Source organism: Streptomyces sp. NPDC019531 (assembly GCF_044903305.1).
Lineage (GTDB): Bacteria > Actinomycetota > Actinomycetes > Streptomycetales > Streptomycetaceae > Streptomyces.
Map to the genome: position 1 here is coordinate 110,616 of NZ_JBJDQL010000007.1, position 57,671 is coordinate 168,286.

Consider the following 57,671-nt stretch of genomic DNA (forward strand, 5'->3'; position numbering starts at 1 on the left):
GGCGGCCGCGGTGGAGCGGCCCGCGCTGCCTCCGCCCGGTTTCACGAACAGTGGATCGGTGGTGATCTTGGCGGTGTCCGACGGCTCGGTCGACGGATGGTTGCCGTAGAAGAGGTTGTGGGTCCAGGTGGTTCTGGTGGTGGAGTAACCGCCGTTGCCCAGCTTGTAGATGATGTTGTTCGAGAAGGTCACGTTGCTGTTCGGCGTGCCGTCGGTGACCTTGCCGTTGTTGCCCTCGGGCATGTAGATGGTGTTGTTGTACACGGCGGCGGTGGTACTGCTGTCCACGCCCGACATCAGCGGGAAGACCGCGTTGGAGGCGCCGTCGTTCTGGCTGATGTTGTAGCGGATGACCGAACTCTTCGCGGCGAAGCCGCTGTAGCAGCACCACTCGGCGAAGCCGAACGGGTTGTCGTGGCTCCAGTTGTACTGGATGACCGTTCCGCTGGTGTGGTTGTCGATGTCGAAGGCCTGGCCGTCGTAGAGGCTGCGGTACTGCCGCGAGACCTCGTTGTACTGCCAGACGCCGTCCGTCGACCAGGCCGTCCACAGGCCTGCGCCGGAGAAGCGGTAGCCGTTGTCGGTGGCCACGTTGTTCTGCACGACGGGCGCAGCGCAGAACACGCAGACGATGTCGTTGCCGCCGGCGTCGGTGATCGTGTTGCCGTCGATCACCACGTTGGTGGCGTTGATGTCGTGGTTGAGGCCGAGCAGCGAGCCGATGTAGATACCGCCCGCGTCGACGTGCGTCAGCGTGTTGCCCGTGAGCTGGACGTCGTCCCAGCCGCTGGTGGTGTTGTCGTCGGTGACGTTGAACGCGATGCCCGAGGACTTACTGGGCTGGACCCCGCCGCTGTTGGTCCAGTAGCCCTTCACGTCGTGGATGTTGTTGTTGACGATGTGGATGCCGGCGAGGATCCCGCTGGTGTCGTTCTGCAGTTGGATGCCGCTGCGGACGGCCGCGGTGGACGAGGTGTTGGTGATCTCCAGGTTCTGGATCGTCCAGTACGCCTGGTTGTGCAGGTAGATGGTGGCCGCCGCGCCGCCGCCGTCGATGATGGGCGCGGCACCGGAGCCGTACGAGGAGATGACGATCTGGCTGCCGCTCGCGCCGGATCCCTGCGGCTGGAGCTCACCGCTCCAGGAACCGCCCTTCTGGAACAGGATCTGGTTGCCCGAGGTGAAGGTGGTGCCGTTGACCTTGGAGATCGTCTTCCAGGGGGTGCTGGTGCTGCACCCGTCGTTGCTGTCGCTGCCGGACGACGACGAGACGTAGTACGTCGTGCACGCGGCGTGTGCCGTCGTGGCCGGGAGCATCACGAGTCCGAGCGCGACTGCGGCGCTTCCTGTCGCCGCCAGCAGGCGGCTTCGCCATCTTCGCATTGCGTTCCTCTTTGAACGGGAGCGGGTGGGAGGGGAGTTGGGGGACTTCAGGAGAGGCGGATCATGTTCCAGGAGAGAGCGGGAAGGGTGGCCCGCAGAACGCCGCCGTCCAGGGAGGTGCCCTCGACGGCGGTGGGTGCGACGCGTTCGGGCTCGGCGAGGGTGTTCCGGGCGTCCGGGTCGGCGTCGGTGAGGACCGAGTGCTCGGCCACGCGGGTCAGGCCTTCGAGTCCGCGCAGGCTCACTTCGAGGGGCAGGGCGTCGGTCTGGCTGCGGTTGACGGCGAAGACGGTGACGGCTCCGGTCTCCTCGTCGACGACGGCGGTGGCCTGGAGGAGGGGCACCTCGCCGAACTTGGCGGTCTCGTGGGTCGGGCTGTCCACGTGGACCTGGAGCACCCGGCCGCGTCCGTACCGGGACGCCTGCGCGAAGGGGAAGAAGGTGGTCTGCCGCCAGGCGGGGCCGCCCGGTTCGGTCATGATCGGGGCGATGACGTTGACCAGTTGGGCCAGGCACGCGACCTTGACCCGGTCGGCGTGGCGGAGCAGCGCGATGAGCAGGGAGCCGAAGACGACGGCGTCGGTGACGGAGTAGACGTCCTCCAACAGCCTTGGTGCCTCTTGCCAGTTGCGGCGTTCGGTCTCGGGTCGCGAGGAGTACCAGACGTTCCACTCGTCGAAGGAGATGCCGATCCGCTTCTTCGACTTCAGCCGTGCGCCCACGTGGTCGCAGGTGGCGACCACGTTCTCGATGAAGGACTCGGTGTCCACCGCCGAGGCGAGGAAGGAGTCCCGGTCGCCGTCCTTCTCCTCGTAGTAGGCGTGCATGGAGATGTAGTCCACGTGGTCGTACGTGTGCTCAAGGACCGTGGACTCCCAGGCGCCGAAGGTCGGCATGAACTGGGCGGAGCTGCCGCAGGCGACGAGCTGCACGTCCGGGTCGATCAGGCGCATCGCCCAGGCCGTGGCGGCCGCGAGCTTGCCGTACTCGTCGGCGTCCTTGTGGCCGATCTGCCACGGGCCGTCCATCTCGTTGCCCAGGCACCACAGCCGGACGTCGTACGGCTCCTTGTCGCCGTGGGCCACCCGCTGGTCGGAACGGTCCGTGCCGCCGGGGTGGTTGGCGTACTCAAGGAGCTCCAGGGCCTCCTTGACCCCGCGGGTGCCGAGGTTGACGGCGAGCATCGGCTCGGTGCCCTCGACCTTGCGCACGAAGTCCATGAACTCCGAAAGGCCGAACTGGTTGGTCTCCGTGGACCGCCACGCCGGGTCCAGGCGGCGCGGCCGGGTCTCCTTGGGGCCGACGCCGTCCTCCCAGTCGTATCCGGAGACGAAGTTGCCGCCCGGGTAGCGGATGGCGGTGACGCCGAGTTCGCGGACCAGGTCGAGGACGTCGGTGCGCAGCCCCTCGGCGTCGGCGGCCGGGTGTCCGGGCTCATAGATACCGGTGTAGACACAGCGGCCGAGGTGCTCGACGAACGACCCGAACAGCCGGGGGTCGACGTCGCCGACGGCGAACGCGGGGTCGAGGACGAACCGCGCGGTGGATGGCATGGGGGTTCCTTCACGGTCGGGCCGAGGGGAAGGGTCCGGGGGAAAGGGTCGGGCTCAGGACTCGGGTGCCAGGCTCGGTTCGACGGGCTCGTCCCGGTCGCAGGTCAGCCGGCCGTCGGTCACACGCAGGGCCGCCACCTGGAGGGACGAGCGGCGGAACGCGTAACTCGCCTCGTCCGTCCCGGGCGTACGGTCGGGATGGGTGAAGTAGAAGGCGTACGCCGTCTCGCCCTGGACCACGACGTCGGCGTGCAGGCCGAATCCGCCGTCGTCGGGGCGGCTGCCGGGTACGTCGAGGATCAGGCCCTGGTGGTCCCAGTGCTCCAGGTCGTCCGAGCGCAGGACGCCCTGCCCGCGCCACTCGTCGACGATCATCCAGTGGTGACCGCCGAGGGCGAAGACGTTGGGACCCTCGTGCGGGCGGTGTGTGACGGCCGGTCCCGTCGGCCGCCAGTGGTACAGGTCCTCGCTGTCTGCGGCGTACGTGAACGAGCCGTGCGTCTCGTCCTTGAACCACATCCGGAAACCGCCGCCGGGCAACGGGTACACGCAGGCGTCGATCACCCGCTCCGAACCGAGGTCCAGGGCACCGTGGTGGGTCCAGGTGAGCAGGTCCGGGCTGGTGTAGTGGCGGATCTCGGCGTGGCCCGTCCAGTCGGCCGGCACACCGCGGATCCAGCTGACGTACATGTGGTACAGCCCGTCGTGCCAGATGATCTCCGGTGCCCAGAAGGTGTTGCGCCCCCATTCCGGGTCCGGGAGGTCGAGCGTGCCGCGGTACGTCCAGGTCCGGCCGCCGTCGGTCGAGGCGGCCACACCCAGATCGGTGCCGTGCACCCAGGCCACGCCGGGGCCGGGGGCGTTGACTCGCCGGTTCGTGTACACGAGCCACCACTCGCCCGCCTGCCGGTTCCATACCGCCACCGGGTCCGCCGCGCCGTCGTGGACGGGGTCACGGAAGAGCGGTGCGTTCGCTGCGTCTGCCATGGTTCGGACCCCCTTACTTCAGACCGGAGTTGACGAAACCGCGGACGTAGGAGCGCTGTGCGGCCAGGAACAGGACGATGACGGGGATGAGATAGAGGACCGCGCCGCCCGCGATGAGGTTCGGCAGCGGGAAGCCCTGGCCCATGACATAGCCCGTGCCCACGCCGACCGCGAGCGTGGTGTTCGACGCGTCCAGCAGCAGGTTCGGCGCGATGAAGTCGCCCCACACCACGTTGAAGGCCAGGACGAACGCCGTGACCAGCAGGGGTCTCGAGAGCGGCAGGAAGATCTGCACGAAGATGCGGATCCGGCCGGCACCGTCGATGACGGCCGCCTCCTCCAGTTCCTTGGGGAAGCTGGAGAAGAACTGCCGGTACAGGAAGATCGCGTACGGCGCTCCCGCCGAGCCCCACAGCACCCACGGCCAGTACGTGCCGACCATGCCGAGGTTGGCGAACAGCAGGTAGGTGGGGATGAGGGTGACGATCTGCGGCACCATCATGGTCGAGATCAGCAGTCCGAACAGCAGGTTCTTGCCGGGCGCGCGCAGCCGCGCGAAGCCGTAGCCGACCAGCGCCGAACTGATCGTCGTCAGCAGTGCGTTGACGGTGGCCAGGATCAGGGAGTTGCGGCCGTACCGCCAGAACGGGATGGTCTTCACCGCGTCGACGTAGTTGTGCCAGTCCAGCGTCGACGGCAGCCAGGTGTCGGAGCTCGTCTCGGCGGACGGCCGCAGCGAACCGATGAGCAGTTCGACGAAGGGCAGCAGCATCAGAACGGAGACGACGAGCAGGACCGTGAACACCAGCAGGCGCTTGCGGCTTCGGCGACGGCCCCTGGCCTTCGGGACGGCCGACCGGGCCTCCGCCTGCGCCGAGGGCATCGCCGCGATCGGCCGGCTTTCCTTGAGTGCCATGGCGGTTCAGCCTTCCTTCGCGGCCGCGTTGGGGTCGACGGCGTAGAACACGGTCCGTCCGGCCAGCTTGAAGATCAGTGCGGTCAGGGCGACGATGACCAGGAAGAAGACCGTCAGCATCGCGGAGCCGTAGCCGTAGCGGCCGTAGGCGAAGAACTGCGAGTAGACGTCGACCATGTAGACCCGGTTGGCGTTCGGGATGTTGGTGTAGACGTTCGAGAAGCCGCCGTCGCTCATCGGGGAGAGCAGCAGGACCGGGACGAAGGTCTGCAGCGTGGTGATGGTGACCAGGACCGTCTGGAAGAGCAGGACGGGAGAGATCACGGGAAGCGTCACATGCCGGAAGGCCGTGAGAGCGCCCCCGCCGTCCAGCTTGACGGCCTCCAGTTGTTCGGCCGGCACGGTCTGCAGGGCGGCGAGGTTGATGATGATTCCCGCGCCGATGCCCCACAGCAGTACGACGACCAGGACGACGAAGGCGTGGCTGCCGGTCAGCCAGCTCACCGCGGTGCCGCCGAGCATCCTCAGGAACCGGTTGACGGCTCCCGAGTTCTGGTCGAACGCCACCTTCCAGATGAGCGAGGCGGCGACGGGCGGCACGATCGCGGGGATGTAGATCAGGGTCCGGAAGACCGTGCGACCGCGGACGCGCTCGTTGAGCAGGACGGCCAGGAGCAGGCTCCCGATGATCGTCGTGGGGACGACGATGGCCACCAGCAGCAGCGTCTTGGACAGTGAGGTCATGGTGTCCGCGGAGGTGAGGACCTCGCGGTAGTTGTCCAGGCCGACCCAGGGCTTGAACGGGGCGATGCCGTCCCAGGCGGTGAAGCTCAGGTAGACGGCGTAGCCCACCGGGAAGACGGTCAGCAGGGCGGTGCCGATGAGCCAGGGGGAGACGAAGCCGTAGAACGCCAGGGCCTCGCCCCGGCCTCCGCCGAGCCGCCGCCTCCGGGACGGCTCGGCGGACCGGGTGCTTCGCGATCGCATGCGGGGCCTACTTTCCGGCGAGCTTCTTGCCGTTGGCCAGGACGGCGTTGACTTCCTTGGTCAGCTGGTCGGCGAGCTTCGCCACCGAGGTGCCGCTGCCCATCGCCGCGGTGAAGGTCTTGGCGAGGGTGGTGTCCAGTGCCGTGGTCTGGGCGTACGGGGTCGCGTTGTGCAGGACGTCCACGTAGTCGAGTTCGGCCGTCTGGACCTTGAATGCCGCCTTCTGGAAGGCGGTCTTCTGCGGTACGACGGCGAGGAGGGACTTCAGCGAGGGCAGACCGTTGCCCGCGGAGATGCGCTTCTTGGCACCCTCGCCGCCGCAGTACCACTCGATGAACTGGAAGGCGGCTCCCGGGTTCTTGGACTTCGCCGGAATCCAGTAGCCGACGGCGCCGAAGGAGGGGCTGACCCGCTTCTTGCCCAGTATCGGTGCGGCGGCGAACACCGTCTTCGACTCGTACGCCGGTGCGGTGGCGCCGAGGAAGCCGCCGAACCAGAAGCCCTGACCGGAGGTGGCCTGCTTGCCGGCGACGTACTGGGGGCCGTCCCAGTCGGGGCTGGGGTCCATGAGCGAGTAGCCGACCTTGGCCTTGGCGACGTCGACCAGCCAGGTCAGGGCGGCGATCGCCTCCGGCGAGGTGAAGTCCGCGGTGCCGAGGTCATCGGAGAGGATCCGGCCACCGGCGGTCGCCGCCATGGAGCCGATGCGGTTCATGCTGGCCGTGGTGGTGAACATGCCGTGGACGGTGGTCTTGCCGCCCGACGACTTGGTCAGCTTCTTCGAGGCGTCGAAGAGTTCGTCGTAGGAGATCGGCTGGGACGGGTCGGGCGCCTTGAGCCCGGCGGCGTCCCACATGTCCGCGTTGTACCACCACATCGAGTCCTGCGACCAGTCCTTGGCGATCCCGTAGCGGGAGCCCTTGCCCTGGTGGGTGCCGTCCCACTTCCACACGTCGTTGATGGGCAGGATGTCGGCTTCCTTGAGGACGCTGCTCTGCGCGAAGTACTCGTCCAGGTTCAGGGCGACACCCCGGCTCCCGATGTACGGGGTGACGTCGGTACCGGCGTCGCGCACCACGTCCGGCGGGTTGCCGGCGGCCAGCATGGCGTTGAGCCGGGTCGAGTCGGTGTTGATCACCTTGATCTTGACGCCGGGGTGGGCCTTCTCGAAGGCGGCGATCTCGGCGCTGGTGATCTCGCCCGGAGCGCTCATGATCGTCAGCGTGCCCGACTTGGCCTTCGCGGGGGTCTTGGACGCCCCGGTCGTGCTGTTGCCGCACCCGGCGAGGGCGACGGCGCCGGCCAGGAATCCGGCGCTTCTCAGGACCGAGCGCCTGCTGAGAGCTGAGTGGTGCATGGAGTCCAACTCCTTGTCAGAGGGTGTGGCGCGACGCCGACCGGGCGACTGCGACTGCTTCCACCGACCAAGGCGGCTACGTCGGGCGGTGAGCGCCGGAACCGGCAAACCGGATGTCACGGCTGGAAGCGGGATCAGAATGTAGGGCAGGTACATCGTCGTCAACCCTTTGTTCCAACGTTTTTTGCCCAGGTGAGATATCCGTCCCGGCGGATCCGTCCTGCGTCTTCGCCAAATCCCCAGGTGGTAGCCATGCCTCTGCATGCACCTGTCGATCCCGCTGGGTGCGCGAAAAGTTTTCGGCCGCGGGGCCGCTTGTCCAGCGCATTGACATCGTTGAACTAGCGGTGCGATGCTCACGCCGCTCCAGGGCTCACCAGCATGAGGAGACCCCCATTGCCCCGACACATCCCCGCCGGCTACCTGCTCGCCCACTTCACGGGCGAGCACCTGGCCGACGGCGAGCAGGTCCGCTTCGCCCTCTGCGACTCGCCGCGCATGGACCGCTGGCGGGAGCTCGATGGTCTGGCACCCCTGGCCCCGGACGGCGGCGGAGCGAGGGATCCGTTCCTGATCCGGGCCGCCGACGGCAGCGGCTTCCACCTGATCGCCACCGACCTGCGCATCCACGGCGGTGACGGCTGGGAGCAGGCGATCGCGCACGGCAGCCGCAGCCTGCTGGTGTGGGGCTCGGCCGACCTGCGTGACTGGGACGGTCCGCGCCGGGTTGAGGTGATGCCGGAGCAGGCGGGCTGCGTCTGGGCTCCCGAGGCCGTGTGGGACGCCTCCCGCAAGGAGTACCTGGTGTTCTGGGCCTCCACCGTCTACCCGGAGCACGACCCCGGGCACCGCGGCCCCTCGTACCACCGCATGTACTGCGCCACCACCCAGGACTTCCGCACCTTCTCCGCCCCCCGGCCATGGCTGGACACGGGCTATCCGGTGATCGACTCCACGGTGGTCGAGCACGAAGGGTGGTTCTACCGCTTCACCAAGGACGAACGCCTGCCCGGCACTCCCGGCGCCCCGGACGCCAAGTACGTCTTCGCGGAGCGCTCCCGCGACCTGCACTCCGCCCGCTACGAGCCCGTCGCACAGGGCGTGGGCCGTGGCACCGACGAGGTGCCCGGACTCGCTCATGCCGAAGGTCCCATCGTGCTGCCGGCCCCGGACGGCGACGGCTGGCTGCTGCTCCTGGACGAGTTCGAGGGCCGCGGATACGTCCCCTTCCGGGCGGACCGCCTGGACAGCCCGGTATGGCTGCCGGCCGACGGTCCCGATGGCTGTGTCGTGCCCCCCGGGCTGCGCCACGGTTCGCTGCTGCCGCTCACGGCAGCCGAATGTGCCGGGCTGCGCAGCCTGGCCCCGGCCGAAGCCTAGAGTTCAGCCATGTCCACGATGCATGACGTGGCCCAGCGGGCCGGGGTGTCGCCGAAGACGGTGTCCCGCGTGGTCAACGACGAGCCCGGGGTGAGCGAGCGGACCCGCGAGAAGGTCACCGCCGCCATCGCCGAACTGGACTTCCGCCCCAACCCGGTCGCCCGCAACCTGCGCACCGGCCGGACCGGACTCGTCGGCCTGGCCCTGCCGCACCTGGCGCAGCCGTACTTCTCCTCGCTCGCCGAAGCGATCATGCGCGAGGCCGAACGCCACGACCTGACCGTACTGACCGAGCTCACCGGCGGGGACGCGGAAGCGGAACTCGCCCTGGTGCGCGAGCACGGACCGTACCTGGGCGGACTGCTGATGTACCCGGTGGGACTGTCGGACGCACAGGCCCGGACCGTCGCCCGGACCGTGCCGACGGTGTTCATGTCGGAACGCGCCTACCAGGCACCGGTCGACCGCGTCGCCATGGCCAACCTCGAGGGCGTGCGGGCCATGGTCGGCCACATGGCGTCGCTGGGGTACACCCGCATCGCCGCGCTCGGCGCCGATCACTCCGGCCTGCCCCAGCGGGCGGCGGCGCACCTGCGTCTGGAGGGATACCGGGCCGGACTGAGCGACGCCGGACTGCCCTTTCTGCCCGAGCTCGTCTGCGAGGTCGGCACGCCCGACTGGGACCGGCGGCACGGAGCGGCGGGAGTGCGGCGGCTGATCGAGGCCGGTGTCCGGTTCGACGCCGTGGTGGGATTCGCCGACGCCCTCGCGCTGGGTGCCCTGTACGCGGTGCGGGAGGCGGGCCTGCGAATCCCGGCCGAGGTGGCCGTCGCCGGCTTCGACGACCTCGACGACGCCCGCTACGCCTCTCCCTCGCTCACCTCCGTCGCTCCCGGCACGGCGCAGATCGCCCGCGAGGCGCTGGTCCTGCTGAACGACCGTATGAACGGCACGGCACCCCAGGACACCGGTCGGCTGATCGTCGCCGACTTCGAACTGACGGTCCGCGAATCGACATTGGGGGGGATGGCCGGATGGGGCGGGGCGTGACCATGAGCACCGTGGCCGAGCAGGCCGGGGTGTCCACCAAGACGGTCTCCAACGTCGTCAACGGCACCGGGTCCTACAGCCCCGAGACCGAGCAACGGGTCCGCGCTGCCATAGAGGAGCTCGGCTACCACATCAACCCGTTCGCCCGCGGTCTGCGCTCCCGGCGCACGGACACCATCGCCCTGGTTCTGCCCAACCTCTATCAGCCCTTCTACGCGGAGTTCGCCGAACAGGTGATCAAGTCGCCGGAGACACAGGGACTGAAGGTCGTCCTCGAGTCGACCCGAGGGGACGCCGGGCGGGAGCGGGCCGTCCTGTCGTCGCACCGGGAGCTCGTGGACGGCGTCATCTACGTACCGCACGCTCTCGGCCCCGAGCAGTACCTGCCGCTGCCCTTCACCCGGCCCACGGTCGTCCTCGGCGAACGGCCGGCCGACGCCGCCCAGCTGGGTCTGGACTATGTCGAGACCGCCGACGAGCAGGGCGCGCACGCGGTGGTCGATCATCTGCTCGCCCAGGGGCGGCGCCGTATCGCCGTCATCGGTGAACGCACCGGCCCGTGGGCGGGGGCCAGACGACTGCGCGGCTATCGCAGAGCGCTGACCGAAGCCGGGGTGGACTACGACGACTCCCTGGTGATCGGGGTGGACGACGCGGACCTGTGGTCGTCCGGCGTCGCCGGAGCGACGCGACTGCTGCGCACCCGCGTCCGGTTCGACGCCCTCTTCTGCTTCCACGACGTGGTGGCCGTCGGCGCGCTCTCGGTCCTGGCCCGCGGCGGCATCGCCGTACCGGACGACGTGGCGCTGGCCGGCTTCGACGACATCGAGGCCGCCCGCTTCGCCTCGCCGCCCCTGACCACCGTCGACCTCGACCGCGAGTCGATCGCCCGCACGGCCGTGGCGCTGCTGCGCTCCCGCTTGGACCGGGAGGACTTCGGGGAGCTGCCGGGACGCCGGGAGACGACGGGGTTCGAACTCCGTGTCCGGGCGTCCTCCGACGCAACACCCCCGACCACGGAGTCCGGTCACTGACCGCGAGAACGGTCCCCCTGTCCCGACGGCGGCCCGTCAGAAACCCAGGGGTCACAGCCCGTTGACGTGGCTGCGATCCCACCTTTACCTTCAGCACCAAAGTTCGACAACCCGATCGTCGTTCGATATTTCGGTCCGCTGCTTGGAAGCCAACTCCCTTGCCACGTAAGGAACCGCCCCCCATGTCATTCGTGTCGCAACGTCGCGGCCTCCGCGACCGCCTGAGATCCGCCGCTGTCCGCGCCCTGGTGCTCGCCACGGTCGCCGCCGGCATCGCCCTCGGCGCACACGCCCAGGCTCCGGTCGGATCCGGTACCGCTCCCGGCGGGATGGAGCCGACCGCGGTGACCACGAACCAGATACCGGTGCCGTCGGCGCCGATGGGCTGGGCCTCCTGGAACAGCTTCGCCGCGAAGATCGACTACGACGTGATCAAGGCGCAGGTCGACGCCTTCGTCGCGGCCGGCCTGCCGGCCGCCGGCTACAAGTACATCAACATCGACGAGGGCTGGTGGCAGGGCACCCGGGACAGCTCGGGCAACATCACGGTCGACACCAGTGAGTGGCCCGGCGGCATGAGCGCCATCGCCGACTACATCCACAGCAAGGGCCTCAAGGCGGGCATCTACACCGACGCCGGCAAGGACGGCTGCGGCTACTACTTCCCGACAGGCCGCCCGGCCGCTCCGGGCAGTGGCAGCGAGGGCCACTACGCCCAGGACATGCTGCAGTTCTCCCAGTGGGGCTTCGACTACGTCAAGGTCGACTGGTGCGGCGGCGACGCCGAGGGACTGGACGCGGCGACGACGTACAAGTCGATCAGCGACGCGGTCAACACCGCCGCGGCCACCACCGGCCGCCCGCTGACCCTGTCGATCTGCAACTGGGGCTACCAGAACCCGTGGAACTGGGCGCCGGGCATGGGTGCGCTGTGGCGGACCAGCACGGACATCGTCTACTACGGCAACACGCCGTCGATGACCAACATGCTGTCCAACTTCGACCAGGGCCTCCAGCCCACCGCCCAGCACACCGGGTACTACAACGACCCGGACATGCTCATGGTCGGCATGGACGGCCTCACCGCCGCCCAGAACCGTACGCACATGAACCTCTGGGCGATCTCCGGGGCCCCGCTGCTCGCGGGCAACGACCTGAGCACCATGAGCTCCACCACCGCCTCGATCCTGAAGAACTCCGAGGTCATCGGCGTCGACCAGGACTCGCGCGGACTCCAGGGCGTCAAGGTCGCCGAGGACAGCCGAAACCTCCAGGTGTACGGCAAGGTGCTGTCCGGCACCGGCAACCGCGCGGTCGTCCTGCTCAACCGAAGCTCGACCAGCCAGACCATGACCGTCCGGTGGTCCGACCTGGGCCTGACCAACGCCTCCGCCACCGTCCGCAACCTGTGGACGCAGAGCAACGTGGGCAGTTACGCCACGGGCTACAGCACCACCGTCCCGGCCGGCGACTCGGTCATGCTCACCGTCACCGGCGGCACCGAGGCGGCCGGCACCACCTACGAGGCCGAGTCCTCGGCCAACACCAAGACCGGCTCGGCCGCCAACGTGGCCTGCTCGGGCTGCTCCGGCACCACGAAGGTCGGCACCATCGGCAACGGGTCCGCCAACACGCTCAAGTTCAACGGCGTCGCCGCCTCCGACACCGGCCTGAAGGTCGTCGACATCGCCTACACCAACGGCGCGAGCACGGCCCGTACCGCCGTCCTCAGAGTCAACGGCCAGACCACGACGACCGTGTCCTTCCCGCCGACCGGCTCGTGGACCACCCCCGGCACCGTCTCGGTCGCGGTCTCGCTGGCCAAGGGCTCCGCCAACACGCTGACCTTCTCCAACGCCTCCGCGTGGGCGCCGGACCTCGACGCGATCGCGGTCCGGTCGGTTCCCGGGACGAACGGCAACCAGATCGTGGGCGCGGGCTCCGGCCGCTGCGCCGACGTCTACAACAACACCATCACCAACGGCACCCAGGCCGAACTGTGGGACTGCAACGCCGGCCGTAACCAGTCCTGGACCTACACCAGCCGTAAGGAGTTCGTGCTCTACGGCAACAAGTGCCTCGACGCCTACAACTCGGGCACCACCAACGGCACCAAGGTCGTCATCTGGGACTGCAACGGCGGCACCAACCAGCAGTGGACCGTCAACTCCAACGGCACGATCACCAATGTGAACGCGGGCCTCTGCCTCGACGCCTACAACGCCGGCACCGCCAACGAAACCAAGTTGGTGCTGTGGGCCTGCGGCACCGCCTCCAACCAGCAGTGGAGTCTCAACTAGCAAAGAGCGACCAGCAATCGGCAACTGGCCACACAGCCCGCAGGGGCCCGGGGGCGACCACCGCCCCCGGGCCCCTGCGCCTTCCGGTCCCCGCAGCGGGGCCTCTCCCCACCCGTCAGCCGTCGTGGCACACGAAGACGCGGGGCGCGCCGCCCTCGTCCGGGACGGTCAGTTCGTCGGCTCGGCGCACGCCCTGGGACACGGTTTCTCCCGTCCGGGGGTCGAGGACCCGGTAGGCCCGGGGAAACGTCCCGGCGGTCTCGGGGTTCAGCCGCAGCGGGCCGCCGTGTTCGACGTAGGCGATGTACAGGGTGCCGTCCGGGGAGCTCAGGGCTCTGCCGGCCATCGCGCGGTCCCAGTCCGGGCGCAGGTCGGTGGTCGGCAGCCCGTCCAGGACGCGGCCGATCAGGCCGACGTAACGGGAGCCCTCGAAGTCCAGGGCTTCCCGCCAGCCACAGCCCGGGGCGATGAAGTACGGCTCGTGGTCGGGTTCCTCCGCGTGCAGTCGCCACTGCCACAGGCTCCCCGCGCCGTAGACGACACCCATGGTGCCGCCGGCGCACAGGTTGGACCAGGCCTCATGGCCCTGCCACCAGCCGGCGCCCTTCCCCGTCGCCCCGGAGTTCTCGTACGTGGGCTCCCCGTTGGCGACGCCCTTGACCGGTTCGTTGCGCCGCATGTCGGCGACCCGCTCGGGGAGGTGCTCACCGGAGTGGCCGGTCTGGCACCACTGGAAGTCGAGCCAGTCGGCGCCCTGGTGGGCTCGACTGCGACCGTGCGGCCGGTAGTGGACGCCGCAGGGCTGGCCGTACGCGTCCCAGGCCTCGATCTCCTCGCCGCCCGCGGCGATCTGCGGCTCCTCCCCCGAACCGTCCGCACCCACCAGATAGATGACGGGACGAGCGCCGTAACGGGCCACCAGGTAGCGGCAGTAGCGCGCGTACTCCTCCGGTGGCACCACCGTGCCCGCCACCGACCGTCCCTTCCAGCCGAACCCCTGGAAGACGGGTTGCAGAACGGGGACGATGTCGTGCTCACCGAGGATGTCCAGCAGCCCGTCCAGATACTGGAAGTAGGCCGGGTCGAGGCGTGTGAGGCGGCCGTCCTTCAGGTCCTCGAAGCCGACGTCGAAGCCTTCGTCCTCGGTGCGGTCGCGGGGGCCCCTGGCGTGCATGTCGGGCTGCACGCTCATCAGCAGGACGGCGTTGAACCCCTTCGCGGCGCGGTCGGCGGCGTAGACGCGCGCGTCGTCGGGCGTGGCCCGCCAGGGCAGCGCCCATGCCGTGTCGGCGACCAGGAGTGCGGGGGTGCCGTCGGCGTGCACCAGGCTGCGTGCGCCCGGGGACATGCGCCAGAACCCGTGCTGTTCGAAGCGAGGGGCGGACTCGGCCGGCACCACGGTGAGTTCACCGGTGCGGCTGACGAGTCCGGGGTCGTCGACATCGCCGTCCGTCCGCCAGCTCCAGACCCCCGTGGCCGCCGGCGCGGCGAACCGCAGGCGCCAGGTGGAGCCGCCGTCCCAGAATGCGGGGCGCCGCAGGACGGTTCCGGTGGGCTCGTGGGTGAAGTCGGCCCACAGCTCGACGCCCGTGTACGGGTCGGGGTGACGGTTCTCGGCGGTGAACGACAGCTCCGTCTGGCGCCAGGGGCGGATGTTCATGGCTGGGAGTCCTCGGGTGTGCGGGAAGCTGGGGCATGGCTGCTGCGAACAGTCGGGGGTGCCGTGGCGATGCCGTGACATGCGCGGTGATCACGCCGGTCGCGGCCGGCCGTCGGCGATCCGGGACAGGACGACCGGGTAGGTGGGTGACCGCTGCACTCGGGCAATGTCGAGCACCACTCCCCCCGCCCGGCCAGTGAGGGTCGCGCGGCGCCCGGTCGGCACAGCCGCGTCGAAGGGGCCTGGTGCCGGACTCCGGTCGACGGGCTGCGGTGCGACGCCGAAACGGTCGGCCGGGGTCGAGGAGACTCGACGGCGTGGGGCGCGTTCGCCTGTCATGTCACTTCTGGGGCCGCATCGATTCCCGGATCACCAACTGGGTGCTCAGGACCACGTGATCGTCCCCCGTGATGGTCTCCTCGCGGTCGAGCGCCAGGCGTACGGCGGTCCGTCCCAGTTCCTCGTACGGGACCCGGACCGTGGTGAGCGACGGCGTCAGGTCCGCGGCATAGGGGACGTCGTCGAAACCGATGAGCGACACGTCACGGGGGACCCGAAGGCCCGCCTCGCGCAGGGCGGCCAGCACGCCGACGGCGATCGCGTCGGTACCGGCGAAGACGGCGGTGAACTCCAGGCCGGCGTCCAGCGCGTCCCGCACCCGCCGGTAGCCCGAGGCACGGTTGTACTGGCCCGGTTGGTCCAGTTCCGCCTCGTAGGGAACCGAGTGGGCGCGCAGAGCGGACAGATGACCCTCGCGGCGCTGTTCGGAGCTGCTGAAGCCGGGCGCGCCACCGAGGAAGAGGATGCGCCGGTGCCCGGCGGCGAGGAGGTGCGAGGTGGCCTGGAACGCGCCGCCCCGGTTGTCGTAGTCGACCACGGTGGCCGGGATTCCGGCGGGCAGCGCGGGGCGTCCGACCAGGACCAGGCGGGAGCCGGCGGCGTCGAGGGCCTTGGCGTATTCGGCCATACGGCGGTGGTAGGCGTCGTCCGGGACCACGCCCCCGACGAGGACCACCGCTGCGGCGTGCTGCTCCCGCATGAGCTGGACCAGGTCGTCCTCGCGAGCGGTGTCGCCGTGGGTGGAGCAGACCAGGCTCAGCCTGCCCCGGTCGGTGGCCTCCTGCTCGACGCCGGCGGCGACATGGGCCAGCGAGGGTCCGGTGATGTCCTGGATGACCAGGGCGACGGGACCGGCGACGGCCCCGGAGAGGGCCTTCGCATGGACGTTCACCACGTAGTGCAGTGACTGCACGGCTGCCATGACGCGGGCCCTGGTTTCCGTCGACACAGGATAGTTGCCGGCCAGGGTGCGGGAAACGGTTGCTACCGACACGCCTGCCTTTCCCGCGACATCGCGGATGGTGCTCGGCCTGTCCGACCGCGCGCCCTTCCGCTTGGTTTTGTTGGCTGCGGGGCTCCTGCGGGCGCCGTTCCCGTTGTCCGTCACGAGGGTGACGTTACTGCATCGGCAAGCTTTGCGACCTGGTCGTAGCAGAAACTACCGCACTGAGGCAGTAAACGATTACTGCATCGACCTCCGGTCGCGACCGACGGGATCATGCGCTGTTGACCAGATCGGCCTGGCGCACGGCGTGCGCGAGCGGCGCGCCCGCGCCGAGCAGCACCAGCTCGTCCACGACCGTGCGCCCCAGCCGCTCCAGCTCGTTGCCGAGGGAACCGGCGATGTGCGGGGTCAGGAAGACGTTGGGCAGCCGGTACAGCGGGGAGTCCGCGGGCAGCGGCTCGGGCTCGGTCACGTCCAGGACCGCTCCGATCCGTCCGGAGACCAGTTCGTCGGTGAGCGCGTCGGGATCGACGAGGGCTCCCCGGGAGGTGTTGACGAGCACGGAACCGTCCGGCATGAGCGACAGCCGTCGGCGGTCGAGCATGCGGTAGGTCTCCGGGATGTCCGGCGCGTGCAGGCTGACGATGTCGCTGGTGCGCATCAGTTCGTCGAGCGGCACGAGGGTGACGCCCAGCGAGGCCGCCTCGGCGGCGTCGACGTAGGGGTCGTACAGCGTCACCGCGAAGTCGAAGGGCCGCAGCAGTTCGAGCAGGCGGCGTCCGACCCGGGAGGCGCCGATGATCCCGACCCGTCTGCCCAGGTTGCCCACCGCGGCGTGGTCAGCGGGCGGCGGGTAGACGTGCTCGGCGCGGAACCGCTCCCGCAGCCCGAAGGCGTCCTTGCCGGCCAGCAGGATCGCGGCGAGCGTGAACTCGGCCACCGGAAGGGCGTTGGCCTGCACGGCGCTGGACACCGACACGCCCCGCTCCCACACCTCGGGCGCGATCAGGTTGCGCACGCTGCCCGCCGCGTGCAGCACGGCCCGCAGCCGGGGCGCCGCGGCCAGGACGGTCTCGTCGATGCGCGGGCAGCCCCAGCCGGTGATCAGCACCTCGGCCTCGGCCAGCGTCGCGGCGACGGCCGGGTCGGTGAAGTCCCCGACGACCAGGGCGGGGTCGATCCGGGCCACGTCGGTCAGCCGTGCCATGAGCCGGGGCGGGAAGAGTTCGGGGAGGTGCACCGGGTTCATCGCGAACAAGGCGCGCGGCGGCAGCTCTGACGTGGACATGGATCTCCGCTTCTGCAATGAGGAGAGGAAGTGCGAGGAGGTAGTAACCGTATTCCACGCTAGAGCTCGCCAGGATTGCCAGTCAATGTTCCTTCAGGGGTGCGTCTGCGAGGGTGACACGCTTCCGACCCGGGGCTGGAGCCCAAAACAGCAGGTCAGTGTCTGGTTGTGGGTAACCTGCCAGCAAGCTCGACGAAACAAATGCCCCCTTCCCTCTTGCGGGGCGGACCCACAGCGTCCTACCGTCCACGGGAAACGGTTACTGCACCTTGTAGCCGTTGACCCTCTCTGCCCTGCCTTCAGCCGCCCGCGCCCTCTCCCCACCGCAGGCGCTGTCCCCCCTTTCCCGGAGGACCGATGAGCACCATCCGTACGAGAGCCCTCGCCGGCGCGGCCACTGCACTCTCGTTGTCCCTCGTTCTGAGCGCCTGCGGTGGCGGTGACGACACCGACTCGGCTGCCAAGACCACCAAGGGCAACGTCAAGCTGGAGTTCTGGAGCTGGACGGAGGGTATCCAGCAGCAGGTCGCGGTGTGGAACAAGGCGCACCCCGAGACCCAGGTGAAGTTCGTGAACGCGGCGGGCGACACCGTCTACCAGAAGCTGCGGGCCGCCGTGACGTCCGGCAACGCGCCCTGTCTGTCCAAGATGGACGGGATGAACCTGGCGAACTTCGCCGCCGACGGTCTTCTGACCGACATCACCAAGGTCGCCGCGGAGTACAAGTCCAGCTACACCGTCCCGGCCTGGAACGCGGTCAGCCCGGGTGGCGCCACCTACGGCATCCCCACCGGTTCCTCCCCGCTGTTCACCGCCTACCGCGCCGACCTCTTCGAGAAGTACGGCGTCAAGGCGCCCACCACCTGGGACGAGCTCATCGCCGCAGGCAAGGCCGTGCAGAAGAAGGACAAGAACGTCAAGGTCTTCAACATGGCGGGCGAGGACCCGAGCACGCTGGTCGACCTGTCCTGGCAGGCCGGTGCGCAGTGGTACGGGATCGACGGCGACCACTGGAAGATCGGCTTCACCTCGCCCGAGGCGCTCAAGGCGGGCGACATCGTCCAGCAGATGGTCGACAACAACCTCGCCTCCAACGCCTCGTACTCCGACCCGGGCGTCTTCAAGACCTGGGACCTCGGCAAGACGATCCTGATGACCACCTCCACCTGGCAGCTGCCGATCTACAACACCAACTTCCCCAAGTCCAAGGGCAAGTGGCAGCTGGCCGACGCTCCGGTCTTCGACACCGCCAAGCCGCAGACCTCCTCCAACTTCGACGTCACCGCCGTCCTCAAGGGCTGCAAGTACCCCGACCGCGCGGCCCAGTTCGCCGCCTGGCTGTCCAGCAGCAAGGAGTCGCTGACCGCGCTCACCGACCCCGCGTCCAAGTCGGGGCTCTTCCCGGCGGTCAAGGACGTCTCGCCGTACGTGGACAAGATCATCCCCACGGAGATGTTCAACGGGAAGTCGGACAGCGCGAAGGTCATCACCACCGCGGCCTCCCGAGTGGGCGACCAGTGGCAGTACGGCCCGGACTACGCCGCCATGTACGCCGAGATGCAGAAGCAGTGGGGCAAGGTCATGAAGAAGGAACTCACCGTGAAGGACATGCTGACGCACCTTCAGGAGTGGGTGCTGGCCGACCTGAAGAGCAAGGGCGTCAAGGCCGTCGCCTCCAGCTGACCGCCAACGCCCCCTGAGCGCACCTCACTGGAGACACCTTGTCCACCCTCACGCGACCGGCGAAGGTCGCAGACGACTCCCCGGCCCGGCGGACCTCCCCCCGCCGGGCCGGGAGGCGGGGATCCTACAAGGGCCTGCTGTTCATGCTGCCCTTCCTCATCGGCTTCCTCCTGACCTACGTCGTACCGATCGGCTACGCCTTCAGCCAGAGCATGCAGGAGAAGAAGAGCAGCGGGCTCGGCTTCGGCCCGACGAAGGTCGTCTTCACGGGCTTCGCGAACTTCGCGGCGGTCCTGTCCGACGGCACCTTCTGGACCGGGATGCTGCGCACCCTGCTCTTCGGCGCCGCGCAGATCACGGTCATGCTGGGCATCTCCCTGCTCCTTGCCCTGCTGCTCGACGGCGTCGCCGCCCGCGCGGTCCGCTTCTTCCGAGCCGGACTGCTCATCCCCTACGTCATCCCCGGCGTGGTCGCGACGCTGATCTGGCTGTTCCTCTACAGCCCGACGGCCAGCCCGATCATCGACATGGGCGACAAGGCGGGTCTGAGCGTCACCTTCTTCGGCGGCATCAACACCTACCTCTCCCTGGGCAACCTGCTCACCTGGCAGGGCATCGGCTTCAACATGATCCTGATCTCCGCCTCGCTCCAGGCACTGCCCCGCGAGCTGTACGAGGCCGCCCGCCTCGACGGTGCGAAGGAGTGGCGCATCGCCTGGTCGATCAAGGTGCCCAACATCACCGGCATCCTCGTCCTGACCGGAATGTTCTCCCTGATCGGCCGTCTCCAGCTGTTCACCGAGCCGCTGTTCCTGCGCTATGTCGCGCCGGAGTCCATCAGCACGGACTTCACTCCGATGCTGGAGATCTTCAACCGGGCGTTCAAGACCGGCGACTACCAGTACGCCGCCGCCGAGTCCCTGGTGCTGGCCGCCGTCACCGGCGTACTCGCCTTCGTCTTCTACCGCGTCACGAACAGGAAGGTGTCATGAGCAGCGCCCCGACCGCGGCCGCCAACGGCGGCGGAGCACGCCCGACCCGCCGCGCGGTGGCCCTCACCACCGGTCTGCTCATCATCTTCCTGCTCTACTCGCTGGCGCCCACCTGGTTCCTGCTGGTGGCGTCGACCAAGAACCAGACCGACCTGTACTCCACCTTCGGCCTGTGGTTCTCCTCGAACCACCTCGCCGACAACTTCCAGGCCATCTGGGAGTACCACGACGGGGTCTTCGGCCGCTGGATCGCCAACTCCGTCATGTACTCCACGATCGGTGCGGCCGGGTCGACGTTCATCTCGCTGGCCGCCGGCTACGGCCTCGCGAAGTTCGAGTTCCGGGGCAGGGGCGTCCTGTTCGGGGTCATCGTCGGCGCCTCGCTGCTGCCGAGCACCCTGCTGGCGTTCCCGCTCTACCTCGTCTTCGCGAACATCGGGCTCACCAACACCATGTGGTCGGTGCTGATCCCGTACTTCATCAACCCCTTCGGTGTGTACCTGGGCAAGGTCTACGCCGACACCTCGATGCCCACCGAGCTGATGGAAGCGGCCCGTCTCGACGGTGCCGGTGAGGCGCGGATCTTCTTCTCGGTCGCGCTCCGGCTGATGAGCACCGGCGGCATCACCATCTTCATGCTCGACTTCGTCAACATCTGGAACAACTTCTTCCTCCCCCTCTTCATGCTCAATGGCGAGCGCTCCTTCCCGGTCACCCTCGGCCTCTTCTCCTGGGTGCAGCAGGCGCAGAACTCCAACGACATGAACACCCTCGTCCTCACCGGGTCTCTGCTGTCGATCATTCCGCTGGCGGTCTTCATGTTCGCCCTCCAGAAGTACTGGCGCAGCGGAATCCTCATGGGCAGCCTCAAGTAAAGGAACAGCGCCGTGCCCAACGCACCCAGACGCCGTGAAGTACTGAAGTACGCCGGGGCCACCGGCGCCACCGCGACCGTCCTCGGCTGGTCGGCGGCCTCGCCGGCCGGTGCCGCGACGGCGGGGGACCAGACTGCAGCCCAGAGCCCCGCGCCGGGCCAGGCCCCGCTGGACACCATTGTCTTCGGTGACCAGCGCTCGGAGCAGGCCCATGGGCTGACCGCCACCCTCTCCGACACGGTCACCGGCGGCCTCGGCCAGAGCGCCCGCGTGCTCAACCCCGCCGACCCGGCCTCGTACTGGGGCGGCACCCTCACCTTCGACGTCAAGGTCAGTTCCACCGGCACCACCTATGTGACGGTGCGGCTCTGGGGCGACGACCACGACTCCTCCGCCACCGAGGCGTCCTTCGGCTCCAAGAACTGGCGGCTGCAGCTGTTCTGCGAGGGCCTTCAGGTCGGCTACCAGGACGAGGGCGCGGTCGACAGCCTCGACATCCTGGACACCTCGCCCCGCCTCCCGGGCCGGTTCTTCTTCCACACCCTGCCGCTGCCGGAGAAGCTGACCAAGGGCAAGAAGAAGGTCAGGCTGGAGATCCGCTCGATGGGCCGCATCTGGTCCTACGGCCAGAACCAGGCCCAGCTGTACTACAACCAGACCACGCCCTCGCGCGGCATCTACCGCCTCTACACCCACACCTGCCCCTACTTCGTCCCGCCCAAGGGCGAAGTCCAGGGCCCGGCCCCGGTGCCCGTGGCGCGTACCACCGGCGCGGAGGTGCTGGACGCCGTGAAGGCCCGCGTCCAGAAGGAGCAGGCCAACTACCTCACCAACGCGACCCCCGCCGCCATGGACGGCTGGGCGATGCAGTCGCTCGCCGAGGGCTATCTGTGGTCCGGCAGCCCGGCCTACCAGAAGGAGGCCGCCGTAGAGCGGGTCCTCCAGGCCATCGACGGCCGCTACATGGCCTGGCAGTCCGACGCGACCGTGCTCACCGGCTCCGACCAGCAGTGGCAGGGCTTCGGCCGGGTCGGCCTGTGCCTGGCCCTGCTCTGGGAGCACCTCGGCGACCGGCTCGACGCGAAGGTCACCGGCTCCCCGTACGAGATAGCCAACGCCGGCTTCGAGGACGGCGGCGACACGCCCACCTCCTGGACCATGCCCGGCTGGGCCTCCGGCGGTGGCGGCACCTGGGCTCGCGACACCACCGTCGCCCGCACCGGCTCCTCCTCCCTCAAGCTCACCGCCACCGCCGCCGACGGCTACAGCTACGTCTACTCCACCCCGCGAACCAAGGTCGGCTCGGGCACCTACACCTACGGCGCCTGGATCAAGACGGACGGCGTCACCGGCGAGGGCGCGCACATCGACCCGCTGTTCTTCGACGCGAGCGGCAATCTGGTCGGCAGCGACCACAAGAAGTACGCCGCCACCGGCACCCACGACTGGGAGTACGTCTCCCTCGACATCCCGACCCCCGACGGCGCCACCCAGATCGAGCTGCACCTGCGCCTGACCGGCCCCGGCAGCGCCTGGTTCGACTCCGTCACCCTCGTCAAGCCGACCGAGCTGCGCAACCCCGGCTTCGAGAGCGGCGGCGACACCCCCGACCAGTGGACCAAGCCCGGCTGGGCCCCCGACGGCACCTGGGCCCGCGACACCACCGTCGCCCACTCCGGCTCCTCCTCCCTCAAGCTCACCGCCACCGGCTCCGGCGGCTACAGCTACGTCCACGCCACCCCCAAGGTCCAGGTCGGCTCGGGCACCTACACCTACGGCGCCTGGATCAAGACGGACGGCGTCACCGGCGAGGGCGCGCACATCGACCCGCTGTTCTACGACGCGAGCGGCAGCCTGATCGGGGGCGACCACAAGAAGTACGCCGCCACCGGCACCCACGACTGGGAGTACGTCTCCCTCGACATCCCGACCCCCGACGGCGCCACCCAGGTCGAGTTCCACCTGCGCCTGGCGGGCCCCGGCAGCGCCTGGTTCGACGACATCGACCTCATCGCGCCGGCCACCGAGGCCGCCGAGCAGCCGGTGCGCCGGGCCGCGTACACGAAGATGCTGAAGAGCAGCCGCGACTACTGGCGTCAGCACTTCCCGCACTACTCCAACCAGTCCCAGATCTGCGCCATCGGCATCTACCAGGCCAACCGCGGCCTGCGCCTGCTCGACCCGGATCTCGCCCTGTCCGAGGACAAGGCCCGCGACTACCTCTACCAGTCGATCGGCATGGTCCCCTACCTCGGCCCCGAGGACGCGGACGGCAACCCCTCCAAGCCGCTGGGCGCCGACTACTACCAGGTCACCAGGGCCGGTCTGACCCGGGAGCTGGGCTACGTCGGCAGCTACGGCGAGGTGACCGACTGGCTGGTCATGATGTACGAGTCGGTGACCCGGGGCCACGGCGGCCAGGACGCCCCCGAGCTGCGCAAGCAGATGATCAAGATGGTCAAGGCGCGCGGCCGCTTCCGGGTCGTGGACGTGGACGGCGACAACGCCCGCGTCTCCCGCACCGAGACCGTCATCGGCTGGCGCAACGAGGTCTACCCGGGTGCGATCGCGTACGCCTCCCGTACTGCCTGGGACTCCAACCCGCTGATGTCCGCCGCCGTCTTCAAGGACCCCGACCTGGTCGGCTGGACCCAGGAGATGGTGGACGACGGTCAGCTCTGGCCTCAGCTCCAGCTGATCGCGACCTACGACTGGACCCGCGTCGGCCTCAACGCGCTGCGCCTGGTCTCCCGCGACTGGGACGACTACCACGCGCTGGCGTCCCGGCCCAACAGCGTGCCCACCGGCTGGGACGAGCCGGACTTCGTCTTCGCCGACGAGGACAACGGCGCCGTCGCGATCAAGCACGGCCGGGAACTGCTCTTCGCCTCCCTCTACTGGCGGGCCCGCCAGGGCGTCAACAACTACGCCCGTATCCACCACGTCACCCCCACCGACCAGCGCTCGGCGACGATCCGCCAGCACTCCGCGGGCACCACCGACGACACCTTCACCGCCCGCGACTGGATCCTGTGGGACTACGCCATCAACGACCCGGGCGCGAGCGGCCTCCCGCCCGGCGGCTTCCCCCCGCCCGGCGACACCCTCCACCAGTCCCAGGAGGGCGACGTCTACCACCTGGCCCCCGTGCCGGCCGACGTCCCCGACCCCGCCCTCGGCGTCCACTTCGACGGCGTCGAGACCATGCTCGTCGGCAGGGCCCCCTTCTACTACTGCGAGTACGGCGACTACCTGATCGCCATGAACACCAGCTCCGACAAGGTCTTCACCCTCCCGGCCCGGCAGGACTTCGGCCCCGCCCGCGACCTGGCCACCGGCAAGACCGTAGGCGCCGACGCGCGGCCCAAGGTCGGCCCGCGCAGCACCCTGGTCCTCCGCCGGATCTGACCGCCCGTCTGTATCCCGTACTTCCGTTCCGTCCACCGCACTCAGCGTCGAGTCGACAAGGAACCACCATGAGAGACTCCGAAGTCCCCTCCCCCGCCGACCCGTACGGTCCATCCGCCCCGCCCAGCCGGCGCCGCATGCTGAAGCTCACCGCGATCGGCGCCGGCGCGGCCGGCCTCGCGGGCGCCGCCGGGCTGGCCGGGGCGACCAGCGCCGCCGCCGTCACCTCGGGCCTGACCTCCCTGACCCACCCCGGGGTACTGCACAGCCTCACCGACCTCAACCGGATGCGGGACAAGGTCGCCGCCGGTGCCTCGCCCTGGATCGAGGGCTACAACGTCTTCGCGGCCGACTTCTTCTCGTCGTCCTCGTACGTCGTCGCGGGCGGCCGGGCCACCGTCACCCGCGGCACCAGCCCCGAGAGCGGCAACGCGGAACTCTGGTACGACTGCAACGCCGCGTACCAGAACGCCATCATGTGGTACATCACCGGCAACACCGCCCACGCCAACAAGGCGCTGGAGATCATCAAGTCCTGGACCAACGCCCTCCAGGTCATCAACGGCGCCGACGCCGAACTGGCCGCCGGAATCTACGGCGCCAAACTGGCCGCGGCCGTCGAGATCATGCACTACACCGGCCCGGCCGGCAGCTGGACGCAGTCCGAACTCGACGCCACCGTCGCGATGTTCCAGAACGTCTTCGTGCCGCTCATCAACATCTACGGCGACGGCGGCTACGGCCTGATGGGCATCAAGGGCATGATGCAGATCGCGGTCGCCTGCAACAACCTCACGCTGTTCAACGACGCGTACAACGCGTTCTACACCAACAGCTGCTGCGCCCTGACCAAGCTCATCCAGTCCGGCACCGGCCAGTGCTGCGAGTCCGGCCGCGACCAGGGCCACACCCAGCTGATCCTGGGAGCGCTCGCCGAGATCTGCGAGACCGGGTGGAAGCAGGGCCTCAACATGTACGGGGCGTCCAACTCGCTGCTGTTGTCCGGCTTCGAGTACACGGCGAAGTACAACCTCGGTGCCACCGTCCCGTACGACGCCACCTTCGGGCGGTGCAACTGGACCTGGTCGAGCCTCGGGACGGACGGGCGCGGCGCGTTCAAGCCCATCTACGAGATGGCGTACAACCACTACGTGAAGCGGGCCGGGAGAAACGCCTACTACACGACGGCCGTGGCCTCCAAGCTCCGGCCGGAGGGCGCGCCGACCCAGTGCGACCAGCCCGGCTTCGGCACCCTCCTGTTCTCACTCTGAGTTCCGAACGGACCCCACGTGATCCACAACCCCGTCCTGCGCGGCTTCGAACCCGACCCGGTGATCCTGCGTGTCGGCGACGACTTCTACATCGCCACCTCGACCTTCGAGTGGTACCCGGGCGTACGCATCCACCACTCCCGGGACCTGGTGAACTGGCGCGCGCTGGGCGGGGTTCTGGACAGCCGACACCTGCTCGACCTGACAGGAGTACCGGACTCCGGAGGCATCTGGGCGCCCGGACTGTCGTACGCGGACGGCCTGTTCCACCTGGTCTTCACCGTCGTCGACACCTACGCCGAGGGCTGGAAGGACCTGCCCAACTACGTGACCACGGCCCCGTCCGTCCAGGGCCCGTGGTCCGACCCGGTGCCCCTGCACGGCCGTGGCTTCGACGTCTCCCTCTTCCACGACGACGACGGCCGCAGCTGGCTGCTGAACATGCGCTTCGACTGGCGCCCGGACCGCGACATGTTCGCCGGGATCGAGCTCCAGGAGTACGACCGCGGGACGGGGAGCCTTCTGGGGGAACCGCGGACGATCTCCGTCGGCACCGCGGCGGGAGTCGCGGAAGGCCCGCACCTGTACAAGAAGGACGGCTGGTACTACCTCGTGCACGCCGAGGGCGGCACCGGCTACGAGCACGGAGCGGCCGTCGCCCGCTCCCGCGACCTGTTCGGCCCGTACCAACCCGACCCGGCTGGACCGTTGCTGACGTCCCGTCACGACCCGTCGCTGGAACTGCAGAAGGCCGGCCACTGCTCTCTCGTGCGGACATCGACGGACGAGTGGTACGCCGCCCACATCACCGCCCGCCCCTATGCCGAGCGCGGTCGGTGTGTGCTGGGCCGGGAGACCGCGCTGCAGCCGGTCACCTGGACCGAGGACGGCTGGCCCCGCATCAAGGGCGGGGTGCCCGCGGTCACCGTGCCCGCCCCCGCGCTCGCCGCCGCCCCGGTGCCGCCGGAGCCCGTCACCGACCGCTTCGACGGCCTCGGACCGCAGTGGTCCACCCTGCGCCGACCGCCCACCCCGGACTGGATCGAAGCCGCGCCGGGACGCCTGCGCCTGCACGGCGGTCAGTCACCCGTCGGCCGCCGGGCCCCCAGCCTGGTCGCCCGCCGGGTCACCGCATCGCGGTGCACCTTCGAGACCCGGCTGACGTTCCTCCCCCGCACCTCCGACCACCTGGCCGGACTGACGGCGTACTACAACACCCGCAACTGGCACTATCTGTACGTGACCGCAGAGGACGACGGATCGCCGGTGCTCACCGCCCTGAGCTGCGCGGCCGGAGAGCTCACCGCGCACCCGGTGCGGATCCCGCTCCGGCCCGGCCTCCCCGTCGTGCTGCGCGCCGAACTGGACGGCCCCGCCCTGCGGTTCTCCTACTCCTGCGACGACGACGAGACCGGCCCACACTCCCTGCCGCTCGACCTCGACGCCACCGTCCTGTCGGACGAGCACGCCGACGAGTTCCACGACGGGCAACTGCGTGTCCTCGGCTTCACCGGCGCGATGCTGGGCCTGTGGGCGCAGGACCTGGACGGCACCGGGGTGCACGCCGACTTCGCGTACGCCACGTACCAGGAGGACCACGCGTGATCGACCTCGGACGCATCCGCCTGTTCTGCACGACCCTGGGACCCGCCGACTCCCCCGCCCTGCTGCTGGTGCACGGCTGGGGCGGCGACGGCCGGGAATGGTCGGTGCACGCCGAGGCGCTGGCCGACCGGTTCCGGGTGATCGTCCCCGACCTGCGCGGCCACGGCCGCTCCCAAGTGCCGGGGACGGGCAACGCACCGGTGGAGATGGCGCACGACCTGGCCGCGCTGATCGAAACGCTCGACTGCGGCCCGGTGGTGGCCGTCGGCCACTCCATGGGCGGTCAGGTGGTCAACCTGCTCGCCGTACGGCACCCGGAACTCGTCCGGTCGGTCGTCGCCCTCGACCCGGCCCACGGCGCGCACGGCACCGAAGTGGACGGGATTCCGGGGCGATTGGCGGACTACCGGGAGCACGGGTCACGTGCGGCGGCCGAGTTCGTCGCCGGAGCGTTCTCCGACCAGGCCCCGACCGGGCTGCGCACCGCACACGTCCGCACCATCCTCGGCACCCCGGACCACGTCATCTCCCAGGCCTACGCGGGCATGTACACCGATCCGGAAGCGGTCGGCATCCGCCCGCACAGCGAGGCGTACCTGCGCCGCCGCACCCAGCCGGCACTGACGGTGTGGACGGAGGCGGAGGCCGCCTCCTGGGAGAGAAGCACCCTGCACGTGGCCGGCTCACGTGTGGAGCACTGGCCGGGCATCGGGCACTACCTGCACGAGGAGCGACCCGAGGACACCGTCCGGCTCATCGAGGAATGGGCGGACACCGAGTGACAGCCGCTCGGGCCGGCACTCGGCGGGCTCAGCCGCGCAGTGAGTGCAGAAGGTCGCCGATCTTCGCCGCCACGGTCTCGGCCGCGCCCTGGGCGTAGGACGAGTCCATCGCCTCGTAGGTGATCCGGGCGTAACTCCGGGCCTCGGCCATGTTCTTCGCCCCGCCCTCGAACATCGACATCACGGCGGTGTGCGGGAACGGCGAGTGCTTCTTGATGCCCAGCGCCGTGTCGGTGGACAGCTCCGGTGAGACTCCGACGAACACGCCGTCACCGACCTGGAGCACCCAGATCGGCACGTCGGCCGTGCCGGTGGGCGTGAAGTCGTACGACGTCGTCGGCCCCGTGGGATGACCGGACGCCGTCGTCTGCACCGTGACGCTGCTCTTGAGGAAGCGCAGCGCCGAACTCCCGCTCCCGCCAGCCGTCTTGACGGTTTCGCTGACCCGCACGGCCTCGGTGCCCAGCCGTTCGCCCTGCACGGTCAGCAGCAGCCAGCCCGCTTCCTGGGCGTCGACCTGGGACCAGTTCCGGTCCTTGTCGATGGTGTAGCGCTTGGAGCGGAACGCCGGGGACTGGTCGCCGCAGGAGCCCACGAGGAAGAACCCGACGACATCGCCGTCGTACTGCTTCTCCAGGTGCTGCACGGCGGCGCCCGCGAGGTCGGCCGTGATCGGCAGGTCGCCGTTGGCCATGACCGACTCCATCATGACCGAGGACTGGACGCTGTAGTTCATGAGGACGGCGATCGGGTTGCCGTCCTGGTCGTCGATGCGGGTGACGCCGACGCTCTTGTCGGAGGTGCCCGTCTCGCCGGTGCCCAGCCACCAGCCGTCCGCCGTACGGACGTCCCGGTTGACGTTCACGTCGCACGTGCCGGTCCCGTAGCCGACCCGGGCGGAGCGCAGGCCCTTCACGGCGGCCGCGATCGCGGTCGAGGTGGCCTGCGTGATCTGCTGGACGTACTGCGCGGCTCCTGCGCTGCTGGAGGCCGCCTGCACATGCGGGGCGGAGAACGTGTGCGTGACCGTGACCATGATGTCGGCCGTCGCCACGCCGGCCTCCTTCGAGATGACCGACCGCATCGCGGCGATCGCCTCGGCGCTGATCGACGTCAGGTCCAGCACGGCGAGGACGACACGGCGCGATCCGCTCTCCAGCAGGAGGGTCCGTACGTAGAGGTCGTCGTGGACGGTGGTGAAGTTGTCGAGCGGCAGCAGGGAGTCCGGGATGCCGATCGCGGCCCGGCCTGCCCCCGCCTTCAGGCCCGTCGCGGCCGCACGTGCCTCTGCCGCCGACGCCTGAGCGGCGGAGCCGACGCCGAGCGTCGCGGCCGTCACGGCCGCCGCGACGGAACCGTTGAGGAATGACCTTCGATGCAGTGAGCTGTCCCTCCGATTTCCCTCGTCCTCATTCTCACCCACGGAAATCCGATCTTTATCCCGCATGTTTTTCCCATTTCGAGTGACGACGGCATGACGGAAAACACAAAACGCGAGGACCGTGACATCGGCCCCGGCGAGCGTCAACAGGCGCCGCATGCCACCTAAGGTTGCGCATCGCGACACCCCGCCATGACCAGGAAACCTCTGCACCAGCTGTGAACGAGGGGCTTTTTTCTCATGAAATTCAAGAGGTCGCCGGATACCTTGCGGCAACGACTCATCCCCCACGAAGGAGTTGGAATTGGTGGACAGGCGAACCTTCATTGCCGGATCTGCGGCGGCAGGCGGCGTGGCCATGCTGGGCAGCGTGGCCTACGGCGCGACCGCCGATCAAAACGAGACAGATTCGGGAAACGAGAACACCGGTGAGATCACCGCGATCACGAAGGTGTTCGGCGACGGCCAGAAGCTCGTAGCGGTCGCGGTCGAGTACGACAGCGACATCGACGACTCCGCGCTGTCGACGACCACGTTCGCGGTCACCGGGCGCACCGTCACCAAGGTCTACGCGAACAGGAAGGCCGCTCTGGCCGACCGGGGCAGGGACGGTCGCTTTGTGATCGTCGAGCTCTCGCCCGACGACGAGGCGGCCGCGCTGTGGGTGACCCAGCAGGGCTCGGGCGGCTCGGGCGGCGGTTCCTCCGCCTCGCCGAGCCCGACGAGCAGCGCCTCCGGTGGTTCGGGCGACACCGGCGGCGGTGTCGGCGCGGGCGGGCCGAAGGTCGGCGACAGCACGCCGGGCGGGACCATCGTCGCGGCCAAGGCCACGCTGACCCAGAAGGGCACCGTCACCACCACCCGCGGTACCCGCTACCCGGCGAGCGACGCCACGCTGACCACCAGCTCGGTGGTGAACCTGATCGTCGACGACTTCAAGCAGTTCACGTACGACGACCCCGACACCGGGCAGACCCTCAGGTACAACCTGTTCGTGCCGAAGAACTACGACCCGCGCAAGCGCTACCCGCTGGTGCTGTTCATGCACGACGCGAGCGTGGTCAACGTCGCGACGGAAGGTCCGCTGGTGCAGGGTCTCGGCGCCGTGTGCTGGGCCAGTGACGCGGACCAGGCCCGGCACGAGTCCTTCGTCCTGGCGCCCGAGTACGGCTCGGTCGTGGTCGACGACACCTACGTGCCGTCGACCCTGTTCGACGCCACCGCGAACCTCGTCGAGGCGGTGACGAAGAAGTACAGCATCGACCCCAAGCGGCGCTACACGACCGGTCAGTCGATGGGCGCGATGATGTCGCTGGGCCTGAACATCAAGTACCCCGACCTTTTCGCGGCGGCGTACATCGTCGCCGGGCAGTGGCCCTCGGACGTGGCCGCGCCGCTCGCCGACAAGAAGCTGTGGATCGTCGTCTCCCAGGACGACGACAAGGCCTACTCCGGCGAGACCGCCATCACCCAGGTCATCACGGCCGAGGGCACGAAGGTCGGCACCGCGGTGTGGGACGGCCAGTCCACCGCCGCTCAGTTCGCGGCGGACGTCCGCACCCTGGAGAAGCAGAAGGCCCCGGTCAACTTCGCCTCCTTCCAGACCGGCACGACCGTCGAGTCCGGCTCCTCCACCAGCGCGCACATGGGAACGTGGCGCATCGCCTACACGATCCCGGGCATCCGCGACTGGATCATGCGGCAGTCGATGTAGAACGTGGCGGGGGCCGGCGCGGGGGGCGCGGGCGAACAGGGCCACGGGATCTCCTCGGTCCGGCGGGATCAGGAGGTCGGCACACCGTAGGGATTTGGTGCGGTCTTCCCCCTCGCCATTGGTCCGGGCCGTCGGCCGGGGCGCTGCCTAGCTTCGGAGGACCACCCGATCCGGCCCGCTCCCCGCGGCGTTCACAGGAGTCGCCCATGTCCGAAGCGGCAACCGACCGCCAGCCCCTGCTCGGCTACCACCACCTGCGCTACCACGTCGGCAACGCCAAGCAGGCGGCCCACTACTACCGCACCGCCTTCGGGTTCACCCCGATCGCCTGCTCCGGGCCGGAGACCGGCAACCGGGAGAGCTCCTCGTGGGTGATGGCCCAGGGCGACGTCCGTCTGGTGCTGACCGCGGGACTGCTGCCCGGTCACCGGGTCACCGACCAGCACCACCGGCACGGCGACGGAGTGCGCGACATCTCCTTCGCCGTGCCCGACGTCGACGCCGCGTTCGCGTACGCGCTGGCCGGCGGCGCCAAGCCGGTGACCGAGCCGTACGAGATCGGCGACGACCGCGGCACGGCACGGATGGCGACCGTCGCCTCCTACGGCGACACCGTCCACACCTTCGTCGACGCCTCCGGCTGCACCGGTCCCTTCCTGCCCGGCTTCCGCGCGGTCGGCGACACCGGAAAGCCCGATGGCCTCAGGCCCCTGTGGACCGTCCCCCCTGGCCGGAGCATCGGCATCACCGGCATCGACCACATCGTGTGCAACGTGCCCCTGCACGAGATGGACGTGTGGACCGAGTTCTACCAGCGGGTCCTCGGGCTGACCCAGCTGGTCCACTACGACGACGAGAGCGTCGGCCCCCAGTACACCTCCATGATGAGCAAGGTCGTCTGGGACGGTACGGGCAAGATCAAGCTCAACGTCAACGAGCCCGCGCAGGGCAAGTCCCTCTCCCAGATCCAGGAGTACCTGAACTACTACGGCACCTCCGGGGTCCAGCACATCGCCTTCGCCACCGACGACATCGCCACGACCGTGACCCGGATGCGCGAGGGCGGCGTGCGGTTCATGCGCGTACCGGACACCTACTACGACGAGGTCCGCGAGCGCGCCGACGTCGACGCCCTGGGCCTTGACCTGACGGCCCTCGCCGAGCTGGACGTCCTCTTCGACCAGGACGAGGACGGCCACCTGCTCCAGTTGTTCACCGAGCCCGCCCAGGACCGGCCCACCCTCTTCTACGAGATCATCGAGCGGCACGGCACCCGCGGCTTCGGGATCACCAACTTCAAGGCCCTCTTCCAGGCCATCGAGCGCGAGCAGGCGGCCCGCGGGAACCTGTGAGCCGGGGTTGGTAACGTCCCTCATGGCCTTCGATCAGACCGCCCGGAGATCCGAACTGCTGCTGGCCATGGACCCCGCCGACAGCACCCCCATGCACACCCAGCTGGAGCGGGCTCTGCGGGAGGCCATCCGCAGCGGCCGGTTCACGCACGGCACCCGGCTGCCCGCCTCCCGGACCCTGGCCACCGAACTGGGCTGCTCACGCTGGGTGGTCGTCGAGGCATACCAGCAACTCGCCGCCGAGGGCTTCCTGCGCACCAGGGCCGGTGGCGGCACGGTGGTCGTCGTGCCGCAGACCGAGCCCGGCGGCACCACGCCGGTTCGCACCGCACCGGCGCCTCCGCCGCTCCTGGCCGACTTCGAACCCGGACTGCCGGACCTCGCCGCGTTCCCCCGCAGCACATGGCTGCGCGCGCTGCGGGACACCGTGCGCAGCCTGCCGCCGCACCACCTGGACTACGGCGCGGACGCCGGCGTGCCCCAGCTGTGCCAGGTCCTGGCCGAGCACCTGGCTCGCACCCGCGGCGTGCGCACGAGCCCGGAGGGCGTGATCGTGAGCGCGGGCGTCACCCACGGCCTGACCCTGCTGTGCGAAGTTCTGCGCGACCAGGGGCATCGCCGGGTCGCCGTAGAGGACCCGGGCTGGCCCCGCCTGGGCCTGGCCGTGCGCCGGGCCGGGCCGGAACCGGTCCAGGTCCCCGTCGACGACGAGGGGCTCGACGTCGACGCGCTGAAGCGTACGGGCGCCCGCGCGGTCCTCGTCTCGCCCGCGCACCAGTTCCCGACGGGCGTGGTGCTCTCCCCGGCCAGACGCTCCGCCCTGCTGGACTGGGCCGCCGCGTGCGACGGCGTGATCCTGGAGGACGACTACGACGCCGAATACCGCTACGACCGCAAACCCGTGGCCGCGCTCCAGAGTCAGGCACCCGACCACGTCGCCTACCTGGGCACGGTCAGCAAGACCCTGGGCCCCGGAGTGCGACTCGGCTGGCTCGTGCCCCCGCCCGCGCTGCGCCGCGGCGTACTGCGGCTGCGCGAGTACGGCGACCCCGTCCCCGCCACCGTCGACCAGCTGGCCCTGGCCCACCTCGTCGACTCCGGCACCCTGGACCGGCACCTGCGCCGCACCCGCGTCGACTACCTCGCCCGCCGGAACACCCTGCGTACCGCCCTGACGGCACACCTGCCCGACGCCCGCATCCAGGGCGTGGACGCCGGCCTGCATCTCACCGTCCCACCTCCCCGAGGGCACCGACGAAACGGCTCTGGTCCGGCGAGCACGCGAGCACGGTGTACTGATCACCGCGCTGGGCGACTACCACAGCGGGCCGCCCGCCCGGCCGGGACTGGTCATCGGCTACGGCAAGGTCCGCCGCAGGCAGATCGCCCCGGGCATCAGCGCGCTCGCGCGGGCCCACCAAGCCGTACGCCGCACACGGCCCTGACACCAGGCACCCGCGCACCGCGATGGTCCGGTCCGCCGGTCGTGGCTTGGTCAGGTCCGCGTGCCCCGTCGATGCCTAGCCTCGCAGTGGCAGGGCATTCCCGCGCACGTCATCCCGTCCCTGCATCGTCACATCGTCTGGAGCTGGTCATGCCATCGAAGCCGCATGCGGTCAGCGCACCCGACCTGGCCTCCGCCCCGGCCGCCCGCTTCTTCTACAACCACGGTGTCCGCCACGGCCGGCAGCTGTGGATCTCCGGCCAGGTGTCCATGGACGCCGATGGCGCGGTCGTGGGAGCGGGTGACATCACCCGGCAGGCCGAGCAGGTCTTCGCCAACCTCGCCGCCGTACTGCGCGCCGCGGGCGGCGATCTGTCCCATGTGGTGTCCACCACCACCTACGTCACCGACCGCGACCTGTTGCCGCCCGTCAACGAGGTCCGCGGCCGTTGTCTGACCTCCGCCCCGGCCCCCACCAGCACCCTGCTGGTCGTGGCCGGCCTGGCCCGGCCCGACTTCCTGCTGGAGATCAGCGCGGTCGCCGTCCTGCCCGACTGACGGCACCGCCCGCATCGCCCCTTCGCCCCGGCCCCTCTTCCGAAGAGCAGGAGACCCTCATGAGCAAGACGTTCGCGTCCGCCGACGACCTGTCGGAGAAGAAGCAGACACTGGAAGTCCTCGCCGACGGCGTCTACGCCCTGACCGCCGAGGGCGACCCGAACGTCGGCGCCGTCGAGGGCGAGGACTTCGTCGTCTGTTTCGACGCCCTCGCCACCCCGGTCGCGGCCCGGGAGTGGCTGTCACGGCTGCGCGAGCACACCGACAAGCCGGTCAAGTACCTCGTCCTCTCCCACTACCACGCCGTACGGGTCCTGGGCGCGAGCGCCTTCGACGCGCAGGTGATCATCGCCCATGACCGCACACGCGACCTGATCGCCGAACGGGGCCGACAGGACTGGGAGTCCGAGTACGGGCGCATGCCGCGCCTGTTCAGGGAACCCGACTCGATTCCGGGGCTCACCCGGCCCACACAGACCTTCCGCGACCGGGTGACCGTCGACCTCGGCGGCGACCGGGGCGACCTGGTCCTTGAGCATGTGGGGCGCGGCCACACCGAGGGCGACATCGTCGCCTGGCTGCCCGAACAGAAGATCCTGTTCGCAGGGGACCTCGTCGAGGCACAGGCCGCGCTCTACACCGGAGACGCGTTCCACCGCGAGTGGGCCACCGGCACCCTCGACCGCGTCGCCGACCACGGTGCGGAACTCCTCGTCGGCGGCCGGGGCGCGGTGGCCCGCGGACGCACGGAGGTCGAGGCGGCCATCGCCCAGACCCGGCACTTCCTCACGGTCCTGCTCACCGAGGTCGGCGCAGTCCAGCAGCGCGGCGGCACGCTCAGGGAAGCCTTCCAGGCCACCCACGCGGCGCTCGTCGACCGCTACGGCGGCTGGCCCATCTTCGAGCACTGCCTGCCCTTCCACGTCTCCCGCGCCTGGGACGAACTCGCCGGCATCGAACGCCCGTTGATCTGGACGGCCGAACGCGACCGCGAGGTCTGGGCCGCGCTCCAGGGCTGACCGCCCCGGGCGGACGCACGAGGAACCGATGGGCTGCGCCGACCTGACCGGTGATCACTTCTTGACGACGGACTCCACCCAGCTGATGAAGTTGGTCGTCGCGTCACCCGTGCGCTCGGCCTGTGTGTGCGCCTTGGCCCACACCGTGGCGAAGTCGACGTCGCGGATGCCGTAGTTCTGCAGGGCCAACTGAAGGTTGATCTCAGTGGTGTTGGCCGTGTCGCCCTGCATGATGCCGGTGCGGATGCGCCAGTGCCGCGCCACCTGCGACCGGCGATAGCCGGCGAAGGCGGGCGAGAGGAAGTACAGCGGGTTGTACGCGTCGGCCCGCCAGGCCATGTCCTTGCCGACGCTGTCCTTCTTGGCGAAGTCGCTGTCGTACGCGGAGGCACCGTAGCCGGAGTCCCAGTCGGAATACGTGGCGTACGTCGCCTCGTTCACCTTGATGACGTCACGGGAGAGCGGCACGAAGTGCGACGGAGCGTTGAGCCCCATCGCGAAGACGCTGTTCTCGCCCTGCCCGCGGGAGTACCCGTCGAACGCGCCGACCGGCTTGTTCGCGTTCTTCTGGCTGTTGACGAAGCCTTCGAGGCCCGACACCGTCACGGTGTTGGAGGTGGCGTCGTAGCTCACCCAGGTGCTCTCGGTGTTGAGGTAGGCGATGTAGTCGGCGACCGTCTGGTACGTGGTCGAGGTCCCCGTCTGGCCCGATCCGGGCGGCCCGCCCTGCGTGGTGATGGTGTACGGGAAGGTGTTGTCGGAGAGGAAGTTGTTCAGCGAGGTGGTGATCACCTTGATCAAGTGGTCGTAGTAGCTGCCCGCCAGGTGGATACCGCTGCTGGACTCGGTCAGCTTCAGGCGCCTGCCCTGCTCGTCGCGCAGCCCCAGACGGTTGAGGTACTTGGGCCAGGCCTTCGCGAGGTCCGTCGAGTAGGCGCTGGTCCAGGTGCCGGACGCGCGCGTGCCGGTCGAGGCGAACTGGCCCATGTTCCACTCGTAGGACAGGTTGGCCTCCTGCAGGTTGGTGATCGGGCACCAGGCCATGACACCGGCGACCGCGTCGCTGAGGGGCCGGCCCTGGGCGTCCTCCATCGCTGCGCCGAGCGAGCGCAGGTACGGGAAGTACAGGGTGCTGTCACCGGACGTGCCCGCCACGGTGTCCTGGGCGCCGCCGCCGCTCATGCCGAACAGGACGATGTCGTCCGTGCTGCCGGGCAGGACGCTCCGGTTGTACCGCAGGAACCGGATCGCGGCCTTGAGGTCGGTCACGCCCCAGGGGGCCGCGTCGTTGCGGGTGCTGGTCGAGCTGTCCTTGCCGCGCATGCCCGGCCACACGTAGATGTGCCCGGCCGCGAGGTACTGCGACACACTGCTGTAGCTGTAGGACGTGGCCGGCTTCTGCGCGGCGTAGCCGGGGGTGTTGACCGGGATCACGATCGGCGCCGTGCGTCCCGAGTAGGCGCCCACAGTGCCCTTCGGGTTGACCTTCGCGGTGTACGTGGTCCCGTCGCTGTTCGCGGTGGCCGTCAGATAGGCCCCCGGCACATAGATCGACAGGTTCTCGTAGTCCGTCGCGGCCGGGTTCGCGACGTACACCTTCCCGATCTGGTAGTACACGTCGTTGGTCGCGTCGTACGACCAGGCGGTGGAATCGAACTCCAGCGAATACGCCGAGGACGTGGACGCGCTCGACGAGCCGCTCGCCGCCGAGGTACCGGCAAAAGCCGTCCCTGCCGTGCCCTCAGCAACTCCCAACGCGGCCAGCGCCGCGACGCCCGTGGCGCTCCGGATAACGGTTCTGCGGTTGATGTCCACCCGTAGGCCTCCATGTGCAGTGGGTCATGTGGTCACAGCCGTGCCTGCGTTCGAGTCCCAGACTGTAGGCCTGGAGGGTGAGCTGGAGGCCAGAATTGTTAACAATTTTGATGATTGTTTTGTTAGAACCTCTTCGCAAGGTGACGCAGTTCATCGGTGAAGCCGGAGAGAGCGGATGTGCCGGAGGCGTTCGAGGTGGCCGACCCCCACGCCTTCGCCCCGATCAGCGGCTAGCGGTGGCGGGTGATGGACTTGTGCTCGACGTAGCCGGTGAGACCGAAGCTGATCGGGGAACCGTTGAGGGTGACGGTTCCGGTGCGGAGCCGGCGGGCGAGGGCGAGTGCGCGTTCGGGGGTGGCGGCCCAGATGCCGCCGGACAGGCCGTACTCGGAATCGTTGGCGATCCGGACGGCGTCATCCTCGTCGTCGTAGGCGATGACGACCAGGACGGGTCCGAAGATCTCCTCCTGCGCGGTGCGCATGCCGTTGTCGACGTCGGCGAAGAGGGTGGGAGTGACGTAATTACCCGTCTCCAGGCCTTCAGCCGCCCCCGGGCCTCCGCACGCCGGGAGCCGCCTTCGGGATTCGAACCCGAGACCTACGCATTACGGGACCGTGAACGTTCGTGCTGCCTGATGCCCACTCATGCTACTGAGTGACGTTCTGCCTGATCAGAGCGTATGCGACTGGCTGGTCTGTGCTACCTCGTATTGCGTCGCCCAAAGGCGTCCGGCCACCGACTGGCCACCGGCTGGGCTGCTGACGACAAGAATCAAGACACCCGCCGCTCAGCGCCAGCCGGACCTTCCCGCCCGCCGACTTCAGCCCGAACGGCGCACGCTCCGACTCGAGCGGTGTCGAGGCAGGTTGGACAGGCCGTCGCCTCGTCTCAGGCAGGGCTTTGGTGGTAGGCGTCCTTCTGGAGCCGGTACATCTCCGCGTACACCCCACCGGTTTCCACCAGGGCGTTGTGCGCGCCCTCCTCGACGACCGTGCCGTCCCGCAGCACCACGATCTTGTCGGCCATGCGCACGGTGGAGTACCGGTGCGATACCACCACGGTGATGGTGCCGTACCGCTCGCCCAGTTCCCTGGCGAGGGTGACATGACGCTGGAACACCTCGTACTCGCTGGGCGCGTCGAGGGAAGCGGTGGGCTCGTCCAGGATCATCAGCGCGGGCGCTTCGCGCATGCAGGCCCGGCCCAGCGCCGTCTTCTGCCACTGTCCCAAGGACAGCTGTACGCCGCCCTCGTAGAGGTTGCCTAGAGTGGTGGCGAGCCCGTCCGGCAGTTTCGACGGCAGTGTCTCGCCGCCCGCATGGGCCAGGGCCCGGCCGATGCGCTGCTCGTCGTCACGATGCGGCAGATCCCCGATGCCGACGGTCTCGCCGAGCTTCGTCTCGTACTTGACGAAGTCCTGGAAGGCGCAGGTGATCCGGGACCGCCACTCCTCCGGCTCGAACCGGGACAGGTCGTGGCCGTCCAGGGTGATCCGCCCTCCCGTCGGCTCGTACATCTGAGTGAGCAGCTTGACCAGCGAGGTCTTGCCGGAACCGTGCGCACCCACCAGGGCCACCATGGAGCCGGCGGACAGCCGCAGATCCACTTGGCGCAACACCTCCCGGGTGGTCCCCGGATAGCTGAACGAGACCCTCTCCAGCACGATCCCGTTCGTCGGCTGTGCCGGGACCGGCTGCGGGTTCCTGATCGGCTCCGGGGCACCCACGCGTCCCATCACCCACACGTAGGCCCGGTACGGGTGAAGGGCCTGCATCACCTGTCGTGTGCCGACCACGATGCTGCTGACCAGGTCCTGCTGCTGGCGGGCAACGGTCATCATGAGGATGGCGTCCCCCGCCGTGGCGTTGCCCCTGACCACTTCGTGGACCGTCCAGGCGAGGCCGCCGAGGAAGCCGGCCAGGAAGATCACCCAGCCGAAGGTCAGTAGCATCGCCGCCTGCCAGCGGGCCCGTTGCTGAATGCGGACGGCTTCGTTCCAACGCCGCTGGTACTCGTCGAGCAGCGGGCTGCCCGCTTCGGTGACCCGCAACTCCGCTCCCCACACCGGGTCGAAGACGTTGCCCAGCAGACCGGTGGCGGTGCGATCGGCCTCCATGGACGCCTGCTTGGCGGCGGCCAGGCGGCGTTGCCCGATCTGGTTGAGCCAGACGGTGGGGATGGCGAGCGGGGCGATGAGCAGCAGCATCGGGGAGACGGCGGAAAGCACCAGAAGGCTGGCCGCTACCGAGATCACGGTGGCGGTGGCCTGGGCGACCATCCAGACGAAGCCGGACAGATCCTGCAGTCCACCGCGCCACGCGGTGTCGAGCCGGTCAAGGCTCTCCGGGTCCTCCAGATGGGCGACGGTGGGAGTGGCGGCCGTGGCGGTCAGGAGGCGTTCGCCGAGCACATGGCCGACGCGTTCCCTGACGTTCATGACGAGCAGATCGCGGACGCCGAAGGCCGCCCCTCCGAGCGCGTAGGCCGCCGCGGCGACGCCGGCCGCGGCCAAAGCGGCTCCGAACGCCCCGGCAAGAGCGCTGTCGGTCAAGGACTTCAGGGCGAGCGCGGTGGCCAGCGGACCGGCGATGCCCAGGAGCAGCAGAGCTGGGATCAACAGGCAGCGGACTGGGGCGAGCCGCCAGGTCAGCACGATGATCTCGGCCCACAGCGGTCTGCGGCGCTTCAAGGGGCGGCCTCCTCGGTGGCATGCGGTGTGCGGTGCGGCTCGGTCAGGTACTGGCTGGCCTGCATGTGGAACATCTCCGCATAGTCCAGCCCGTCGGCGATCAGCGCGTCGTGGGTTCCGCACTCGGTGACCCGGCCGTCACTGATCACCGCGATCCGGTCCGCAAGACGTACGGTGGACAGCCGGTGCGAGACGAGGATCACCGTCGCACCTCGGGCTGCGGCGATCACGTGCCGGAACACCTCGAATTCGGCCTCGACATCGAGGTGGGCGGTGGGCTCGTCCAGGACCAGAATCCGCCGGCCGGCCCGTAGCGCGAAGACCGCCCGGCCCAGGGCCACCCGCTGCCACTGACCACCGGAGAGTTCGGCGCCGCCGGTGTGCAGCCGGGACAGCGGCGTGTCCCAGCCGCCGGGGAGGTCCGCGACGAGATCGTCCAGCTTCAACTCAGGGGCAACGCGCTCGAAGAACGCGGTGTCTTGGAGCCGTTCCGGGGCGCCCATCACGATGTTCTGGCGCAGCGAGAGGTCGTAGTGCACGAACCCCTGGAAGACCACGGCGAGATTGCGCCGCCACTCGGCGGACGGGATGCTGGCCACGTCGATTCCGTCGGCCGTGATCCGGCCGAGCACCGGATCGTGGAGGCGGGCCAGCAGCTTGGCCGAGGTGGTCTTACCCACCCCGTTGACGCCCACGATGGCGAGCACTTCGCCCGGGCTTATCTCCAGGTCCATGCCCTGCAGTACGGGGCGTTCCAGCCCGCCGTAGCCGAAGTGGACGTCTTCGAAGCGGACGAGCGGAGGCGTGGCGCGCGGAGCGAGGGGGACCGGTGACGGTCGCTGCTCCGGGGCTGCGGAGGTCACCGCGCGCCAGGAGGTGTCCAGGCCCAGTTCCCCGCGCAGCTCACGGGCGGCCAGCAGGGCGGGACGGCCGTAGGCGACCGAGAAGCCCTCGAAACCCAGGGAGCCAATGGTGGTGGCGGCCCACAGGGCCGTCACGTACGAGGCAAGCGTTCTTGGATCCTGCGCTGCATCCTTGACCAGCAGCAGTCCGAGAAGCCCGACGAAAATGGCAGCCGAGTCGGTCAGCACCACCTGCCAGTTGCCGACGATGGTCCTTGTCCTGGCCTGCCAGACCGGCGCCATGACTGTGTGTGCCTCAGCGTTGTAGCGGCCGACCGCCCAGGGGAGGAGTCCGAAGACCCGGGTCTCCTTGGCGGCCTCAGGTCCGCTGAGCAGGCTTCCCCAGTACATGGACCGACGCATCTGTCCGAAGGAGCGCAGCCAGACCCAGTTCATCCCGACGAACAGCCGTTCCGAGGCCGTACGCGAGAGGATCAGGAGGACAGTCACCACGACCGCCGCCCAGAGTGACACCTGGGCGAGAATCACGGCGCTGCCGAATCCCGAGGCCATCCGGAAGACCAGGGTCAGCTGGGCGCAGGCGGCGAAGCCTGGGGTGGCACCGCCCAGATCTGTGGTGGCGGTGGAGAAGCTGTCGCTGAGCTGTTTGTCCTCAAGGTGGCCGATGCCGGTAGGGGTAAGGGCCAGTACGGCGACCGACCGGCGGAAGGCACCGTCGATGCTGCTCACGGCCAGCCGGAACACCGGCTCGACGACGAGCCCGCTCAACTGCTGCACCAGCAGCACCACGCCCAGCACGGCGACCGCGGTCAGCGGCCCTCGCAGTTCGTCGCCGAAGGCGCTGGTGGCCCGACCCACCACCTCGGCCGAGGTGAGCGTGACCGCGAGGGGAGCGAGGGCCTGGACCAGTCGCATCAGGACCAGGACCGCCAGCAGCGGCCTGGGGAGCAGCCGCAGCAGCCCCAATGGTGCGGCCCAGTCCCGGAGTCCGGAAACAACACGTTGCACGAGAAGGGCTTCCCTCTTTTCAGCGGAATGAAGCATTGATTCAGGGAATTACCTCATCCATGAATTGGTGAGGGGACGAAAGGGCGATGCGTCAGCATTCATCGATACTCCGCAGTCTCGGTCGGCAACTGCCGTGTGCACCAGCCGAGGTGAGTCCCGTAAATACGGGACTCACTTTTGATGGCGCGCGGACAGCACAATGCGGCCCGTGACAACCAGCGGACCTGGCGGTGTTATGTGTTTGATCCCCTGCGTAATCAGGCGCACGAAACGGACCGCTGTGCCCTGTTGCTCGGCCCGGAGGAGAGCCTGAGCAGAGGCCGGCTCAACCACGCCGTGGACCGGGTGGCCCGCGCCTTGCTCAGCCCCGGCAAGGCCCTTGTGTGGTGCGTCGGCGATCACAGCCTGTCCACAGTGCTGGGCTACCTCGGGGCGATGCGTGCCGGTCACGCCGCCGCCTTCCTGCCCGCTACGGGCACGGCTGAGTCCGTTGCCCGAATCGTCCACCGCTACCGGCCCGAGTTCGCCGTCGCCGACGACGGGACGGCCCGCCACCTGGTCCGCCTCGGCTATCTGCCGGTCGAGGCGGGGCCGTGCACGCTCTATGCCCGGCGGAAGAGCGGCGGCGATCCCGTCGACGACCACACCGCGCTGCTGCTGGCAACCTCCGGGTCCACCGGCAGCCCGAAGGCCGTACGGATCTCCGCCGGAGCGCTCGCCGCCAGCACTGAGGCGATCGTCTCGGCCCTTGCCATAGATCCGAAGGCCCGGGCCGCGGGCACCCTGCCGATTCGTTACGCGTACGGGCTCTCGGTCCTCAACACCCATTTGTGGGCCGGTGGTTCCTATCTACTGACCGAGGAACACCCGGCCGCGCTGCGCGTGTGGCACGCCATACGACGTTCGGGCGTCACCTCCTTCGCAGGCGTCCCCACCACCTATCGCAGCCTCGGCAGGGCACACGCTCAGTTGCTGGCTGGGTCACAGATCGCCTCCATGACCCAGGCAGGCGGCCGACTGGCGGACAGTCTGGTGCTCACCTGGGCGGAGCGTATGGCGGCTCGCGGAGGCGGGTTCCATGTCATGTACGGGCAGACGGAGGCGACCGCCCGGATCAGCGTTCTGCACCCCGCGGAACTGCCCGCCGCTGTCGGCTCGGTGGGCCGCGCCCTGCCCGGCGGTGAGATCTGGACGGAGCCTGTCGACGGGCACCCCGAAGGCGAGATCTGCTACCGGGGCCCCGGAGTCATGTCCGGCTACGTCGAGGACCGGGAACAGCTCGCGGTCGGTGGTGAACCCCTTGAGATGCTGCGCACTGGCGATTTGGGGAGCGTGCGAGGCGGGCTGCTCCATGTGTCTGGACGGATCAAACGCATCGTCAAGGTGCTCGGTTATCGCGTCGATCTGGACGACCTGGAACGGTGCGTCGAACCCCCGGAGGGCCAGGTGGTGTTCGTGGCGGCCGGTGATCGGATCGTGATGGTGGTGGAGGCCGGGTGGACGGGGGACCGTGAGGCGGTACGCCGGGCCGTCGTGGAACTACTGGGCGTTCCCGATGCGACGGTCGCCGGGCGCTTCCTGAAGGCCATCCCTCGTACGTACAACGGCAAGTGCGACTACGCCGCACTGAGCCGAGCGGTTCAGGGCTCCCCGGCCGCGCAGGAGCAGGTATTCGACGCGGAGGGCGCACAGCCATGAACCAGTCGCTTCCCCTGGGGGACCGGCTGTGCCGGCTCGCCGCTGAGCAGGGTGACCGCCCCGCCGTCATCACCGTGGACCTGGAACAGCGGACCGAGACCCTGAACTGGCATGAGCTGGAGAGTCTTTCGGCCGCTCTGGCCGAGCGGTTCTCGGCAGTCCGGCCGCATGATGCCGACCGGCGGAACGCGGTGGTTGCGGTTCCGGCCGCTCACACCCTCACCTCCATCGTCGAGCTGGTGGCGGTGCTGCGGGCGGGCTTGGTCGCGGCGCCCCTGGACGCACAGGCACCCCCGGCCGACCGGAACGCCAGGCTGGAGGTGATCGCCCGTGCCGCCGGGCAGCCCGTCACGCCGGAAGAACTGCTCCGAGGGAAAGTGGCGAACACCGGCTCCCCTGCTACCGCGCACGGCGGCTACCTGCTGCTCACCGGGGGTACCACGGGCGAGCCCAAGCCGATTCTGAGGCCCGGTGTGCCTACCTGGCACCCGAGGGTCGGTCCTCCGCTGCTCCTGCGCGAGACCGGCTGGCGCACTGGGCAGACGCACCTGGTCGTCGGCCCGCTGCACCACGCCGCGCCTTTCACCCATCTGCTGGACGGGCTGCTGTCCGGCAACACGATGGTGCTCCCCACGATGTTCTACCCGGAGCTGATGGTCGATCTGGTCGAGCACTACCGCATCGAATGGATGCAGCTGACACCCACCCATATGCGCCTGTGCGACCGGATACTGAGCAGCCGTGCCGAAGCCCTGAGCTCCCTGCGCGGAGTCCTCCACACGGCGGCTCCCTGCCCCCCGGACACCAAGCGCGTCTGGGTCGATGCCATCGGACCGGAGCGGGTGTACGAGATGTACGCGGCCACCGAAGGCATGGGCGTCACGCTGTGCCGGGGTTCGGAATGGCTGGCACGCCCCGGCACCGTCGGGCGCGGCTTCATGACCAGGATTCGCATCTACGACGACGAGGGCCACAGGCTCCCGCCCGGGGAGACCGGCGTCGTACACATGTGCAGCCCGCTGGGGCGACGAGCACCCAGGGTCATGCGGCTGGGAACGGGCCCCGCTTCTGGCGTACGCCCGGCAGGGCACGATGGCTTCAGCACCGCCGGGGACCACGGCAGGCTTGACGCGGCAGGCTACCTCTATCTCGCCGGCCGCCAGGACGACCTGGTGATCATCGGCGGAGAGAACGTGTACACCAACGATGTCACCGAAGTCGTCCTCAGCCATCCGGATGTCGCGGACGCCTGCGTGATCCCGGAGTCCGATGACCTCCTCGGCGCTGTGCTCACAGCCCTGGTGCAACCCAGGACCGGCACCGCCCCCACTTCCCAGGACATCGCCGACCACTGCCGGCGGCATCTCGCCCGGCACAAGGTGCCGCAGCAGGTCCGGCTGGTGGAACGGCTGCCGCGCTCGGCGGCGGGAAAACTGCTGCGCCCTCAGCTCCCTGGAGGCGCGGTCTGACACCCGTGGCCACACGACTACCCCTGCCCTCCCCTGGAGAAGTCCATGTCTGGCTGGTGAGGCCCGCCCTGCTGCCATCGCCCGGTCCCGTGATGGGCCCCGCCCCTCTCTCCCGTCTGGTCCAGCGGGTGCTTGCCGGCGGATATCTGGGTATTCCGCCGAGTCAGGTGCGGATCGTCCGCAGGTGCCCCCGGCATGGTCTCGGCGACCACGGCCGACCCGAGCTGACTGCACCCGAAGGCCCGGACTACTCCATCGCCCATACACCTGGTCTGCTCGCCATGGCAGTCACCAGGCACGGCCGTATCGGAGTCGATGTGGAGCGGGCGGACCGCGTGATCGATCCTCGCCTGGTGACCCTTCCCGCCTTCTTCACCGCGGCGGAAAGCGATCAGCTGGCAGGGCTCCCGGAGCGCGCCGCACGAGCGCGGCTGCTCACGTTGTGGACGCGTAAGGAAGCCATCGGCAAAGTGACCGGGCACGGCCTCTCTCTGGCTCTTCGTGGTGTCGAGGTGTCCGCAGGCCCGTCAGCGCCGGTGGCCCTGCCCGGGGGCGGGAAGGCATGGCTGCACAGGCCCGTGCTTTCGGCTCCGTATGTCGGCGCGCTGGCGACCACACGCCCGGTCGCCAGGATCGTGGTGAGATCTGCTGTGCCCTGGCTGCAGAACAACTGGCCTCCTCGGGGACTGAACACCGGAATGACTCTTGGATGAGTCGTTCAGGCCGTGATGGGCTCGAAGCGGGACGGTCAGGCCCAGGCTGTTGGCTTCCTTGACGAGTGCACGAGACCCGAACCCTCGAAACTCCCGCCACCGTGTGGATCAACAGGCAACCCGACCCGCGTCACCCCGACGCAGAGATCCGGGCCAGGGATGGACTCAACTACCTGACTTGATCAGATTGACAGGTTCCGTCCTGGTGGCGGGCTCCGAGCGCTTCACGGCGGGGGCCGAAATCGGTGGCCTGGGGGCCGCGGTGACGGTGCGGCAGCCGGGGCGATCGGCGAAGGCGGGCCGTGATCGCCGGAGCCGAGGTCGCGGCCGTCGCCGAGGGCACCAAGACGGGCACGGCGTAGGAGTCCGCGGCGGCCGATGGCGCCAAGGCCAGTAGTCCGACGGCAGAGAGCGGGCCACGGCCGCCCTGACGACCTGGAGGCTCCTGCGAAGCTCAGCAGCGGCGCCGCGGCCTCGTCCTGCACCACAGCCGTGGTTCATGTCTGGTGAGTGCGTGGCACATTGATCAGCCCATGGGTACGGAACATGCGGTGCGGATACAGACGGGCTGGTTCGGCGCCGAGGACGGGCCCCGCCGCGGGTTCGTCCACTGAGCTTCTTCAGCAGTCACACCTCAGGGTGACGGGCGTCCATCGGTTGGCTGCGTCCTCACCTGCAACGGGGCTGGCGCACCGTGAATCAAGCCGCCACCCGACCGGTTGCCACTCTGAAGAAGCTCACTTACTGCCAGTCCGCCGCTCCATCAGCGACCCATCCGAGGTCGCCCACTTCGACGTCCCGACCAGACAGTTCGTCCGCGCGATGGGCCTGCGCCGGTCGAGCGAGGACTGCTTCGAGACCGCGAAGTCCGATTGCGGCCTGGACCCCACGAGGCCCACACCGGGGAAGCCCGGCACCGCCGCATCACCCTGACCATGGCCGTCCTCACCAGCCCCACCACTCGTCTCCACCGCCCTCGTCATCGCCCAGTCGACCCTGGCGGCGCACCCACCAGACCCGAGCTCGCCGCAGCCAACCCCACCCGAGACCGAAGAGACCGAGATCGCGACTCACGGCTGCAGCACCGGGCCCTCACTACCCTTCAACTCGGCACTCCATACCGCAGGTTGAAAATTGATCAGCCTCTTGACCGGCCGTGTCGGGCATGAAAATATGCAGATAGAAAACGTTTCCTATCGACGAATGGAGCGCCTGCGCATATCGGACACAGTTGTCACCGATAGCTGGTCGCTGGTGCACCGGCACACAAGGGGGAGTCCTGTGAAATGCGTATGAACTTCGCTGGGCCAACGCAGATCCGTCGCTCCATCCACAGTGCACGCCATGAAGTGATGCTGGTCATGCCGAGTGGCCTCGGAACACTCGAAGAACAGGTTGATCTGGCCGCCGCCGACAGCGTCACCGACATCAGCGTGCGGATCTACATCCCGCCAACAGTGAGAGGTGGCCCCAGTTTTCCCGAATGCCAGCTGACCGCACTGGCCAAGAAGGGGGTCGAAATACATGCCGCACCCGGGCACGCCCCGCGTATGGTCATCATCGACCGTTCGGTCGTCGTTCTGGCCCGGAATCGGGCGGACTATTCCGAAGGAGCCCTCATCGCACGGGGATTACCTTTCACCCCCATGTTGGTGCACTCTCTGACAGCTTCCACCAGCCTCGAAGGCAACGATGTCAGTCCTGACGAGCGCCAGCTCGATCCGCTGTCCCGAGAAGTCCTCCGGCAGTTGGCGCTCGGCTCGAAGGACGAGGTGGCCGCACGCGAGATGGGCATGGCCCTGCGCACCTACCGGCGTGTCGTGGCACGTCTGATGGGAACGTTGGATGCCCGGAGCCGATTCCAAGCAGGCTATCTGGCGGCCAGGCACAATCTGCGGTGAGTACTGAGCTGCCCCGAGTTTCGTAGCGTCCGGTGATCTTGTTTCAGGCGGACTGCGGGGTCTGTTCTGTTCCTGGCTCTGGCTCTGGCTCTGGCTCTGGCTCTGGCTCTGGCTCTGGCTCTGGCAGAAGTCGCGTTCGTACTCGGCAGACGGCACGTAGTCGAGCACGGAGTGAAGTCTGCATCTCGATCAACCCGGCCTTGAAAGTGTCGTTCAGCGCCTCGGCCATGGCATTGTCATACGAGTCCGCGACGGAACCGACCGACGCGGAGGCGCCGATATCGGCCAACCGGCCGGTGCAGCGAATCGACACCTATTGCGAACCCCTGTCGTTGTGGTGAATCACGCCGGAGTCCTTCTTGATTCTCCGGCGCTATAGCGCCATCTCCAATGCGTCCAGGGGCAGTTCGCTACGCATGTGGCCGGCGACCTGCCAGCCGACGATCAGCCGCGAGTACACGTCCAGCACGAACGCCACACATGCCCAGCCCGACCACATGCGGACATACGTCATGTCCGCCACCCACAGCTGATCGGGGCGCGCCGTGGTGAAGTTGCGGTCCACCGGGTCCGGCGGGCGGCGCGCCGACGGCTCCGGGATCATGGTGTCGCGCCGTCGGCCACGGATCACACCCTCCAGGCCGAGTTCGGCCATCAGCCGCTCGACGGTGCAGCGGGCCACCTCGACACCCTTGCGCCGCAGAGCGCGCGTGATCCGACGGGCGCCGTAGGTCCCGCCCGATTCCGCGTGGATCTCCTCGATCACCGGCATGAGCTGTTCATCGCGGAGCCGGCGGGCCGACTTCGGCTGCTTCTTGCGGGCGAAGTACGTCGGCGGCGACAGGTCCAGCACCCGGCAGACGGGATCGCCCCCGAGACCGTTGTCACGCACGAGGTCGATCACCTGCTCGGCCTCGTCCGGGGACGGTCGATCTCCCGGGCAAAAAACACCAAGGCGACTTCAAGGATCTCGTTGGCCCGCTTCAACTCGGCGTTCTCCTGCGGAGTTGCTTCAGCTCGTCGCGCTCGGCGGTAGTGAGCCGGTTGTCGCGTTCGCCATGGTCGGCCTCGGCCTGGCGGGCCCAGCCGCGCAGGGCGTCTTTGTGGATGCCGAGGTCCTTCGCGATGTGCGCAATGGGGCGGCCGGTGGTGCGGACCTCGCGGATCGCGCGCTCACGAAGTTCATCGGGGTGTTTGGCATCAGGGACTCCACCCTCTCAGTGCAGCTCATACACCGGGTTGCCGCCGCTCCCGTTTCCGAAGACAGCCCATCGGCGGCGCTCCGCCGGCAGGGCCACGGCACCGAGCACCGAGCACCGGCCGGAGGAGCAACTCACCCGGCCAACGGGGTCACCCCACGATCGACGAGCAGTTCCGCGAGGCCCCGGACCGTGGCCGCGTCCATCAACTCGAACACGTCCAGCCTCAGACCGTGCTGCAGCTCCACCTCACCGATCACGGTCGTGGCAGCGAAGGAGTCCCCGCCCAGTTCGAGGAAGTCGTCCCGTGCGCCGACGCGGGAACATCCCAGCGCCCGTTCCCAGAGCGCGGCGAGCTGCTCTTCCAACGGCCCCTGCGGCTCCGTGTAGCGGAACTCATCGGCGCGCTCCAAGGCGAGCCGTCGCAGCTCGGCGAGGTCGACGGAACCGTCATCCGCCTGCGGCAGCGCATCGACCACGAGTACGCCCGCGAAGGCAGCGGAGGAGCTGTCCGGCGCCTTCGGGAGTGTCTTCTCGACTAGGATCCTGAGCATCGGCCCACTGGTGTAGGCGGCTTGTTCGACGGCTCCGACGATTTCGGTTCCGGCACCCAGGTCGACCTCGAAGGCCACGGCAGCCGCGACATCGTCGCGAGCGCGCAGCAGGTCCGCCACTGTGGTCGTATTGATCAAGACAGCTCCCAGGTCGTCTGTACGGGGTCGCATCAGGCGGATGAAGGCGGGCAGACGGAAGTCACCCGCAGGTCTCACACGGAGTGCGCCAGGGCCGCACGGGTGAGCTGTGCCTTGTTGCCCAGCCCGAGCTTCGCTCTGATGCGCCTGATGTAGGTGTCGACCGTGTGCGGGCTGATGCCGAGCCGGTGTGCCGTCTGAATGTGTGTCAGCCCAGTGGCGACGTGCTGGAGCACCTGCCGCTCCCTGAGGGACAGTTCGCCCTGGGAGCAGCCCTTGGTGGTCGCCTCTTGCCCCAGCGCGGCCCGTACGGCGCTGGCCAGCTCATAGGGAGAGGACCGTTCGTCAATGCGGGACCACGGGGAGTCCACCGCCAGCGCGGTGTCGGCCAGCAGGAGCACCTTCGTCCCATGCCACGGGCACGGAACGCCGTCGGGCAGCGGGGTGTCGGTAATGATCACATCGATATTCGCAGGTATGTCGCCGCTGCTCTCATGGGGAGACGCGAACACTTCGATGTTCGGATCCCCTTCCAGAATCTGCTGGACAGCCCACCTGATGAGGGGATGGCCATGAATCAATCGCACTGAGTACGACACCCCGTACCTCTCTCCTCGCAGCTCGGTGACCACATGGAAGGCCAAGTTGGAGCGGTGGTCAACGACAGAGGCAACTTGTGGCCACGGGGGGTGGGAGCGATCAGTGCCGGATTCAGGATGGCCTGGCGCCAATGCCGTACGGCTCGTGGGGCAGATGACCATACGAAGGCAGGAGTACGGTTGATGGAGAGCATTGCTCCCCGGTCGGATATCGAGCAGAAACTCATCGAAATCTGGACCCAGTTGCTTGGTCACACCGCCTTTGGCGTCCATGACAGCTTCTTCCATGTCGGTGGTGATTCGTTTAGCGCCGTACGCCTCCTGCCACAGCTCAACAGCCGCTTCGGGTGCGATATCTCTCTCGCCGAACTGGTACGCAACCCCACCGTCTCCGGGATCGCCGCAATACTCGGGGGTTCCGTCACCGAGGCCACCGTGCTTGTTCCGCTGAACCCGCAGGGGAGGCGCCCTCCGCTGTTCTGCATCCACCCGGTCAGCGGAAACGTGTCGCGCTTCTTCGAACTGGCCCGGACGCTGGGCGAGGAGCAGCCGGTCTACGCCTTCCAGTCGGCCGGTCTCAGCGACGGACTGCTCGCGCAGGACAGCATCGAGCAGATGGCCGCGACCTATGTGGAGAAGATCGTCCGGCTGCGGCCCCGCGGACCGTACCGGCTGCTCGGCTACTCGATGGGTGGCATCGTCGCGTACGAATGCGCGCGGCGGCTGTACGAACGCACCGGTGAGCATCCCTTTGTCGCGATGGTCGACACCGATCTCCGCGATCTTTCGGCGATCGACCCCTGGGATCTGCTCGTCAGAACCGTACTCAAGGCCAATGTGAAGGGGACTGCGCTGCGCGGCCTGGAGCGGGACGCGGCGGTGAGCACCTTGCACGGGCTGTGCGTCGGGCATGGGGTCTTCGACGCCGATTTTCCGTTGGCACGCCTCGGCGACATATACGACACGGTACTGGCCAACATCATGGCCATGCGGACGTACACACCCACCGCATACAGCGGTGGCATCACGCTTTTCTGCTGCGGCCAGACATCGGATCTCGGCTGGTCCCCCCATGCCGGATCGATCACCAACCATGTCCTGGGCGCTGACCACTACAAGGCCATGGAACGTGAGGGAAGTTCCCGGATCGCCGCTGTCCTGTCACAACTGCCCCCGGGCGACGGGGAAGAACCGTGCCGCTGAATCGGGCCTATCTGGGCCGGGTTCTTCAGCCAGCGTTCGAGCACCGTGTCACCGCACAGGAACTCATAGCCTTCGCCGACGCGCTCGGCGAGTCCAACCCCGTGTGCCGGGATACCGAGGCCGCCGCCCGGTACGGGTATCCCGCGATCGTGGCGGCGCCGACCTATGTCGCCGCGCTGGCACTGCGCGCGGAACGGCCGCTGTTCGACGACCCCGGGTTCGGAGCGGACCTGGAGTCGTTGCGTCATCTCGAGTCGGGATTCACCACGCACCGCCCGGTCCACGCGGGCGACGCGCTGCGCTGCCTGGTGCGGGTGACCTCGATCGACAAGATCGGAAACCGCGAACTGCTGACCACCGTTGTCTCGGTCACCGCGGTGGATGTACCGGTGGCCGAGGTGCGGTCCGTCGTCGTGATGCTGGGGCGTTGAGCACGATCGCCGTCACCACCAGCCCGTCCTGGACCACCCAGCGGCCCTCGAACCTGTCGACGGTCACACCGTCCACCACTGGCCCGGGAACCAGCAGTCGAACGCCGAAGGTGCCGGACCGCGGATGCGGTGTGATCAGGGCGTCCCGGAATCCCAGCCACTTCCCTGTCAGCACTGACCAGACCTTGTACGTGGACTCCTTCGCGCTGTAGATGAGCCGGTCCCAGTGCACGGTGGGGAACTCGCCAGCCAGCCAAAGCAGTTGGGCCGCCTCTGCCGTACCGGTGACGATCTTTCTCCGCACGCCGGCGGGCAGTGCCGCATGCGGCTCGGCGTCGATCCCGATCGCACGGACGTCCTCGGTGCGGGCCACGGCAGCCGACCGGTAGCCGTCGCAGTGGGTCATGCTGCCGACCACACCCGGCGGCCAGACCGGTGCGCCGCGTACTCCAGGCAGGATCGCCGTCGGCGGAACGGAAAGCTCTGCCAGCGCCTCACGGGCGCAGTTCCTCGCTCCGGTGAACTCCCGGCGCCGCTTCTCCACGGCGTACGCGATCAGCGCCTCCTCCTGCGGGAAGACCGGGCCGTCGTCGGACTCGCCCCGCGAGTCGACGGCGACGACTTGGCCGGAGACGACTCGCTCGATGACCAACGATGGCCAGCTAGGGCGTGCCCTGGCCACGCAGACCGGTTGCGATCAGGATCGCCTCCACGGTCTCGTCCACGGTCTGCTGGACACTATCGATCCAGACGCCCTCGTCCGCGATCTCCTCACGCATGGCGTCGTCCAGGAAGCCCCAGTCCGTGGTCAGCGTCTTGTCCCTGGCGAGATTGCGCTCCATGGCCTTGGCCGCTCCCGGAGCCAGAACCACGAAGTGGAGCGGCTTGCTGCGGAGCTGGGACCGGTAGAAGTCGATGTGGGAGCGCCGCACCACCACATCGTCGATCACCGGGAGGAAGCCGGCCGTGACAAAGCTGTCCGCCAGGAGACACGCGTTGCGGGCGCGGAGAAAGATCTGCCGGTCGGCCTCCTCGTTCTTCTCGGGTGCCGGCCACCGACCGCCGCTGACAATCAGGTTCTGGAGGCCGTCCACCTCGATATGCGCCGCAGCCGCGAACCGGGCGGCGAGCGCCGCAGCCACCGTGCTCTTGCCGCTGCCGGGGATTCCGCTCAGCAATACCACGCCGTCGGCCGGCTCGCGGTCGACCGGCACCAGTTCCAACGTCACGACAACTCCCCATCCATCAACCAGTTCATGCCGTCTGTCCTCCGTCAACGGCGATGACCTGGCCGTTGACGTAGTCCGCCTCGGGGCCGCACAGAAAACCGACCAGCCCCGCCACCTCTGCGGCCGTACCTGCCCGTCCCGCCGGTACATGGGCGAGCAGACGGCCGCGCTGCTTCTCCGACAGCGCGCGCTCCGCGGGCGTATCCCGAATGAGGCCGGGAGCCACGCAGTTGACCGTGATGCCCCGGCCTCCGTACTCGCGGGCGAGTGTACGGGTCAGCCCCGTCAGACCCGCCTTCGCCGCGGAATAGGCTCCCTGGCCGGAGAAGCCTCTTAGTCCCGCCACGGACGACACGAGCACGATCCGGCCGGAGCCCCGCCGTACCATCCGGCGCAGCACGGCCCTGGCGCACAAGTAGCTGCCCTTGAGGTTGATGTCCACCAGGTGGTCCAGGTCCTCCACGGGACTGGTCACCGTCAGGGCGTCCTTGTGCACGCCGGCGGCGCACACCAGCACATCGATGTCACCGAAGGCGGCGGCCACCTCGTCCACCATGTGCTCCACCTGCTCGGGTTTCGCCACGTCCGCACCGACCACTAGGCCAGGACGCGTGGTGGAGGCGCCGAGTTCGAGGGCGAGCGCCCGGGCCGACGAGGCGTTGTGCCGGTAGTGCAGGGCGACATTCATCCCTGCCGAAGCCAGCCTACGAGAGATGGCACTGCCGATGGGCCCCGAGGCCCCCGTGACCAGTGCGGCCCGGAAGGCGGAGGTCATGCGGGCGCTCCCTCCCCGAAGCACGTCTCCGTGATGGCAGCCAGCTTGGCGTGCAGAGCTCTGGTGACATTGTCGGGGTCAGGGCCGCCCAGGACGGAGCCGCCCGCGTCCCGCATGGCGGCGACCAGGCTGTCCACACCATTGAGTAGGCGATCGGCCAGTGCCAGAGCCGCTTGATAGCCCTGTTGCCGATCCCGCTGCGAGTGTGCGGCGATCAGGGCCTGCCCCAGACGCTTGGCACCCGCGGCGGCAGAGAGCGCAGCCTGTCGCACCCGCAGGACCTGCGGATCTTGCGCGTCGGTCAGAGCCTCGCCGAACAGGAACAGCAGCGGCTGGAGATCGCCGAGCACCAGCACATGCAGCCCGCGTCCGAGTTCTCCGCTCAGGCCGTTCTCGCGCAGTGCGCCGAAGAAGTGGCGCAGCGCGATGGCCTCGGAGGCCAGGGGCGCGGTGCGGGTGACGATCTGCGCCCTGCCGAATTCATCCCCCGTCCGCTGATCCACCGGAGAGGTCAGGTCGAGCGCCGCCACCCGGGTGCACGCGGAGCGCACCTGGGCCGACTCCGTCAGCCGCCTGCGGAAACCGTCCTCGGGCGGCGCGTCCGTGTCCAGCACGGTGAGCACACCCTCCTCCTCGCACCAGGCGTATGCGAGCACCGCATGGTCGTGGAAGTGGAAACGGCCCTCGAACTCGTCCCCGGGCCAGTAGTAGCGGTCCGGCATGATGATCACGGGTGTTCCTGCGGTCACCGAATCCAGTACGAACTGCCAGTTCCGCTCGCCCTCGCCGTCGGCGGTCCGCCACGACAGCGCGCATCCGGGGAACTCACGAGCCATGTCCCGGCCGAGGAGATCCAGTTCGCCGGCCAGACAGCGCGCGATCTGCTGCGGGGTGTAGCCGTGGTGAGCGAGGGTTGCCTCGACGCAACGCAGCACGCAGTTCAGCCCGTCCAGGGCCACATCCCGCCAGCCGAGAGCCCGTTGCGGATCGAAGACCGGGCCGGCCGGAGCCTCCGCGCCCCTCACGCCTCGCTCCGGGCGCTGCTGACTCGCGCCGCCAGTGTGTTTGCCAGCGCGGCCAGGGTGTCGAAGCCGAGCGGGTCCACCTCCTCGTTGTCGAACTCGATCTCCCACTTCTCCTCGAAATACGAGAACACGATGATCAAGTCGAGCGAGTCCATGCCCGCTTCGCTCAGGGTGGCGGTCGGTGGCAGGTCGGCCAGGTTCTCCAGATGGGGCCGGTCAGCGAGCGCCAGCCGAATCGCTTCGAGGGCCGCGGTCCCGTCGATGGTCTCGCTCACTGTCTCTCCTCAGGCTCTGGTCTTCATGCGGTGTTCGTGGCGGAGGCCCGGCGCCTTGTGATCGTGCGGGATGGAGGGCGGCGGTCGGCAGTCCCACGATCACGGGACAGCGGTACGGGGCACTGCCGGGTCATCATCGTCATGGCGAGCCATCGCGCATTGATCACGGGAGGCAGTGGTGACCCGCACCGATTCCGCCGCAACGACCACGCTTCCCCCGCCGCTGTTGCTGATGCTGGGCGCGGTGGTCACGGCTGGGCTGACTGGCTTGGCCCATTCTCTGTCGACCGCACTGGCAGCCGGCGAGGAACTGGCGGAGCTGACGGACGCAGCGGGCCTTCAGCGGCTGCCGGAGGGACCCGAACTCCTCGTCGTGGCAGCGGCGGACCGGTCCAGGCTGTCACGGACCCTGCGTGAGTTCGCCGAGGGTGGCTCCCCGGCGAACGCGGTGCCCTGCCGGGGCCAGGTCGGCCCCCAGGCCGTGTGGTGCTTCGGCGGTCACGGCGGGCAGTGGCCGGGCATGGGACGTGAATTGCTGTTGTCGGCCCCGGTGTTCCGCGACACGATCGACGAGATCGATGCTCTGGTGTCCGCAGAGGCCGGGTTCGGCGTCCGCCGCATCCTGGAGGAGGCGGACGCCGCCCAGTACGAGCGTATCGACCGAATCCAGCCGGTGACGTTCGCCTATCAAGTAGCCCTCGCCCGCTGGCTGCTGGCGGCCGGTGTGCGCCCTGCGGCAGTGGTCGGCCACAGCGTGGGAGAGGTAGCAGCGGCCCACATCAGTGGCGCGCTGCCCCTCCCTGACGCGGTGCGGGTGATCTGTCTGCGGTCCCGGCTGCTGGCCCGCAGCAGTGGCGGGCGGGGCGCGATGGTGTCGGTCGGCCTGTCCGCGCCGGAGGTCGAGATGCGTACGGGGCCTGCGGGCGGACGTCTGTCCGTCGCTGTCTATGCGAGTCCCGCCGAGACCGTCGTCACCGGTGACGCCGACCGCGTCGACCGGCTCATCGCCGAGCTGGAACCGGCCGGAGTCCGGTGCCGCCGTATACGTATCGACGCCGCGTCACACAGCCATCTGGTGGATGACGTACTCGAGGAACTGAGTGCCGGCGCGGCGGGCCTGCGGGTGGGGAAGCCGGACATTCCCTGGGTGTCCACGGTGGTCCCCGGGCCGGACGGCGCACTGGCCGACGCCGCGTACTGGGTCCGTAATCTGCGGGGCCCGGTCCGGCTGCTCCAGGCCGTGACGGAGCTGGCTCTCGACGGCCGACGGCTCTTTCTGGAGATCGGTCCACACGGTCTACTCACCTCATCGATCCGGGACACTTTGGTCGGCCTGGGCATCCGCGACGCCCGGCTGGTGGCTACGTGCCGGCGCCAGACCTCCGAACGGCTCAGCCTGTTGAAAACGATCGGCACGCTGCACGCGAGCGGTGTCGAGGTGAATATGTCCGCCGCAGCCTCGCTCGGCCGGACCTACTGCGTTCAAGCACCCATGGACCTGGATCGGGAGGGCTGATGACCGAAACTGATGTGGTCCGCCTGGGCTTCGAAGGACCGGGACCTTATGAGAACCGGCTGACCTGGGCACAGATCTGGTGGCAGCACCATTCCGGTCTGTTCGACCCCAAGGATCTGCCCAACACCACCCTGACCTTGAAAATACCCCTCCCGGACAAGGCGGTACTGGGGGATGTACTCAAGGCCATCAGACTCACGGTGGAAAGAAACGAGAGCCTGCGGACGAAGTATCCAGTCGGCCCCGACGGCACCCGCCGGCAAGCAGCCTGCGAGCGGGGCACCGTCTCGGTGGTTCTGCACCGGCTCGACTCAGGTGCCGATACGAACGCCGTGGCGGACAACCTGCGGAGCTCATTGACGAATCAGATCATCGATCTCTCTGAAGAATGGCCGGTGCGATTCGCCGTGGTCCTCGCGGACGACCGGCCGGACTATCTGATCGTGGCCGCAGATCACATCGCGATCGACGGCATCGGAAAAATTAATCTGATCCGCCAGCTGAACTCGCTCATGGGCGACGGTGGTTCGCTCCGTGACGACCGGACGCCCATCTGGCAACCGCGGCATCAAGTTGTCAAGGAGGCGGGGGCGGAAGCACGGCACTCTTCGGAGCAGGCGGTGAGCCACTGGGAGGGTGTGCTCGGCCGTCTGCCGACAGGCCTGTTCGCACCCGCGCTGCCAAGTCCAACATATCCACGCATTCAGATGGTGAGGCTAGAGTCACGGGCCCTCGAACTCGCCGCCGTCGTTGTCGCAGGAAAGTACAGAACGACGGTATCGAACGCCCTCCTCGCCGCAGCGGAAACAATTCTCGGGATTCATCTCGGGGTGTCGCAACCCTTCTATGAGATTTCTGTCGCAAACCGTCGCGAAAGATCCGAGAGGGAGGCCATAGGTGCATTTGTCCAGTCCATGCCGGTCTCTGTTTCCCTGGCGGGCGCGGATTTCGGGGACATCGTTCGGAGCACGGGCAGAGCCGCCATGCTCGCCTATCGGCACAGCCACTACGACCCGGCGTCCCTGTCCCCGGTCCTCGACAGGTTCAACCATGCCTTCGGGACGACGGTCGACTTCACCTACAGATTCAACGACGCCCGCATCCCGCGCTCTGAAAGACTGATCGAGGTCACAGCACAGGACATCGAGAAAGCCCGTTCACGCACTACGCTCGCGGGGGCCGCCGACACCGACTGGTCGTCGGGCCCGAGGGCTCTGTTCATGCTCACCGGTCTTCCCAGCGACGACCGGATCACTCTGAGTCTTTTCTTCGACACCCAATACTTCACCCCAGATCAGGCCCAGCAC

The 57,671-nt window shown here is 68.7% G+C and carries 45 protein-coding genes and 1 pseudogene (2 of these 46 cut by a window edge); 23 read left to right on the plus strand and 23 right to left on the minus strand.

Annotated features, from left to right (window positions below; genetic code table 11):
• The 6 genes in view from ACI2L1_RS11570 to ACI2L1_RS11595 are tightly spaced (at most 54 nt apart) and all read right to left on the minus strand, a layout consistent with a single transcriptional unit that may run on beyond the window.
• Positions 1 to 1,383: the 5' end (the start) of a LamG-like jellyroll fold domain-containing protein gene (locus ACI2L1_RS11570; protein ID WP_404739115.1), read on the minus strand. Its footprint begins 1,410 nt before the window's first position; the window shows 1,383 of its 2,793 coding nt (coding positions 1–1,383); it begins with the start codon at positions 1,381 to 1,383; the stop codon falls past the left edge of the window.
• A 47-nt stretch (positions 1,384 to 1,430) separates the two neighbouring features.
• Positions 1,431 to 2,936, minus strand: coding sequence for an alpha-N-arabinofuranosidase (locus tag ACI2L1_RS11575; RefSeq protein ID WP_404739116.1), 1,506 nt, complete (start codon positions 2,934 to 2,936; stop codon positions 1,431 to 1,433).
• Between the two features lie 54 nt (positions 2,937 to 2,990).
• Positions 2,991 to 3,923, minus strand: a complete 933-nt coding sequence (locus ACI2L1_RS11580; RefSeq protein ID WP_404739117.1) for a glycosyl hydrolase — start codon at positions 3,921 to 3,923, stop codon at positions 2,991 to 2,993.
• Positions 3,924 to 3,936: 13 nt separating this feature from the next.
• Complete coding sequence (locus tag ACI2L1_RS11585; RefSeq protein ID WP_404739118.1) at positions 3,937 to 4,839, minus strand: carbohydrate ABC transporter permease; 903 nt, start codon at positions 4,837 to 4,839, stop codon at positions 3,937 to 3,939.
• A 6-nt stretch (positions 4,840 to 4,845) separates the two neighbouring features.
• Positions 4,846 to 5,826, minus strand: a complete 981-nt coding sequence (locus ACI2L1_RS11590; RefSeq protein WP_404739119.1) for a carbohydrate ABC transporter permease — start codon at positions 5,824 to 5,826, stop codon at positions 4,846 to 4,848.
• A 7-nt stretch (positions 5,827 to 5,833) separates the two neighbouring features.
• Positions 5,834 to 7,183, minus strand: coding sequence for an ABC transporter substrate-binding protein (locus ACI2L1_RS11595; protein ID WP_404739120.1), 1,350 nt, complete (start codon positions 7,181 to 7,183; stop codon positions 5,834 to 5,836).
• A 396-nt stretch (positions 7,184 to 7,579) separates the two neighbouring features.
• Between ACI2L1_RS11595 and ACI2L1_RS11600 the strand changes: the two genes are divergently transcribed.
• The 4 genes from ACI2L1_RS11600 (at position 7,580) to ACI2L1_RS11615 (ending at position 12,947) form a co-directional block, all read left to right on the plus strand.
• Positions 7,580 to 8,563 carry a glycoside hydrolase family 43 protein gene (locus ACI2L1_RS11600; RefSeq protein ID WP_404739121.1) on the plus strand — a complete coding sequence of 328 codons (984 nt, stop codon included), beginning with the start codon at positions 7,580 to 7,582 and terminating at the stop codon, positions 8,561 to 8,563.
• A 9-nt stretch (positions 8,564 to 8,572) separates the two neighbouring features.
• Positions 8,573 to 9,613: a LacI family DNA-binding transcriptional regulator gene (locus ACI2L1_RS11605; RefSeq protein ID WP_404739122.1), complete on the plus strand. Its 1,041-nt coding sequence runs from the start codon at positions 8,573 to 8,575 to the stop codon at positions 9,611 to 9,613.
• A 2-nt stretch (positions 9,614 to 9,615) separates the two neighbouring features.
• The gene (locus ACI2L1_RS11610; RefSeq protein ID WP_404739269.1) at positions 9,616 to 10,647 is read left to right on the plus strand and encodes a LacI family DNA-binding transcriptional regulator; all 1,032 of its coding nucleotides are present in this window, start codon (positions 9,616 to 9,618) and stop codon (positions 10,645 to 10,647) included.
• A gap of 182 nt (positions 10,648 to 10,829) precedes the next feature.
• Complete coding sequence (locus ACI2L1_RS11615; RefSeq protein WP_404739123.1) at positions 10,830 to 12,947, plus strand: RICIN domain-containing protein; 2,118 nt, start codon at positions 10,830 to 10,832, stop codon at positions 12,945 to 12,947.
• A gap of 115 nt (positions 12,948 to 13,062) precedes the next feature.
• Here the strand turns inward: ACI2L1_RS11615 and ACI2L1_RS11620 are convergent, their stop codons facing one another.
• From ACI2L1_RS11620 to ACI2L1_RS11630, 3 genes are all read right to left on the minus strand, one after another.
• The gene (locus tag ACI2L1_RS11620) at positions 13,063 to 14,607 is read right to left on the minus strand and encodes a DUF4038 domain-containing protein (protein WP_404739124.1); all 1,545 of its coding nucleotides are present in this window, start codon (positions 14,605 to 14,607) and stop codon (positions 13,063 to 13,065) included.
• 340 nt (positions 14,608 to 14,947) lie between these two features.
• Positions 14,948 to 16,054: a LacI family DNA-binding transcriptional regulator gene (locus ACI2L1_RS11625; protein WP_404739125.1), complete on the minus strand. Its 1,107-nt coding sequence runs from the start codon at positions 16,052 to 16,054 to the stop codon at positions 14,948 to 14,950.
• 109 nt (positions 16,055 to 16,163) lie between these two features.
• Positions 16,164 to 17,180: a hydroxyacid dehydrogenase gene (locus ACI2L1_RS11630; RefSeq protein ID WP_404739126.1), complete on the minus strand. Its 1,017-nt coding sequence runs from the start codon at positions 17,178 to 17,180 to the stop codon at positions 16,164 to 16,166.
• A gap of 357 nt (positions 17,181 to 17,537) precedes the next feature.
• Here ACI2L1_RS11630 and ACI2L1_RS11635 point away from each other — a divergent pair, with 357 nt between their 5' ends.
• From ACI2L1_RS11635 to ACI2L1_RS11665, 7 genes are all read left to right on the plus strand, one after another.
• Positions 17,538 to 18,863 (plus strand): ABC transporter substrate-binding protein, encoded by a 1,326-nt coding sequence (locus ACI2L1_RS11635; RefSeq protein WP_404739127.1) that lies wholly within the window; start codon positions 17,538 to 17,540, stop codon positions 18,861 to 18,863.
• Between the two features lie 38 nt (positions 18,864 to 18,901).
• Positions 18,902 to 19,855: a carbohydrate ABC transporter permease gene (locus ACI2L1_RS11640; protein WP_404739128.1), complete on the plus strand. Its 954-nt coding sequence runs from the start codon at positions 18,902 to 18,904 to the stop codon at positions 19,853 to 19,855.
• Positions 19,852 to 20,730, plus strand: a complete 879-nt coding sequence (locus tag ACI2L1_RS11645; RefSeq protein ID WP_404739129.1) for a carbohydrate ABC transporter permease — start codon at positions 19,852 to 19,854, stop codon at positions 20,728 to 20,730. The genes ACI2L1_RS11640 and ACI2L1_RS11645 overlap by 4 nt, the downstream gene beginning before the upstream one ends.
• 12 nt (positions 20,731 to 20,742) lie before the next feature.
• Positions 20,743 to 24,138 (plus strand): Tat pathway signal sequence domain protein, encoded by a 3,396-nt coding sequence (locus ACI2L1_RS11650; RefSeq protein WP_404739130.1) that lies wholly within the window; start codon positions 20,743 to 20,745, stop codon positions 24,136 to 24,138.
• A gap of 68 nt (positions 24,139 to 24,206) precedes the next feature.
• Positions 24,207 to 25,409 carry an alginate lyase family protein gene (locus ACI2L1_RS11655; RefSeq protein ID WP_404739131.1) on the plus strand — a complete coding sequence of 401 codons (1,203 nt, stop codon included), beginning with the start codon at positions 24,207 to 24,209 and terminating at the stop codon, positions 25,407 to 25,409.
• A gap of 18 nt (positions 25,410 to 25,427) precedes the next feature.
• A complete protein-coding gene (locus tag ACI2L1_RS11660; RefSeq protein ID WP_404739132.1) occupies positions 25,428 to 27,014 on the plus strand; it encodes a glycoside hydrolase family 43 protein in 1,587 nt (528 codons plus the stop codon).
• A complete protein-coding gene (locus tag ACI2L1_RS11665; protein WP_404739133.1) occupies positions 27,011 to 27,796 on the plus strand; it encodes an alpha/beta fold hydrolase in 786 nt (261 codons plus the stop codon). The genes ACI2L1_RS11660 and ACI2L1_RS11665 overlap by 4 nt, the downstream gene beginning before the upstream one ends.
• 28 nt (positions 27,797 to 27,824) lie before the next feature.
• Here ACI2L1_RS11665 and ACI2L1_RS11670 read toward each other — a convergent pair whose 3' ends face one another.
• On the minus strand, positions 27,825 to 29,135 hold the full coding sequence (locus tag ACI2L1_RS11670) for a hypothetical protein (protein ID WP_404739134.1): 1,311 nt from the start codon (positions 29,133 to 29,135) through the stop codon (positions 27,825 to 27,827).
• A 349-nt stretch (positions 29,136 to 29,484) separates the two neighbouring features.
• Between ACI2L1_RS11670 and ACI2L1_RS11675 the strand changes: the two genes are divergently transcribed.
• From ACI2L1_RS11675 to ACI2L1_RS11690, 4 genes are all read left to right on the plus strand, one after another.
• Complete coding sequence (locus ACI2L1_RS11675; protein WP_404739135.1) at positions 29,485 to 30,891, plus strand: alpha/beta hydrolase-fold protein; 1,407 nt, start codon at positions 29,485 to 29,487, stop codon at positions 30,889 to 30,891.
• A gap of 206 nt (positions 30,892 to 31,097) precedes the next feature.
• Positions 31,098 to 32,243, plus strand: coding sequence for a 4-hydroxyphenylpyruvate dioxygenase (gene hppD / locus ACI2L1_RS11680; protein ID WP_404739136.1), 1,146 nt, complete (start codon positions 31,098 to 31,100; stop codon positions 32,241 to 32,243).
• A 22-nt stretch (positions 32,244 to 32,265) separates the two neighbouring features.
• Positions 32,266 to 34,245: an aminotransferase class I/II-fold pyridoxal phosphate-dependent enzyme gene (locus tag ACI2L1_RS11685; RefSeq protein WP_404739137.1), complete on the plus strand. Its 1,980-nt coding sequence runs from the start codon at positions 32,266 to 32,268 to the stop codon at positions 34,243 to 34,245.
• Between the two features lie 59 nt (positions 34,246 to 34,304).
• On the plus strand, positions 34,305 to 35,264 hold the full coding sequence (locus ACI2L1_RS11690) for an MBL fold metallo-hydrolase (RefSeq protein ID WP_404739138.1): 960 nt from the start codon (positions 34,305 to 34,307) through the stop codon (positions 35,262 to 35,264).
• A gap of 54 nt (positions 35,265 to 35,318) precedes the next feature.
• Here the strand turns inward: ACI2L1_RS11690 and ACI2L1_RS11695 are convergent, their stop codons facing one another.
• The 4 genes and pseudogenes from ACI2L1_RS11695 to ACI2L1_RS11710 all read right to left on the minus strand — a co-directional run bounded on the left by ACI2L1_RS11695 (position 35,319) and on the right by ACI2L1_RS11710 (position 41,639).
• Positions 35,319 to 37,079 carry an esterase gene (locus tag ACI2L1_RS11695; protein ID WP_404739139.1) on the minus strand — a complete coding sequence of 587 codons (1,761 nt, stop codon included), beginning with the start codon at positions 37,077 to 37,079 and terminating at the stop codon, positions 35,319 to 35,321.
• Between the two features lie 230 nt (positions 37,080 to 37,309).
• Positions 37,310 to 37,681, minus strand: a pseudogene (locus ACI2L1_RS11700) (aldehyde dehydrogenase family protein); the annotation flags it as partial.
• 287 nt (positions 37,682 to 37,968) lie between these two features.
• Complete coding sequence (locus ACI2L1_RS11705; protein WP_404739140.1) at positions 37,969 to 39,768, minus strand: ABC transporter ATP-binding protein; 1,800 nt, start codon at positions 39,766 to 39,768, stop codon at positions 37,969 to 37,971.
• A complete protein-coding gene (locus tag ACI2L1_RS11710) occupies positions 39,765 to 41,639 on the minus strand; it encodes an ATP-binding cassette domain-containing protein (RefSeq protein WP_404739141.1) in 1,875 nt (624 codons plus the stop codon). Before ACI2L1_RS11710 ends, ACI2L1_RS11705 begins: the two co-directional genes overlap by 4 nt.
• A gap of 237 nt (positions 41,640 to 41,876) precedes the next feature.
• Between ACI2L1_RS11710 and ACI2L1_RS11715 the strand changes: the two genes are divergently transcribed.
• The 4 genes from ACI2L1_RS11715 to ACI2L1_RS11730 all read left to right on the plus strand — a co-directional run bounded on the left by ACI2L1_RS11715 (position 41,877) and on the right by ACI2L1_RS11730 (position 47,420).
• Positions 41,877 to 43,337, plus strand: coding sequence for an AMP-binding protein (locus tag ACI2L1_RS11715; protein WP_404739142.1), 1,461 nt, complete (start codon positions 41,877 to 41,879; stop codon positions 43,335 to 43,337).
• Positions 43,334 to 44,806 (plus strand): class I adenylate-forming enzyme family protein, encoded by a 1,473-nt coding sequence (locus ACI2L1_RS11720; protein WP_404739143.1) that lies wholly within the window; start codon positions 43,334 to 43,336, stop codon positions 44,804 to 44,806. The genes ACI2L1_RS11715 and ACI2L1_RS11720 overlap by 4 nt, the downstream gene beginning before the upstream one ends.
• Positions 44,807 to 45,087: 281 nt before the next feature.
• On the plus strand, positions 45,088 to 45,519 hold the full coding sequence (locus ACI2L1_RS11725) for a 4'-phosphopantetheinyl transferase family protein (RefSeq protein WP_404739270.1): 432 nt from the start codon (positions 45,088 to 45,090) through the stop codon (positions 45,517 to 45,519).
• A 1,286-nt stretch (positions 45,520 to 46,805) separates the two neighbouring features.
• On the plus strand, positions 46,806 to 47,420 hold the full coding sequence (locus ACI2L1_RS11730) for a hypothetical protein (RefSeq protein ID WP_404739144.1): 615 nt from the start codon (positions 46,806 to 46,808) through the stop codon (positions 47,418 to 47,420).
• Between the two features lie 373 nt (positions 47,421 to 47,793).
• Here the strand turns inward: ACI2L1_RS11730 and ACI2L1_RS11735 are convergent, their stop codons facing one another.
• The 4 genes from ACI2L1_RS11735 to ACI2L1_RS11750 form a co-directional block, all read right to left on the minus strand.
• Complete coding sequence (locus tag ACI2L1_RS11735) at positions 47,794 to 48,324, minus strand: IS3 family transposase (RefSeq protein ID WP_404739145.1); 531 nt, start codon at positions 48,322 to 48,324, stop codon at positions 47,794 to 47,796.
• Positions 48,325 to 48,403: 79 nt separating this feature from the next.
• Entirely contained in the window at positions 48,404 to 48,586 is a 183-nt protein-coding gene (locus ACI2L1_RS11740) for a transposase (protein ID WP_404739271.1), read from the minus strand.
• Positions 48,587 to 48,753: 167 nt separating this feature from the next.
• The gene (locus tag ACI2L1_RS11745; protein ID WP_404739146.1) at positions 48,754 to 49,311 is read right to left on the minus strand and encodes a phosphopantetheine-binding protein; all 558 of its coding nucleotides are present in this window, start codon (positions 49,309 to 49,311) and stop codon (positions 48,754 to 48,756) included.
• Positions 49,312 to 49,385: 74 nt separating this feature from the next.
• On the minus strand, positions 49,386 to 49,772 hold the full coding sequence (locus ACI2L1_RS11750) for a response regulator transcription factor (RefSeq protein ID WP_404739147.1): 387 nt from the start codon (positions 49,770 to 49,772) through the stop codon (positions 49,386 to 49,388).
• Positions 49,773 to 50,093: 321 nt separating this feature from the next.
• On the opposite strand from ACI2L1_RS11750, the gene ACI2L1_RS11755 reads away from it, so the two are divergent.
• Both ACI2L1_RS11755 and ACI2L1_RS11760 read left to right on the plus strand, forming a co-directional pair.
• Entirely contained in the window at positions 50,094 to 51,113 is a 1,020-nt protein-coding gene (locus ACI2L1_RS11755; protein WP_404739148.1) for a thioesterase domain-containing protein, read from the plus strand.
• On the plus strand, positions 51,104 to 51,544 hold the full coding sequence (locus ACI2L1_RS11760; RefSeq protein ID WP_404739149.1) for a MaoC family dehydratase N-terminal domain-containing protein: 441 nt from the start codon (positions 51,104 to 51,106) through the stop codon (positions 51,542 to 51,544). The genes ACI2L1_RS11755 and ACI2L1_RS11760 overlap by 10 nt, the downstream gene beginning before the upstream one ends.
• On the opposite strand, the gene ACI2L1_RS11765 is transcribed toward ACI2L1_RS11760, so the two are convergent.
• Genes ACI2L1_RS11765 through ACI2L1_RS11785 form a run of 5 tightly spaced genes read right to left on the minus strand, consistent with a single transcriptional unit; the run spans position 51,483 to position 54,848 of the window.
• Positions 51,483 to 52,196, minus strand: a complete 714-nt coding sequence (locus ACI2L1_RS11765; RefSeq protein WP_404739150.1) for a 4'-phosphopantetheinyl transferase — start codon at positions 52,194 to 52,196, stop codon at positions 51,483 to 51,485. The two genes, ACI2L1_RS11760 and ACI2L1_RS11765, sit on opposite strands and share 62 nt — an antisense overlap.
• Positions 52,197 to 52,206: 10 nt before the next feature.
• Complete coding sequence (locus ACI2L1_RS11770) at positions 52,207 to 52,773, minus strand: AAA family ATPase (RefSeq protein WP_404739151.1); 567 nt, start codon at positions 52,771 to 52,773, stop codon at positions 52,207 to 52,209.
• Between the two features lie 25 nt (positions 52,774 to 52,798).
• Positions 52,799 to 53,548, minus strand: coding sequence for a 3-oxoacyl-ACP reductase family protein (locus ACI2L1_RS11775; protein ID WP_404739152.1), 750 nt, complete (start codon positions 53,546 to 53,548; stop codon positions 52,799 to 52,801).
• Positions 53,545 to 54,573, minus strand: coding sequence for a hypothetical protein (locus tag ACI2L1_RS11780; RefSeq protein WP_404739153.1), 1,029 nt, complete (start codon positions 54,571 to 54,573; stop codon positions 53,545 to 53,547). The genes ACI2L1_RS11775 and ACI2L1_RS11780 overlap by 4 nt, the downstream gene beginning before the upstream one ends.
• Positions 54,570 to 54,848 (minus strand): phosphopantetheine-binding protein, encoded by a 279-nt coding sequence (locus tag ACI2L1_RS11785; protein WP_404739154.1) that lies wholly within the window; start codon positions 54,846 to 54,848, stop codon positions 54,570 to 54,572. The genes ACI2L1_RS11780 and ACI2L1_RS11785 overlap by 4 nt, the downstream gene beginning before the upstream one ends.
• A 178-nt stretch (positions 54,849 to 55,026) precedes the next feature.
• Between ACI2L1_RS11785 and ACI2L1_RS11790 the strand changes: the two genes are divergently transcribed.
• Both ACI2L1_RS11790 and ACI2L1_RS11795 read left to right on the plus strand, forming a co-directional pair.
• Complete coding sequence (locus ACI2L1_RS11790) at positions 55,027 to 56,364, plus strand: acyltransferase domain-containing protein (RefSeq protein WP_404739155.1); 1,338 nt, start codon at positions 55,027 to 55,029, stop codon at positions 56,362 to 56,364.
• Positions 56,364 to 57,671: the 5' portion of a condensation domain-containing protein gene (locus ACI2L1_RS11795; RefSeq protein ID WP_404739156.1), read on the plus strand. 102 nt of this gene lie beyond the right edge of the window; the window shows 1,308 of its 1,410 coding nt (coding positions 1–1,308); it begins with the start codon at positions 56,364 to 56,366; the stop codon falls past the right edge of the window. The genes ACI2L1_RS11790 and ACI2L1_RS11795 overlap by 1 nt, the downstream gene beginning before the upstream one ends.

Coding starts and splice junctions, on each gene's coding strand:
- ACI2L1_RS11635 (WP_404739127.1), top strand. CDS start 17,538: ATGAGCACCATCCGTACGAGAGCCCTCGCCGGCGCGGCCACTGCACTC.
- ACI2L1_RS11610 (WP_404739269.1), top strand. CDS start 9,616: ATGAGCACCGTGGCCGAGCAGGCCGGGGTGTCCACCAAGACGGTCTCC.
- ACI2L1_RS11585 (WP_404739118.1), bottom strand. CDS start 4,839: ATGGCACTCAAGGAAAGCCGGCCGATCGCGGCGATGCCCTCGGCGCAG.
- ACI2L1_RS11655 (WP_404739131.1), top strand. CDS start 24,207: ATGAGAGACTCCGAAGTCCCCTCCCCCGCCGACCCGTACGGTCCATCC.
- ACI2L1_RS11755 (WP_404739148.1), top strand. CDS start 50,094: ATGGAGAGCATTGCTCCCCGGTCGGATATCGAGCAGAAACTCATCGAA.
- ACI2L1_RS11630 (WP_404739126.1), bottom strand. CDS start 17,180: ATGTCCACGTCAGAGCTGCCGCCGCGCGCCTTGTTCGCGATGAACCCG.
- ACI2L1_RS11615 (WP_404739123.1), top strand. CDS start 10,830: ATGTCATTCGTGTCGCAACGTCGCGGCCTCCGCGACCGCCTGAGATCC.
- ACI2L1_RS11725 (WP_404739270.1), top strand. CDS start 45,088: ATGGCAGTCACCAGGCACGGCCGTATCGGAGTCGATGTGGAGCGGGCG.
- ACI2L1_RS11775 (WP_404739152.1), bottom strand. CDS start 53,548: ATGACCTCCGCCTTCCGGGCCGCACTGGTCACGGGGGCCTCGGGGCCC.
- ACI2L1_RS11720 (WP_404739143.1), top strand. CDS start 43,334: ATGAACCAGTCGCTTCCCCTGGGGGACCGGCTGTGCCGGCTCGCCGCT.
- ACI2L1_RS11590 (WP_404739119.1), bottom strand. CDS start 5,826: ATGCGATCGCGAAGCACCCGGTCCGCCGAGCCGTCCCGGAGGCGGCGG.
- hppD (WP_404739136.1), top strand. CDS start 31,098: ATGTCCGAAGCGGCAACCGACCGCCAGCCCCTGCTCGGCTACCACCAC.
- ACI2L1_RS11690 (WP_404739138.1), top strand. CDS start 34,305: ATGAGCAAGACGTTCGCGTCCGCCGACGACCTGTCGGAGAAGAAGCAG.
- ACI2L1_RS11730 (WP_404739144.1), top strand. CDS start 46,806: ATGCGTATGAACTTCGCTGGGCCAACGCAGATCCGTCGCTCCATCCAC.
- ACI2L1_RS11685 (WP_404739137.1), top strand. CDS start 32,266: ATGGCCTTCGATCAGACCGCCCGGAGATCCGAACTGCTGCTGGCCATG.
- ACI2L1_RS11645 (WP_404739129.1), top strand. CDS start 19,852: ATGAGCAGCGCCCCGACCGCGGCCGCCAACGGCGGCGGAGCACGCCCG.
- ACI2L1_RS11575 (WP_404739116.1), bottom strand. CDS start 2,936: ATGCCATCCACCGCGCGGTTCGTCCTCGACCCCGCGTTCGCCGTCGGC.
- ACI2L1_RS11605 (WP_404739122.1), top strand. CDS start 8,573: ATGTCCACGATGCATGACGTGGCCCAGCGGGCCGGGGTGTCGCCGAAG.
- ACI2L1_RS11620 (WP_404739124.1), bottom strand. CDS start 14,607: ATGAACATCCGCCCCTGGCGCCAGACGGAGCTGTCGTTCACCGCCGAG.
- ACI2L1_RS11595 (WP_404739120.1), bottom strand. CDS start 7,183: ATGCACCACTCAGCTCTCAGCAGGCGCTCGGTCCTGAGAAGCGCCGGA.
- ACI2L1_RS11580 (WP_404739117.1), bottom strand. CDS start 3,923: ATGGCAGACGCAGCGAACGCACCGCTCTTCCGTGACCCCGTCCACGAC.